This is a genomic window from Rhodococcoides corynebacterioides, assembly GCF_019834675.1.
Taxonomy (GTDB): Bacteria; Actinomycetota; Actinomycetes; order Mycobacteriales; family Mycobacteriaceae; genus Rhodococcoides; species Rhodococcoides corynebacterioides_A.
In genome coordinates, this window is the sequence record NZ_JABUBU010000008.1 from 57,672 (window position 1) to 113,753 (window position 56,082).

Here is a 56,082-nt window from a genome sequence, read left to right on the forward strand (position 1 = left end):
CATGGCCTGGATGTAGCTCTGGTCGATCTTGAACGCCTGAATCACCGGATAGCGGTTGAGGTAGGTGACCGAGCTGTGTCCGCTGCCCAGATCGTCCAGCAGGATCGACACCCCCATGCGGTGCAGCTCGGTGAGGGCGTCGCGCACCTGGGCGGTGTCGGCGAGCCACACGGTCTCGGTGATCTCGAGCCCGAGGCGCCCGACCGGCAGGCCGGTGTCCGCGAGCACCCGGGCGACGGCCGAGACGAAGCCGGGCTGCCGCAACTGCAGCGCCGAGACGTTCACCCGCACACCGATGTCGGCGATGGCCTGCCACTCGGCGGCCTGCCGGCACGCGGAGTGCAGCGCCCACAGGCCCAGTCGGTCGATCTGGCCGGTGCGCTCGGCGATGGCCACGAACGTCTCCGGACTCACCGACCCGAGCGTCGGGTGGTCCCACCGCGCGAGCGCCTCCACCGCCGCGATCCGCCCGGTGTCGATGTCGAAGATGGGCTGGTACGCCAGCGTCAGGTACCGGCTCTCCAGCGCGGCCCGCAGGTCCGCCGACAACGCCAACTGCAGGCGTCGGTGCTCGCGATCGTCCCGATCGAACAGGGCGAGATGGCCCCGGCCGGTGTCCTTCGCGCGGTACATCGCGACGTCGGCGCGGCGGACCAGCTCGTTGACCGGGACGTCCGTCGTGGTGACCGCGACCCCGATGCTGGCCGTGATGACCAGATCGTTCCCGTCCACCGAGACCGGGGCGCGGACGGCGTCGGCATAGTTCGCGGCCGCGGCCACCGCGTCGTCCTCGTCCCGCAGGTTCTCGCACACCACGACGAACTCGTCGCCGCCGAGCCGGGCCACGGTGTCACCCGGCCGCGACGCTCGGGCCAGCCGCGCGGACACCTGGATCAACGCGGTGTCGCCGGCCTCGTGGCCCAACCCGTCGTTGATCGACTTGAAGTCGTCGAGGTCGATGAGCATGACGGCGGTGCAGGTACCCGCGGTCACGCCGCGCTGCACCGCGGATCCGATGCGGTCGTGGGCGAGCGCGCGGTTGGGAAGGCCGGTGAGCGGATCACGCAGGCTGCGGTACCGCAGCTCGCGCTCCACTCCGACACGGTGCACCGCCGCCGCCAGCACGTCGGCCACCTCGTCGAGGATGGACGGCTCCGGCACGACGTCCGACGAGCGCGCCGGGGCCACGAGCGGACCGGGCGCGGCCCCGACACCGGTGACGTTCAGGCCGAACACCGCGAGCACGCCCCACGGACGACCCGCACCGTCGATGGGGACCGCGACGGCGTTCCCGAGTCCCGCGCCCAGCATGGCGTCGGCGTCGACCCGGTCGTCCCCCGGGTCACCGCGCCACAGGATCGGCGCGCCGGTTTCCCCGACGAGGGCCGGAACGGAGTCACCGCTGCGCGCCGCGGCGGCATCGGCGTCGCCGGTGACGGCGACCGTCTCGACGGTGGCGGGGTCCGCGTGCACCCGCGACACCGTCGCGAGGCGGGCGCCGAGCAGGTAGGCGACCGTGTCCGCGGCGGCGGCCAGCAGATCGTCCATCCGACCGCGCAGCGCGAGGCGGGACAGCTCGGCCAGCAGGTCGTGGCGCTCGACGGCGTCGCGCGACGCCCGCAGGACGGCCTGCAGCGGGTCGTCCGCACCTTCCGGCCCGTCGAGCGTGGGGGCCGGGGTGCGCAGGGTGGCGACGATCAACGGGTCGTCGTCCCGATCGTGAACAGCGAACGCCGAGGTCGACACAGGCACCCTCTCTCCGGACGACAACGCCACCTCGGCGCGGCCGAACCACGTATCACCCGCCCGAACCGTGCCCGGTGAACCCGGAATCCCGGCCGCGGGCACCTCGAGCGTCCAGGACTCGGCGGACGCCGCATGGTCCGCGAGGCGCAGACGTGCCGCGCGGTTGGCGCGCACGACGCGTCCGTCCGCGCGCACGAGCAGAACAGGGGCGGGGGAGCGATCCACCGCCGCGCCGACGGCGCGGACCAGCGCGGTGGGCCCGTCCTCCGGTTCCTGCTCGATCGCCGCCACTGACCGTCCTGCGCCCTCCGGTACTGCGGTGCCCGCGTCTCGCCGCCCGCCGTAACGAGGCCACGAGACGGCGAACAGCCGACGAAACAAACTGGAAGTTCAAAATGTAGCAGAAACCGAGACGATCCGACCGATCGACGAGGTCGCGCGAGGTTGCCCGAGCAGGGGGGTGGCCGCACCACGGCGACGCCGGGCGTGAGGGGGAACGAGGGTGGGGCGGGCGGGGCTCGAACCCGCGACCAATGGATTATGAGTCCACGGCTCTGACCGACTGAGCTACCGCCCCGTCGCGCCCGGCGGTGACCCGCGGCGGCGCGGGCCATACGTTACCCGGTCGGTCGGCCGCGGTTGCCGCGGTGATGTCGGGGTACGCGACGGCCATGAGCGAGTCCGAGAACGAACGCCAGAGCGAGTCCCCCGTGTCGGAGGATCCGTCGCACACCTCCGAGCGGCCCTACGACTCGACCCGCGATCCGGACGCGGATCCGGACGAGCTCGAGGATGCCGCCGGGACGCAGCCGGACCAGGCGGAGGGCGAGTGAGCCGGGTCAGGACGGGGTGAGGACGCCGACCCGCAGCATGTCGTAGACGGTGTCGGCGGGCTCCGGGCGGGCGTAGAGGTATCCCTGCGCGCGGGTGCAGCCGAGTTCGAGCAGCGCCTCCCGCGCCGCCACCGTCTCGAGCCCCTCGGCGATCAGGTCCAACCGGTACGCCGTCGCGAGGGTGACGACGGCGCCGACGATGGCGTGGTCGTCGGCGTCGGTGTCGAGGTGGGCGACGAACTCGCGGTCGATCTTCACGGCGTCCACCGGCAGCGTCTTCAGGTGCGAGAGCGAGCTGTATCCGGTACCGAAGTCGTCGATGGCGACGCGGACGCCCAGGTCCCGAACCGCCGCGAGGGCGCGGGCGGCCAGTGTGACGTCGTGGACGACGGCGACCTCGGTGATCTCGATGCACAGGTCGCCGGGCGCGAGTCCGTGGCGCTCCAGCGTGGCCGCCACGACGCCGACGAAGTCCCGCGAGACCAGTTGCGCCGGAGAGACGTTGACCCGCAGCGTGATCGAGAGAGCGCCGAGCCGACGACGCCAGGAGGCGAAGGTCCGGCAGGCGTCGTTCAGCACCCAGCGGCCGAGTTCGGTGGCCAGGTTGACCGACTCCGCGATGCCGACGAACTCGACCGGCGGAATCATCCCGCGCGTCGGGTGCATCCATCGGACCAGAGCCTCGACGGCCGTGATGCGGCCGGTGGGCAGGTCGATCTCCGGCTGGAAGTGCAACAGCAGCGCGTCGTTCTCGATGGCCGCACGCAGATGCAGCTCGATGTCGTTGCGCAGCGCCGTGCGTCGGCGGATCTCGTCGGTGAAGAGCGAGACGGCGTTGCCGCCGGCGGTCTTGGCGGCCAGCGCGGCCTGGTCGGCGCCGGCGATGACGGAGTCGACGGTGTCGAGGCCCGGCCGGGCCACGGCCACCCCGATGCTCGCGGTCCGGGAGACCACGTCCCCCGCCAGTTCGACACGCGCGGTGACCGACATCAGCAGACGGCACGCCTCGACGTAGGCCTCGTCCTCGGTGTCGGCGTCGGGGAGGACCAGGACGAACTCGTCTCCGCCCCACCGGCACAGCAGCAGATCGTCGTCCGAGAACCGGCGCAGTCGGTCCGCGACGGTGCGCAGGAACTCGTCGCCCGCGGTGTGCCCGAGCACGTCGTTCAGGGCCTCGAGGCGGTCCAGATCGAAGTAGAGCACCGCGAACCGGGGCCGACCCGCCGCCAGCCGCGCGGTCAGCTCGTCGGTCATGCCCCGGCGGTTGAGCAACCCGGTGAGGGCGTCGTGCCGGGCGGCCCAGCGCAGTCGGTCCTCGGCGAGAACCCGTGCCTGGACCTGGGAAAACAGCGAGGCGGTGGCCTTGAGTGCACTCAGTTCGTCGTCGGTCCACTGGCGGTCGCCCTGCGCCACCAATCCCAACACCCCGGTGGTGGCCGGACCCGACCGCAGCGGCACCGCCACCATGGACACCGCACTCATGCCCGACGCCGATTCCACCCGTTCGGCGTACTCGCGGGCGGGGGAGCCGGGCCGGAACACCAGGGGTTCCCGGAGATGTTCGGTGGCGGCGAAGACCGGGTCGGCGTCGGCGAACTCGACGACGCCGAGCGGGTCCGGATCCGGAACGTGCTCGCGCGGCGGCCATTCGGCGATCAGCGTGGTCGACCGATGGTGGGAGTCGTGGTGACGGAGGAACACCGTGTCGACGCCGAACCAGGCCTGCAGGTCGCGGAGACCGGCGCGGTACGCGGTGGTGGCGGTGAGGGCGTCGGCGCCGATCAGGTGTGTCGCGACGCGGGTGACCAGTACGTCGAGGCTCGGTGAGCACTCCACCGTCGGTGCCTCCTCGCCCGCGCCGGCGAACGCATCCGCTTCGGCGCGTTCGGGAATCGCACTGTTCGGATCCCGGCGCGACAATACCGCGCACGGGCGCGTCGCACCCGTCCGTGACCGGTCGCGCGTCACCCCCGCCTGCGACGGCTCGGCGGGGCCGGCGCCGCCCCGTGGGACAGGCGCATCACCAACCCGATCGACGCCGTCGGATCGACGCCGAACAGACCCAGGAGACGCGACCGCAGTGCGGCCAGGACGTCGGCGTGACGCGGCGCGAGTTCCCGGAACTCCGAGTCGGTTCGCGCGTACAGGAACACCGGGGACACCGGGTGCACCGCGAGGCCCCAGCGCTCGGCGGTGATCCAGACGCGTTGCACGGCCCGCCCGCCGCGGACGAAATCGGTGGGCCCGTCGCCGTCGACGACCACCACCCCGACGGCCGACGTCGCGGCGAGACGATCCCGCGCGTCGTCACCCAGGGCGGATCCGGTGTCCCAGTTCGCGAGATGGGCCATGACCTCGGGTCGCCGCGCCACGTCGAGCTTGACCAGGTCGGTGCGGTCCATGGCGAGGGTGTCGACGTCGATTCCGGTGTCGGGGTCCGCATCTCCCGGCCACCGCAGCTCCGACATCATCTCCGCGTGCAGGTGCGGGGTCAGGTAGCGAACCCGGTCCGATTCCGCGAGGATCTCGCCGATCTCGGTCAATGCGACCCGGTCGCCGGTGAGCACGAACCGGCATCCCTCCGCGGCCGCGGCGTCGGCGAGAGCGCCCGCCGTCGCGGCGTCGACCGGGTGCGGCGTGCCGTGGTGCCGGTTGGTCGCCCGCGTGGTCATCGCGGGGAACAGCTCCGCGTCCGCCCGGCACATCGCGCCCGACCCCACCGTCACCTCCGCCCGGACCACGTCGTCCCCGAGATCGGTCACCGTCTCGGTCGTCGAGAACCCTTCCGCGGCGGCGGTGATGCGCGCGTTCAGCACCGCCGCGCCCACGGCGACCGCGCTGCCGCGCCGACGCACGTCCAGTCCCGACGTTCGCCGCGGATCGAGGGTGACGGTCACGGACCGGTCGGTGGTCTCGACGATCCAGGGCTGGACGTTGCCACCGGACGGAGCGCGCCGCGTGTAGTACGCGAGGCGGTCGGCGAGGGTGGTTCCGGCGTCGTCCGGCGCGCGGCGGGCCGGGACCGGGGCCGCCGGCTCCGCAGTGCGAATCACGCTGTCGCCGAGCCGGTCCAGGACCGCGTCGACGTCGATGCGGACGCGGCCCGAGGGCAGTGCGTCGCCCCGGGCCCAGCGCCGCACCGCCGCGGCGACGGTCGCTCCGCCCAGGGCGACGTCGCCGCCGAGCTGGGGCCACGTCGACACCGTGCGATCGACTTCCACCATGGAGGCGGCGAAGCGCGCGGACACCTGATCGGCTCCGAGGATGGCCATGACGTACGGCACCTTGTCGTGCGTGCTCAGCCCGGCCACTCGGTCGGAGGTGACCACGCCCGCCGAGCCGTGGAAGAGCGGGCGGTCGGGTTCGAGGTCGAACCGTTCGACGTCCAGCAGGCCCCGGTCGGAGGTCTCCATGATCACTGGAACACGCTGTCGCCGTGCGGCTTCCCGGACCAACACCTTGACGTCGAGGGAGTCGCACTCCTCGATCACCAGGTCGACGCCGGCGACGAAGTCGTCGACGGACTCCGGAGCGATGCCCTCGGGTCGGCAGCGGACGTCGAGGTAGGGATCGAGTTCGGCGATACGCCGGGCCGCGACGTCGGTCTTGGGCACGCCGAGGTCGAGGACGCCGGCGGGAATGCGGTTGAGGTTCGACAGGTCGAGGGTGTCGAAGTCCGCGAGATGCAGTTCGCCGCACAGGCCTTCGAGAGCGAGGGTGTGCGCCACCGCATGGCCCACGCTGAGCCCGACGACGCCGATCCGCACGCTCCGCAGTCGCTCCTGTTCCGCCGTCGTGATCTTGTTCCGGTTGCGGTCGAGCCGGAGCAGCCGGAAGCCGCGCGGCCCGAGCAGGTGCACGAGCGAGTGGCGCCACGGGTAGTGGACCCACCGAGGCGCCTCGGCGAGGATCTCGGGGTCCGGCGTCGGCACCACCTCGGCGAGAGCGGAGCGTTGCCGGGCCAGCGTGTCGAGCACGCGGATGCCGGGTGTCCGCGAGAGTCGGTGCAGCGCCCGGAGATCGAGGGGGTCGCGGGGATCGAGGACGGTCGCGGCGCCGTCGTCGGGCGTCGGGGGAGTGCTCACTCAGGTTCTCCGTTCGGATCGGGCGCCGGTGGAGACGGCCCGGGCGCGCGCGGGGGATCGAGTCGCCGTACGACGCAGGTGATCCGCGGCCTGCTCGATGCGGCGCCGGTGACCGGGCAGGGCGCGGTCGGCGAACGTCTCGAGGTCCCAGAAGAGGGGGCGGGTGCGGTACCGAGCCGTCGGATAGGGGGTGGGGGGCACCTCGTCGGCGACGACGGCGCCCGCGTGCTCCCACAGTGCGAGGGCGTGGTCGCCCGCGGTGACCAGGGTGTGGCGCACGCCGAGCACGGTGGCGGCGAGCGGCCCGGCGAACCCGATCATGTCCGCCAGGCGGCGCTCGCGCGGGACGGTCGGGTCGACCCACCCCGTCTTCAACTCGGCCACCCCGTCCGGGAGACGCGCGGCCACCAGACGCCGCAGGACGGCGCGTCCGGCCGGGAGCGTCCGCCATTCCTCGTCGGCGTGGGTCTCGTCCGGGCGGTCGTACGGGCCCTGGACGCGGGCTCCGGCCAGGACGCGCCCCGCCTCGTCGACGGCGCAGAAGAACAGCGTCGTGGACCGTCCGTCGGCGATGCGGTCGAACTCGAGCGCCGCGGCGACGCCGTGTCGGGTGTAGCTCGCGCGCGCCCCCTCGAGGAAGCGCTGCCAGAGCAGGGGGTCGACCCGGGGCGTGCCGACGGTCACCGCGCAGCCGAAGACGTCGTCGACGTAGTAGCCGAACGGGCGATCGGACCGCGCCGGGGGGAGCGCGGACCGGTTCCGGCACGCGTCGAGCGTGGACATCGGTGCGGGTCGGCCTGCGGCCGTCAGGCCGGGACGGATTCGACGACGAGGTAGCGACGCCCCGAGACCTCGACTCGGGAGAGGCCGAGAGTCACCCGCACGGCCGACCCGTCCTTGCGGACGAGCCGGAGTTCGGTGTCGGCCGCGCCCACGGGCGAGTCGGTGGCGCGCTCGGTGGCCTCGGCCAGCAGACCCGCATCGTCGGGATGCACGATGCCGTGTCCGGTCAGCGAGGCCAGCTCGTCCGCGTCGTACCCCAGCAGCCGCGAGCAGGCCGCGTTGAAGAAGGTGAGGGCCCCGGACTCGTCGTGGACCGTCGTGGCGTCGGCGGAGCGGGCGATGCCGTAGTAGAGGGACGGGAGATCCCCCCGGTCCGACGCCGCGCGACTCCCGGCGTCGGCGCTGCCCTCGGGGTCGGTGGGTGGGATCGCAGCCATGGCTCGATCGTGGCACAGGCGGATACGATGCGCGGGGACGGCGACATCACCCGGATCGGACCGACAGCACGCTATTGTCGGCTGTCACAGACGGATCGACAGGTTTCACAGGGTGCCACGCGTCGACGCAGGTCAGGGTCCAGCGGGTGTGGTGGGCCGGGGAGGATTCGGTGACATTTCATGGGCGACGAGCAGGTACCGCGTCGGCGTCCGCTGGACGCGCTCGTCGTCGAGCTCGCCACCGGCCTCATCGACGCCGACGCGCACAACGTCACCGAGGTCTACCGCTCGCTGTTGCGTGACCTGGCCGCCGACTTCGGCGCGGACACCTGCTTCCTGCGACACAACGACGCCCGGCTCGACGCGTCCGTCCTCGTCGCGGAGTGGCCGCCGCGGACCGGAGTTCCCGATCCGGATCCGATCGGCGTCGTCCCGTTCGCCGACGCCGATCCCGTATTCGCGTCGACGCGCGATCAGACGACCGTGATGATCTACCGACCCAGCGACCAGCCGCGCCCGTACCGCGAGCGCGTGGCCACCGCGTCCGGCGAGCCGTCGACGACGATGGTCTCGGTGCCGCTGGTGGGCGAGGACCGCACGCTCGGCGTGCTCGGGTTCGTCACCTTCCGGGATCAGGTGTGGACCACCGAGGAGATCGAGGCCGTCACCGCGGTCGGCGCGATGCTGGCCCAGGTGCATCGCCGGGTCGCGGCGGAGAACGAGCTGCGGCGCCGCGCGCTGCACGACGAGCTGACGGGGCTCCTGGGCCGACGGGGCCTGACGGAGGAACTCCGCACGAGGCTGCGGGAGGACGAGCCGGTCGCGGTGCTCTTCGCCGACGTCGACCGGCTGTCCGCGCTCAACGACTTCCTCGGGCAGGGCATGGGGGACCGATTCCTGCGCACCGTCGCCGACCGACTGTCGGCAGGCTTACCGGACGCCGCGATCGCGCGACTCGGCGGCGACGAGTTCGTCGTGGTCGCCGGCGTCGAGTCCGCGGCCGACGGCGCGGCGCTGGGCGAGCGTGTTCGGCGCACCGTCGCCGAACCCCTGTCCATCGGCGACGATCGGGTGACGCGCACGGCCAGCGTCGGGGTGACCGTGGGGACGGGCACGCCGTACGAGATGCTGCGGCGGGCCGACCGGGCGGCGCTGCAGGCCAAGGCGTCCGGCGGCAACACGGTGGTCGAGTACACCGGCGGGTCCGCGGACGACTCGCTCTCGCGCAGCGGCCTCGAACTGACCCTCGGCGACGCCGTGGCCTCCGACGCTCTGATCCTGCACCACCGACCCGAGGTCGATCTGCGCACCGGACGGGTCACGGCCGTCGAGTCGTCGGTCCGCTGGCCGCATCCCACCCGCGGTCTGCTGGGTCCCGCCGATCTGGTGCCGGTGGCCGACATGTCCACGCTGGCACCGGATCTGGGCCGGTGGATCGTCGACCGGGCGTGCCGCGCACACGCCGCCCGCCTCGCGCGGACCGGGCGCACGGATCTGCACGTCCACGTGACCCTGTCGCCGGTCTTCGTCTGCGCCGCTTCCTTCGCCGACGACGTCGCCGCGGCGGTGGACCGGCACGGCATCGACCCCGGGCTGCTGCGCATCGGCGTGTCCGAGACGGGCGTGGTCGACTCGGTGGCGCGCACCGCGACCGCCCTCGGATCGATCCGCGACCTCGGCGTCCGCGTCGGTCTCGACCACGTCGGCAGCGGGTTCGGATCCCTGCTGCACGTCAAGCGACTCCCGCTCGACGTGCTCACCGTCGACGCCCGGTTCGCGCGGGGCGCCGTGGACGACGCGGGCGACCGCGCGGTGCTGGCCGCGGTGGCGGTCATCGCTCGGGAGATGTCGCTGGACGTCGTCGCCGCGGGCGTCGACTCCGCGGACGCCGCCCGCGCCCTGCGGAGCCTCGGCTACGTGTCGGCCCGCGGCGCCGCGGTCGGGCCGTGGGGCGACGAGGAGGACACGGCCGAGTTGCTCGGCTCGGACGGCTCGGGTCCCACGCCCTGATCCGGCGCGGGGACCACGGTGACGGGCACGCCGTTGAGGACGGCGTTGCCGGCCACGGACTCGACCCGGTCGGGGTCGGTCAGATCGTTCACGCTGGGCCCGACCACGGTGCGCGCCACGGAGAGTCGAACACCGTCTCGCTCGTGACCGAACCCGTGGGGCATGCTCACCACCCCGCGCATGACGTCGGTCGAGGCGGCCACCACGGTACGGACGGCGCCGGCGTTGGATCGGACCTCGACGGCGTCGCCGTCCGCGAGCCGGTGCGTCGCGAGGTCGTCGGGGTGCATCAGCACCGCGTGACGCGGCTTGCCCTTCACCAGCCGCGGCGCGTTGTGCATCCAGGAGTTGTTGCTGCGCAGGTGTCGTCGCCCGACGAGGGTGAGTCCGCCGTCGGCGGCGGGTGCGCCCGTGAGCGCGGCGCGGATCCGCGCGACGTCGTCCAGCACGAGGGGCTGGGCGAGGTCGATGCGGCGGTCGGGAGTCGACAGGGCGTCGGGCAGGCGCGGCCGGAGCGGGCCGAGATCGACTCCGTGGGGAGTGCGCCGCAGCGACCGGATCGACAGTCCGCGACGCCCCCGGCGCAGGAGGAGGTCGAGGGTGCGGGTGGGTGACAGGCGGAATCGCACCTCCCGCACCAGCGACGCCCGGGTGAACCGCTCCCGCGGGGAGCGGCGACGCAGGGCGGCGTAGCGCAGCGCCAGGTCGCGGAAGATCTCCCACTCGTGCCGCATCCCGTCGGGCTTCGGGAGGACGGCGGGGGAGAACTTGGCGACGTTCCGCACCGCGAACGAGGAGAAGATCAGGTCGTAGTGATCGCGTTCGAGGGCGGTGGTCGACGGCAGGATCACGTCGGCATGGCGAGAGGTCTCGTTGACGTAGATGTCGAAGGACACCATGAAGTCGAGATCGGCGAAGGCGTCGTCCAGGCGACGTCCCCCGGGTGCGGACAGCACCGGATTGCCCGAGGCGACCACCATCGCGCGGATACGGTCCTCACCCGGGGTGGTCATCTCGTCCACCAGGGTGGACGTCGGCAACTCGCCGGAGAATTCGGGCAGGTCCCGGACGCGGCTGCGCCAGAGCCCGAAATGCCCTCGGCCCGTGATCTTCTGGCGGATCAGGTCGACCGCGGGCTCGGTGAAGAGCTTGCCGCCCACCCGGTCGAGGTTGCCGGTGAGGATGTCCAGGACGTGAACGGCCCACTGACACACCGTGCCGAACCGTTGCGTCGACACGCCCATGCGCCCGTAGACCGCCGCCGCGTCCGCGGCCACCAGCTCGCGGGCGAGCCGCCGCACGGTGTCCGCGTCGATGCCGGTGACGTCCGCGACCGCCTCGGGAGTGAACGCGGCCACCGCGGCACGCACCTCGGCCACGCCGTCGACGTACAGGGCGGGCCGCTCGGCGCCGTCGGCGAGAATCACGTGGATCAGGGCGAGCAGCAGGTACGCGTCGGAGCCGGGGCGGACGAAGAGGTGCTCGTCCGCCACGGCCGCGGTCTCCGTGCGCCGCGGATCGATCACCACCATCCGCCCGCCCCGCGCCCGCAGGTCCTTCACCCGGCGTCCGAAATCGGGCACCGTCATCATCGAGCCGTTGGACGCCATCGGATTGGCGCCGAGAACCAGGAAGAACTGCGTGTGATCGATGTCGGTGATCGGTTGCCGCAGCTGATGACCGAACAGCAGCATGTTGGTCAGCTGGTGGGGCAGCTGGTCGAGCGACGTCGCCGAGTAGCGGTTGCGGGTACGCAGCATCGACAGGAACGGGATGCCGTGCGTCATGGCGCCGAGGCTGTGCACGTTGGGGTTGCCGGCGTAGACGCCCACCGCGTTGCGGCCGTGGGTGTCCCTGATCTCCGACAGCCGTCGTGCCACGAGGTCGATCGCCTCGTCCCACTCCATCTCCGTCCAGCCGTCGTCGGTCCGGCGGACGGGTCGGCGCAGGCGGTCCGGATCGTTCGCGATGTCGACCAGGGCGGTCGCCTTCGGGCAGAGGTGACCGCGCGAGAGCGGATCCTTCTTGTCGCCTCGCACGGACTCGACGCCCGCCGGTCCCACCGTGTACTCCAGTCCGCACATGGCTTCGCACAGGGCGCAGGTGCCGTACGCGGTACGCGTGGCGGCGGCGTCGGTCGTCATGAGCCACGACGCTAGTCCGCGGACGCGATCCGCACGCCCCGACGGGCGGACCGGCCCGTCGTCTAGGGTCGCCTCGTGACTCCTCACGACGGTGACGACGACCTGCTGGCCCCCCTGGGCGACTGGCCCGTTCCGGCCGTCTCCGCGGCCGTGCTGCGGCGCTCCGACGACGGTGCCGCGGTGGTCGCCCGCCACGGCGACGCGGATCGGGTGCAGGAGCTCGCCTCGGTCACCAAGCTGCTCGTCGCCTACGCGGCCCTCGTCGCGGTCGAGGAGGAAGCCATCGCCCTCGACGAGCCCGCCGGACCACCCGGGTCGACCGTGCGGCACCTGTTGGCCCACGCGTCGGGCGTCGGTTTCGACGACCGGACGCCGAGTGCGGAGCCGGGGACGAAGCGGATCTACTCCAGCGCCGGCTTCGAACTGCTGGCCGAGCACGTCACCGAGCGCACGGGCATCGACTTCCCGGAGTACCTGACGGACGCGGTGCTCGCGCCGCTGGGGATGACGGCGACCGAGCTGGTCGGGTCCGCGGGACACGGCGCCCGCTCGAGTGCGGCAGACATGACCGCGTTCGCGGCCGAGCTGCTCGTGCCGACCCTGCTCGCGCCGGAGACGGTGCGCGAGGCGACCGGTGTGCAGTTCCCCGGCCTGGCCGGGATCCTGCCGGGATACGGATCGCAGCGGCCCAACGACTGGGGCCTCGGGTTCGAGATCCGTGACGGCAAGTCGCCGCACTGGACCGGCACCGGCAACTCCCCGCGCACCGTGGGGCACTTCGGTCAGGCGGGCACGTTCTGCTGGGTCGATCCCGGCGCGGACCTGGCCGTCGTCGTGCTCGCGGACCGCGCGTTCGGGGACTGGGCCAAGCCGGTGTGGACCGAGCTCTCCGACCGGGTTCTGCGCCGACTCGCCGCCTGATCGGCCGCGACACTCCGGACGACTGGTGTAACAGCGGTAACTCGAGGCACACTGGTATGCAGCCATTGCGCAGTCGACTCGTCGGGCCGTTGGGGAAGACGTCCCTCGTCGAGGCTGGAGGCAACGGTGAACGCACGAAATCAGTTCGCGGACGCGACGACGGGTGTGGTCTGGATCCACTCGTCTCCGGCTGCGCTGTGCCCGCATGTGGAATGGGCACTGTCGGACGCGCTGGACGCGCGCGCCAACCTGAAGTGGACCGCGCAGCCCGCGCAGTCCGGTCAGCTGCGGGCCACCACCGAGTGGGTGGGGCCCGTCGGCACCGGCTCGCGCCTGGCCGCGGTCCTGCGCTCGTGGCGCATGCTGCGCTTCGAAGTCACCGAGGACCCCAGTGAGGGCGTCGACGGCGAACGCTTCGCCCACGTCCCGGGACTCGGCCTGTGGCACGGCATCACCGCCGCGAACGGCGACGTCGTCGTGGGGGAGCAGCGCCTCAAAGCGATCCTCGCCGGCGGTGGCGCGGACCTCGCCGCCGACCTCGATCACGCCCTCGGCACGGCCTGGGACGACGAGCTCGAGCAGTTCCGGCTGGGCGGTACCGGCGCCGAGGTGACCTGGCTCGCGAGCTGACCCGGCTCGGCTCGCCGGGCCGAGTCGGCTCCCGGCGGGCCGCTACAGCGGGATGTTGTTGTGCCGGCCGCGCCGCGCGGTGGCGTCGGCCAGGGCGCGGGTGAGCGTGCTGCGGGTGGTGCCCGGATCGATCACCGCGTCGACCACACCGATGCTCACCGCACGGTCCACTCCGCCGGCGATGGCCTCGTGCTCGGCCGTCAGACGGTCGTGCAGCGCCTCGCGCTCGTGCTCGGGTGCCGCGGCGAGAGCCTTCTTGTGCAGGATGCCCACGGCGGCTTTCGCGCCCATGACGGCCACCTCGGACTCGGGCCAGGCGAACACCGCGGTGGCGCCCAGCGCGCGGGAGTTCATCGCGATGTACGCGCCGCCGTAGATCTTGCGGGTGACCAGCGTGACGCGCGGGACCGTGGCCTCGGCGAACGCGTGGAGCAGCTTCGCTCCGCGGCGGACCACGCCCTCCCACTCCATGCTGACGCCGGGGAGGTACCCCGGCACGTCGACGACCACGACGAGCGGGATGCCGAACGCGTCGCAGAGCCGGACGAACCGTGCGGCCTTCTCCGCGGACTCGGAGTTCAGACAGCCGCCGAGTCGAATCGGGTTGTTGGCGATCACGCCGACGGTGCGGCCGCCGAGGCGACCGAGGCCGGTCACGATGCTGCGCGCCCAGCCGCCCTGGAACTCCTCGAAGGACGACTCGCCCTCGACGTTGTCGAGCAGTTCGTGGATCACCGGATGCACGTCGTACGCGCGGCGGTTGGAATCCGGCAGCAGGGCGCGGAGGTCGGTGTCGCCGTGCTGGGCCGCACCGAGATCGAACGTGCCCTGATCGCAGAACATCGAGACCAGGCGACGGCCGCGGGCCAGCGCGTCCAGCTCGTCGCGGGCCACGATGTGGCACACGCCGGACTTCTTGTAGTGGGTGTCGGGGCCGCCCAACGACGCCATGTCGACCTGTTCGCCGGTGACGCTGCGGACCACGTCGGGGCCGGTGACGAACACGCGGCCCTCGGGGGCCATGACCACCACGTCGGTCAGGGCCGGGCCGTACGCCGCCCCGCCGGCGGCGAAGCCGAGGACGACGGAGATCTGCGGAATGCGGCCGGACGCGCGCACCATGGCCTCGAACACGAGACCGACGGCGTGGAGGGCCTCGACGCCCTCGGCGAGGCGGGCTCCGCCGGAGTGCCAGATCCCGACGATCGGCGCGTTCTCGTCGAGTGCGGTGTCGATGGCCGAGACGATGTGCTTGCAGCCGTCCACACCCATGGCGCCGCCCATGACGGTGGCGTCGGAGCAATAGGCGATGGTGGGGACTCCGTCGATCTTCCCGCGTGCGGCCACGACCCCGGATCTGTCACGGGGGTGGAGGAGGGCGATGGAGGCGGAGTCGAAGAGTCGTTCGAGACGGGCCAGCGGATCGCGGGGATCGACGTCGGCCGCGCCGCGCGCGTGGGGAGCGAGAACGGTCACGGAACTTCTCCTTCTGCCGTCGGTCCGCGAGGCGATCCGGGCCGGGAGTGGTGGGTCGGGGCGGAGCGCGACGGTGATCGCTCACCGTGCGCCCCGCCCCACCCGGGGGTCGAGCTGTTCTCGCCGTCGGTCAGGCGCGACCGATGGCGAGGGCGACGTTGTGCCCTCCGAAGCCGAACGAGTTGTTCAGCGCGTAGCCGATCTCGCCGCGTCGGGCTTCGCCCTTGACGACGTCGAGATCGATCTCCGGATCCTGGTTGTCCAGGTTCAGCGTCGGCGGGACGATGCCGTCCCGGACGCTGAGGACGGTCAGGACCGCCTCGAGGGCACCTACGGCGCCGATCGAGTGGCCCAGTGCCGACTTCGGCGCGTACACCGACGCGTGCTTGCCGACGGCGGCACCGATCGCCGCCGCCTCGGCCGTGTCCCCGATGGGGGTGGCCGTGGCGTGAGCGTTGACGTGCGTGATGTCCGCCGCGGTGAGGCCCGCGGTCTCGATGGCGCGACGCATCGCACGCGCCGCTCCGGTACCGGCCGGATCGGGGGCCACCAGGTGGTAGCCGTCCGACGTGATTCCGGCACCGAGCAGTCGCGCGTGGATGGTCGCGCCACGAGCCTTGGCGTGCTCCTCGGACTCGATGACCATGAGCGCGCCGGCCTCACCGAACACGAAGCCGTCCCGATCGACGTCGAAGGGACGCGAGGCGGCCTTCGGGTCGTCGTTGCGCGTGCTCATCGCACGCATCATCGAGAAGCTCGCGATCGGCACCGCGTCGATGTGTCCCTCGACTCCACCCGTGACCACGACGTCCGCATCGCCCATGACGATCATGCGCCACGCGTGCGCGATGGCCTCGGAGCCCGACGAACACGCCGACACGGGCGTGATCACCCCGGCGCGCGCGCCGAGTTCGAGTCCGACGACGGCCGACGGGCCGTTGGGCATGATCATCTGGACCGAGAGCGGGGACACCTTGCGGTACCCGCCCTCGCGCATCTTCTTGTCCGCATCGAGCAGGGCGTCGCCGCCACCGAGGCCGGTACCGATCGAGACGCCGAGGCGCTCCGGATCGACCTCGGGACTGCCGGCGTTCTTCCAGACTTCCTTGCCCAGAACGAACGCCATCTGCTCGACGTAGCTCATCCGTCGCTGTTCCACACGGGACAGCAGCGACGACGGGTTCACCGCGAGGTGACCGCCGATGCGAACCGGAAGATCGTACTCGGTGACGAAATCGTCCTCGAGAACGTCGATACCGCTCTCGCCGTTCAGCAGACCCTTCCACGTGGCGTCGACGTCACCGGCGATCGAGGTGGTGGCCGCGAGCGAGGTCACGACGACGTTGCGGAAGCCCCCGTTGGCTGTGTTGGGCGTGGTCACGGCCTGGCTCACTCGCCTGCGGTGCCGCTCTGGCCCTCGAACTTCGCCTTGATGGCCTCGGCCGCCTCGGGGTTCTCGGACTCGAGCTTCTGGATGTAGGACACGGCGTCACCGACGGTGCGCAGACTCGCGAGGTCCTCGTCCGGGATCTTGACGCCGTACTTGTCCTCGGTCTGCACGGCGATCTCGACCATCGACAGCGAGTCGATGTCCAGGTCGTCGACGAAGGACTTCTCGACGGTCACCTCGGACGGCTCGATGCCGGTGACCTCTTCGATGATCTCGGCGAGTCCGGCGATGAGTTCTTCCTGCGTGGCCACTTAGGTGGCTCCCTTCTGGTTGTGACTGCGTCGTTCCCCGGCCGGCCGCGAACGGCCGATCGGAAGCAGATGTCGTCCCGGCGGCACGTGCCGACCGGGTTCCGGCCGACGGACGTCGACCGGGTGGGCCCCGGCGAACCGGGACGCGCGGCAGGGTTCACCGCGCGCAGTAACCTAGCCGACCGAGACCGGCAGGGTGAGGCCGGAGATGTCCTCCGGAGTCTGGAGAGCCGTGGTGGGCGTGCCGCGCATCTCGCGCTTGGCGATGCCGACCAGGGTGCCCGCGGGCGGGAGTTCGACCAGGTGCGACACCTCGGCCGACTTCAGCGCCGCCGTGCACAGATCCCACCGGACGGGTCGGGTGACCTGCGCGGCGAGCTTGGTCAGCGCGTCCGCGCCGGACGTCACCTCGCGGCCGTCGTAGTTCGACAGCAGACGGCGCGTGGGGTCGTTCGGGCGGATCGAGGCGGCCGCGGTGTCGACGGCGTCGCGAGCGGGTGCCATGAACCGGGTGTGGAACGCGCCGGCGACCGGCAGCGGACGGATCCGCGCCTTCTCCGGCGGGTTCTCGGCGAGCTCGGCGAGGCCGGTCAGCAGGCCTGCGGCGACGATCTGGCCCGCGGCGTTCCGGTTGGCGGCCTCGAGGCCCAGCTCGGTGAGGCGCTCGAGGACGGCGTCCTCGTCGCCGCCCAGGACGGCGGACATGCCGGTCGGGTTCTGCGCGCAAGCCTCGGCCATGGCCGCGCCGCGGACGGCCGCCAGGCGCACGGCCTCGTCGGCGGTGATGACACCGGCGACGGCAGCGGCGGCGAGTTCACCGACCGAGTGGCCGGCGACGACCAGGTTCTCGGGGAGGCCGTGGGTGCGATCGAACTCCTCGAACGCGAGCAGGGCTGCCGCGACGACCAGCGGCTGCGTCACCGCGGTGTCGGTGATCTCGTCCGCATCGGCCGTGGTGCCGAGGCGAACGAGGTCGAGTCCGGAAGCCTGCGACCACACGGCGAGACGGTCGGCGGCTCCGGGGAGATCGAGCCACGGCGTCAGCATGCCGGGTTTCTGAGAGCCCTGTCCGGGCGAGAGCAACGCAATCACGGTGATAAGAGAACACTGTGAACCCGTCTCGAGGAGATGTCGTCTGCGATGAACCTCACGACCTCGATTTGTCGGAACCCTACAAACGGCCTGACGAGAGCGCCACATCGTCCGAAGCGCAAGATTCGTTACCGTATGAGGTTTCCAAATGTTCCGGCTGTGACGCTTGTTATCGGTGATGGGCTTTCGTTATGCGATTGCGCCAGTCTTCCCACTGTTGCAGCGATACGAAGCACGTACGCGTCGCGCGCATTGGTGGGATCGCGGCCGGTGACGTCGGCGATGCGCTTCAGTCGGTAGCGGACAGTATTTGGATGAACAAACAGTGATCTTGCACAAGTCTCGACAGCCCCACCGCAGTCGAGGTACGCGTCGAGCGTGTCCGACAGGCCCCCGCCCGCCGCCGCGAGCGGGGTCACGATGGCGTCGTTCAGCGTGCCGACCGCCGCCGGATCACCCAGCAGCGCGCGCTCGGGCAGCAGCTCGCTCGCGTGGACCGGCCTGGGCGCACCGCGCCAGCCGACCACCGCCTGCATGCCGGCGAACGCCTCCACGGCACTCGAGTGCGCGGCGCCGAGCGTGCGGGTGGTGGGACCGACGACCACCGGGTCGTCCGAGAAGTTCGCCATCAGGTCGTCCAGGAACGCCGCCGAGGCGGGAGTGCCGGACATCGCCCCGCTGACCACCATCACCAACCGGGTGCCCTGCACGACGGCCAGGGCGGCGCGGCCGTGGCGGCTGGCCACCGCGTGCACCGTGCCGACCACCGACACGCCCTGATCGGGCGGCGGCGATCCCACCAGGACCGTGGCCGGCGCCGTGGCGTCCCAGTTGAGCGTCGCCGCACGCGAGAGCATGTCGGACCCGGTGTCTCCTCGCACCACCGCGTCGACCACGAGCGCCTCGAGCCGGGTGTCCCAGGCGCCGCGCGACTCCGCGGCACTCGCGTACACCGACGCCGCCGCGAAGCCCAGCTCACGCCCGTACCGCAGCACCGCCTCGGTGAGCGCCACCAACTGTTCGTCGTTGCGCGCCAGCGCCGGTAGCCACTGCTCGAAGAACTCCATGGCCACCCGGACCATGTCGACCGTCTGCCGGAGCGTCAGCCGCCGCGCGAGATCCTGCGGGATCACCTGGAACGCGTCGAGGCTGAACCGGATGTCGCTCTCCGGGTTCTGCAGCCACTCGAGGAAGTTCACGACGGCCGTCTGCACCAACAGCTGCACGCTGGCTCGCTGCGACGCATCCAGGTCGCGGACGAAGGGCAACTGACCCTCCATCTGCGTCAACGCCTCCGTGGACAGACGCGACGAGAACTGCTTGACCCGACGCAGCAGCGCGTCGGGCAGCGGGACGCGCTCCTGCCGCGAACGCCGCAGGGCCGCGCCGGGTGTTCCCACCTCGGCCGCGGCCCTGCGGATCTCACGACGTTCGCGAATGCGCTCGGTGTCCCGCGTGTGATCCGACCCGTCCGTGGACGGGACCGACCCATCGGGTGCGGGGGAGGCGTCGGTCATGGGACGAACCTACGCCCCGCCCCGCGGAGCACCGGTCAGGCGACGCCGGGGTCGGACGTCGAGATCGGTGCGGCGAGGACGTCGTCGATCTGGTACCGCTCGGCAGCTTCGACGGCCTTGTCCGAGTCGACCTGTCCGGCCTTGGCGAGGGCGGAGAGGACGGCGACGACGATGGACTCGGCGTCGACGTTGAAGTGCCGACGCGCGGCGGTGCGGGTGTCGGAGAACCCGAACCCGTCGGTGCCGAGCGTGACGTAGTCACCCGGAACCCACTGACGGATCTGATCGGGCACCGCCCGCATCCAGTCGGAGGCGGCGACGAACGGTCCCTGCGCGTCCTGCAGCTTCTGCGTCACGTACGGCACCCGCGGGGTGTCGCCCGGGTTGCGCAGCGCCTCGGTCTCGGCGTCGACACCGTCGCGGCGCAGCTCGCCCCAGCTGGTGACCGACCAGACGTCGGCGGACACGCCGTAGTCCTCGGCGAGCAACTCCTGCGCCCGCAGGCCCGACGGCATCCCGACGCCGGAGACCAGGATCTGCGCCTTCGGGCCGTCCGCCTGTCCCTTCTGGAACAGATAGATGCCCTTGAGCAGGCCCTCGACGTCGAGGTTCTCCGGCTCGGCCGGCTGACGGTAGGGCTCGTTGTAGAGGGTGATGTAGTAGAAGATGTTCTCCCCACCGAACCCCTCGACACCCTCGGTGCCGCCGTACATCCGCCGCAACCCGTCCTTGACGATGTGCGCGATCTCGAACGAGAACGCCGGGTCGTACGCGACGGCGGCCGGGTTGGTGGCCGCGAGGAGCAGCGAGTGCCCGTCGGCGTGCTGGAGACCCTCACCGGTGAGGGTGGTGCGGCCGGCGGTGGCGCCGAGGACGAAGCCGCGGGCCATCTGGTCCGCCGCCGCCCACAGGCCGTCGCCGGTGCGCTGGAAGCCGAACATCGAGTAGAAGATGTACAGCGGGATCATCGGCTCGCCGTGGGTGGCGTAGGAGGTGCCGACGGCGGTGAACGACGACGTCGACCCGGCCTCGTTGATGCCCTCGTGCAGGATCTGCCCGGTGGAGTTCTCCTTGTAGGCGAGCATCAGCTCCGCGTCGACCGAGGTGTAGAGCTGGCCGTTGCGGTTGTAGATCTTCAGCGACGGGAACCACGAGTCCATCCCGAAGGTGCGGGCCTCGTCGGGGATGATCGGCACCACGCGGTGCCCGATCTCCTTGTCGCGCAGCAGTTCCTTCATCACGCGCACCAACGCCATGGTGGTCGCGACTTCCTGCTTGCCCGATCCCTTCATGATCGACTTGTACGTCGAGTCCGGCGGCATCGGCAGGGGCTTGGCCGACGTGCGCCGCTCGGGGACGAACCCGCCGAGCGCCTTGCGGCGATCGAGCATGTACTGGATCTCCGGCGCGTCCGGCCCCGGGTGGTAGTACGGGGGCAGGTACGGATCCTTCTCGAGCTCCTCGTCGGAGATCGGGATGTGCTGGATGTCGCGGAACGCCTTGAGGTCGTCGAGGGTCAGCTTCTTCATCTGGTGCGTGGCGTTGCGGCCCTCGAAGTGCTTGCCCAGGGTGTAGCCCTTGATGGTGTGGGCCAGGATCACCGTCGGCTGACCCTTGTGCGCCATCGCCGCGGCGTAGGCGGCGTGCACCTTGCGGTAGTCGTGCCCACCGCGCTTGAGGTTCCAGATGTCGCTGTCGGAGAGGTCCTTGACCAACTCCTTCGTCCGCGGATCGCGGCCGAAGAAGTGATCGCGGACGTAGCCGCCGTCGTTGGCCTTGTACGTCTGGAAATCACCGTCGGGGGTGGTGTTCATCAGGTTCACCAGCGCACCGTCGCGGTCCGCGTGCAGCAGCGCGTCCCACTCGCGGCCCCAGATCACCTTGATGACGTTCCAGCCGGCGCCGCGGAAGAACGACTCCAGCTCCTGGATGATCTTGCCGTTGCCGCGCACCGGGCCGTCGAGGCGCTGGAGGTTGCAGTTGATGACGAAGGTCAGGTTGTCCAGACCCTCGGTGGCCGCCACGTGCGCCAGACCGCGCGACTCCGGCTCGTCCATCTCGCCGTCGCCGAGGAACGCCCACACGTGCTGATCGGAGGTGTCCTTGATGCCGCGGTCGTCGAGGTAGTGATTGAACCGCGCCTGGTAGATCGCGTTCATCGGGCCCAGGCCCATCGACACCGTCGGGAACTCCCAGAAGTCCTGCATCAACCGCGGATGCGGGTACGACGGCAGACCGCCGCCCGAATCGGCGTGGCTGTACTCCTGCCGGAAACCGTCCATCCGCTCCGCCGGGATACGACCCTCGAGGAACGCGCGGGCGTAGATGCCGGGGGAGGCGTGACCCTGGATGAAGATGTGATCGCCGCCACCGGGGTGATCCTTGCCGCGGAAGAAGTGGTTGAAGCCCACCTCGTACAACGCCGCCGACGACGCGTAGGTCGAGATGTGGCCGCCGACGCCGACGCCGGGGCGCTGCGCCCGGTGCACCATGATCGCCGCGTTCCACCGGATCCACGCGCGGTACCGACGCTCCATCGACTCGTCGCCGGGGAACCACGGCTCGTTCTCGGTGGGGATGGTGTTGACGTAGTCGGTGGAGGTCAGCGACGGAATCGCCACCCGCTTCTCCCCGGCCCGCTCGAGCATCCGCAACATCAGATACCGGGCACGCTGCGGACCGGAACGCTCGAGGAGCTGGTCGAACGACTCCATCCACTCACCGGTTTCCTCGGAGTCGATGTCCGGGAGGTAGGAGGCCACCCCCTCGCGAATCACTCGCACTCGGCCGTCCGAGTTCGCACTCCGAGCCACTGCGCCGACGTCGGCCGCAGCCCCGTCGCGCCCTTCCTTGGTCGCTTCCGACAACGTCTCTCCTCGATCTGGCGGGTGCGTGGTGGTGCCCCGTTCCATCGCGGGCCGGTCCTGTGACGCCGACTCGCCTTTCGGTCTCATGGTGATCAAGGTCAATCCTGCCCCATCGGGTGCCGTTCGGTGCAGGTGGTCGGGTATTGGGTACCCGTGAAATCAATGCAACGACTCGCGGGTGCGTCGGCTTGCGCCGGGGCGCCCGAGCATGTTCGCTTTGTCTACTGCACACTTTCACCACGGACCGAGGCGAACTCGGACCTGCTCGGACCCGCTTCACACCCCACCCATGAGGAGGACACGACCGTGGTCGCCGCGGCGGACGATCGGAACTACGCCCACAAGCTCGGAATCACCCACGACATGGTCGTGCAGGAATTGGGTTGGGACGAGGACACCGACGAAGACCTGCGGGCCTCCGTCGAAGAGACCATCGGCGGCGAGACCGTCGACGAGGATTCCGACGAGGTGGTCGACGTCGTGCTGCTGTGGTGGCGTGACGGCGACGGCGATCTGGTCGACGCACTCATGGACGCCATCACGCCGCTGTCCGACGACGGGTTCGTCTGGGTGCTCACGCCCAAGACCGGCCAGTCCGGCCACGTCGAGCCCAGCGAGATCGCCGAGTCCGCGCCCACGGCCGGTCTGACGCAGACGTCGTCGACCAACCTCGGGTCCTGGATCGGCAGCCGGCTGGTGCAGCCCAAGGCCCGCCCCGCCAAGCGCTGATGCCGCTCGAGGTGGGTGCGCAGGCACCCGAGTTCACGCTCAAGGATCAGAACAACCAGCCGGTCTCGCTGTCGGACTACCGCGGGCGCAAGAACGTGCTGCTGATCTTCTTCCCGCTCGCGTTCACCGGCACCTGCCAGGGTGAGCTGTGCCGCGTGCGCGACGAGCTCCCCAAGTTCGAGAACGACGACACCGCTGTCGTCGCCATCTCCGTCGGTCCGCCGCCCACCCACAAGATCTGGGCCGCCGAGCAGGGCTATCTCTTTCCCTTGCTGTCCGACTTCTGGCCGCACGGCGAGGTCGCGCAGCGCTACGGGGTGTTCAACGACAAGCTCGGCTTCGCCAACCGCGGAACCTTCCTCGTCGACACCGAGGGCGTCATCCGGTTCGCGGAGATGATGGGACCGGGTGAAGCCCGTGACCAGGGCGCTTGGGAGAACGCGCTCGCCGCGTTAGGGTCTTGACCGCGTTCGCCGGGGGTTCCTGCGCCGGCACGTGAGGGGCGTATAGCTCAGCGGTAGAGCTCTGGTTTTACACACCAGCGGTCGGGGGTTCGAACCCCTCTGCGCCCACTCCTTCCTCTGTCCCGGCCCCGCTCACCTCGTCTCGCCGGTCCCGATCCGCCGACGGTGTCCGTGGGCGCCGTGCTCGTCGCCCGTGTGGCGCTGATAAACGGGCATTTCGTCCGATCGAATGACAACCTCGTGATTACCGCGCTGACATCATGACGATCGGCGGATGGACCGCCCGGTACGGTGAGGAAATCTGATGAATCGCAATGCTTTCGGACGTGGCCATCGACGAGTGGCCGTGGTGGCCGTGATGGTCGCGGCAGTGGGGATCGGTGCGCCCGTCGCAGCATCGGCGGAGCCGACGTTCGGCAGTAGCACCGGGAGCGGACTGATCGACGATCCGATCGGCACCATCACCGGCGGTGTGCGCATTCTCAGCGAGGTGATCGGTGGTGCCGGCAGCAGTGGCGCCGGAAGCAGCGGGAACGGCGCGCCGACGCAGAACTGCAACGAGGAAACGGTGTCCGGCGGCGCCGGTGTCACGGACACCAACCACCAGCTGGGCCGTCCGGGCCCGACGTCGTTCGAGCTCGTCTACGAGACCGAGAACGTCCCGGACAACATCGAGGTGTTCTACCAGGGCGGGAAGGTGTACGAGTCCGGGTACATCGGTGACGACCTGAACGAGGGAACCGGATCCGCCGTCGTGAGTCTGCCGCCGGGTGCGGCGACGACGGTGCTCGTGCGGGTCAGCGGACCGAACGGCACTCAGTGGACGTACACGGTGCGCTGCTGACCGTGACCGCAGGCGGGGGAGACGGGGAGCGCCCCGATTGCGAAGCGGCGCCCCCGATCGGGGGCGCCCCGGCGTAACCGGGGAGCCGTTCGACCTCAGAACACCTCGCGGTACAGATCTTCGATCTGCTCGGCGGTGGGGACGACGGGGTTGTTGTTCGGCGATCCCGACGCCAGGGCCTGCTCCGCCATGGTGGGGGTCAGACGGTCCCACTCGGCGCGATCGATCCCGTAGCTCGACGGCGTGGGCACCTCGACGTCGGCGCAGAGCTGCTCGAGGTAGGTGACCAGCTGGGCGGCGGCCGCGGCGTCGGCGTCACCCGCGGCGGCGGCTCCGAGCTGACGGGCGCACTCGGCGTACCGGGCCTCGGCGCCGGACACGGAGAAGCGGGTGACGGCCGGCAGCAGCATCGCGTTCGAGAGCCCGTGTGCCACATGGAAGTTGCCTCCGATGGGGCGGCTCATGCCGTGCACCAGACAGACGCTGGAGTTGGAGAAGGCCATGCCGGCCTGGGTGGCGGCGGCCATCATCGCGCCGCGTGCCTCGCGGTCCTCGCCGTCCCGGTAGACCCGGAGCAGGTGGGTGCCGATGGTGCGCATGGCGTTCAGCGCCAACGCATCCGCGATGGGGTTGTTCTTCGCGGACACGTACGCCTCGATGGCGTGGGTGAGGGCGTCGACGCCGGTGTCCGCGGACAGCCGCGCCGGCATCGACACGGTGAGGTCGGGGTCGACGATGGCGGCGATCGGCAGGAACGACAGGCCGGGACAGAGCATCTTCTCGTCCGTCGCGCTGTCGGTGATGACCGTGAACTGCGTTGCCTCCGAACCGGATCCGGCCGTGGTGGGCACCGCGACGATGGGCAGCGCGGGGCCGGTGTAGGGGCCGGGGGCCCGGTAGTCGTTCATCCGGCCCCCGCCCCGGTACAGCACCGAGATGGCCTTGGCGGTGTCCATCGGGCTGCCACCGCCGAAGCCGATCACCACGTCGGCGTCGTGCGCGGCGGCCGCCTCGACCCCGGCCGTCAGCGAGTCGGTGGTGGGGTCCGGCACCGTGTCCGAGAACAGGGCGCCGTCCTTGCCCGCGGCGGCGATGATGGACATCATCCGTTCCGCCGCACCCGTCTTCACCATGAACGCGTCGGTGACGACGAGCGGCCGCCGCACCCCGAGGTCGCCCAGAACCTGGCCGAGATCGTCCAGCGCTCCCGAGCCGAGACGGAGAAATCGGGGAAACGAGATCGAGGTCGCCATACGGCTCAGTGTGCCCGTTTCGGGAGGGCGAACACCAGCAGAAACGCCGCCACGGCGAACGCGGCGCTGACGCCCATCGCGTGGGCTGCGGCGTCGGTGAAGCCGGTCGCCAGGGCGTCCTGCCCCGGCCCGGCGACGGTCAGCGAGCCGAACAGCACGCTGCCGATGATCGCGATGCCGACGGCACTGCCGATGCGCTGCATCGTCGAGATGACCCCGCTGGCCGCACCGGCGTCCGGGCGATCGACGGTGGCGACGATGAACTGGGCGTTGGGCGCGATGAAGGCACCGTTGCCGAGCCCGGCGACGAAGAGCGGGACCAGCAGCTTCCAGTTGGTGAGGTTGGCCGCCTCGGTGGTCAGCAGGATCAGCCAGGCCGCGATGAGACCGACGCTCACGAGTCCGGCCCCGAGCAGCAGCACCCGGCGGCCCAGTCGCTCCGCGAGACGGTTGGACTGCGACGAGGAGATGATGCTGCCGATCGCGAACGGAATGGACACCACACCCGACGCCAGGGCGGTGTTGCCCAGACCGGTCTGCCAGAGAATCGAGATGGTGAAGAAGATCGACGTGAACGCGGCGAAGTAGACCAGGGCGAGGATGACGCCGCCGGTGAACGCCGGGCGGGTGAACAGGCGCGGCGGAACCAGGGGAGTGCGGCCGCGGCGGGTGTAGCGCACCTCCCAGGCACCGAAGGCCGCGAGCAACAGTCCGCCGAGGACGAGGGTGACGACGGTCCACGCCGGCCAGCCGGTGTCCTGGCCTTCGATCAACGGGACGAGGAGAGCGACGAGGCCGGCGGTCACGAGGATCAATCCCACCCAGTCGATGCCCCGGTCGGGAGTGTCGGTACCGATCTCCTCGTGCGTCGGGAGGATCTTCGCGGCGAGCAGGACGCCGACGACGCCGAACGGCAGGTTGACCAGGAAGACCAGCCGCCACCCGCTGTCGGGTCCGACGGCCTCGATGATCAGTCCGCCGACGATGGGGCCGAGGGCGCTGGAGACGCCGATGACCGCGCCCATGATGGCGAACGCCTTGCCGCGCAGTTGCGGCGGGAAGAGCAGTTGGATGAAGGCCGTGACGGCGGGGACGAAGATGCCGCCGGCCAGTCCCTGGACGATGCGCGCCGCGACGAGTTGGACGTCGTTCTGCGCGAGGCCGCACGCGAGGCTGGCGACCGTGAAGATCGCGAGGCCGGTCACGAAGATCCACTTGTGGCCGATCCGGTCGCCCACTCGACCGGCCGGGATCAGGGCGAGGCCGAACGCGAGCGCGTAGCCGGAGATGATCCACGACAGCGTCGCCTCGCCGGCGTCGAGCGAGGTGCGGATGGTGGGCAGCGCGACGTTGACGATCGTCGTGTCCAGCAGGGCGATGAACATGCCCATGAGCAGCACCATCAGGGACTGCCACGCGCGCCGCGAGACGGCGGGGGCGGACGCGTCCGCGGTGGACGGGGACGCGGAGGAACTGGTGGACACGCTCGAAACCTTTCGCACAGGGAACAACTTGCCTAGCCTATTCGGCGCACCGCCCGACACAGGACCGCAGCCGCGTCACCGATGCGCATCGCATCGCGTGACGGAGCCGAGTACCCACGTCGTACGCTGCGGGAACACCGGACAGAACGGACGCGGGCAGCATGGACGTGGCAACGGGCAGGGGAGCGATGCGGTCGGAGCGAGCGGAACACCCGGAGAACGACGGCGCCCGGCAGGTGTCGGTGTTCACCGACGACGCCCTGGGTCGCCACGATGCGGTCGGCCTCGCGGAGGCGATCCGGCGCGGTGACGTCTCGCGCGACGAGGTGCTCACCGCGACGCGGGATCGGCTGGCCGCGGCGGCCGAACTGAACGCCGTCGTGGGTGCGGTGTTCGACTCGCCCGTCGTCGGCAGCGCGTCCGGTCCGCTGGCAGGGGTGCCGACGTTGCTCAAGGACAACAGCGACCTCGCCGGCGTTCCGACGGGTCAGGGGTCCGAGATCGTTCGGATGTCTCCGGCGTCGTCGCACGGCCCGGTGGCTCGCGAGTTGCTGCGCATGGGACTGACGATCACGGCCAAGTCCGCGCTCCCGGAATTCGGGCTCAGCGCGTCCACCGAGTTCCCGACGCGAGCACCCACCCGCAATCCGTGGGACACCGAGTTCTCCGCCGGGGCGTCGTCGGGCGGGTCGGCCGCGTTGGTGGCGGCGGGGGCGGTGCCCCTGGCCCACGCGAACGACGGTGGCGGGTCCATCCGCATCCCGGCCGCCTGCTGCGGTCTGGTGGGTCTGAAGCCGTCGCGGGGACGGTTCGTGCTGCCGGCCGTGGAGAAGTTGCTGCCGGTGCCCATCGTGTCGGAGGGCGTGGTGACCCGCAGCGTCCGGGACACCGCGCGGTTCTGGGCCGAGGCGGACCGCCGGTCCTCGCGCGCGCTCCGGCCGATCGGGTCGGTGACCGGGCCGTCGGCGCGTCGGCTGCGCGTCGGGCTGATCACGTCGTCCCTCGCCGGCAGCGGGATCGACGACGCCACGCGGCGCGCGACCGAGGACGCGGCGACGCTGCTGGAGTCGCTGGGTCACCGGGTGGAGCCGATCGAGCGACTCCCGATCGACCCCGGATTCCCGGACGACTTCGTGCGCTACTGGGCGTTCCTGGCCTTCGTGCTGCAGACGACGACGCCCCGCCGGCCGGGTGCGGGCCTGCGCGACTTCGACCCCTTGACCGTGGGCCTGGCCGACCGCTTCCGCCGCGACGGGTGGCGCCTGCCCGCGGTGATCCGCCGACTGCGAAAGGCCGCGTCCGACTACGAGGCCCTGTTCGCGTCCGTGGACGTGGTGCTCTCCCCGGTGGTGGGACGCGCGACGCCGCCGCTGGGTTACCTGTCGCCGCGGGTGCCGTTCGATCTGTTCCTGGAACGGCTGACCGACTTCGCGGTGTTCACTCCGCTCCACAACGTGGTGGGTGCCCCGGCGATCAGTCTGCCGCTGGGCCCGCCGTCCCCCGCGCCGCTCGGGGTGATGGTCTCGGCGCGCCGCGGCGACGATCGGACGCTGCTCGAATTGGCCTTCGAGGTCGAGCAGGCCGCGCCGTGGCCGAGCCTCGTCGAGCGGTAGCGCACCCATCGCGGCCCCCGAGGGCCTAGTGTGCGGTCACAGTTCGAACCGGTGACCGAAGGGGACGTCCGATGTCGGTGGGGCACACGATCGTCGATCTGTTGATCCGTCTGTCGTACCTGTTCCGCGGCTGGGAGTTCTAGCCGCGCGGTGGCGTCAGGCGCTGCGCGTGACGTGCGAGCCGAAGACGATCGACGCGTCCGTGAGCGCCAGGGAGAGTGCGGGACGCCGCCCGGCGAGGTATCCGAGCGGCCCGTCGGGCGCGAAGGTCCAGGCCGCGTCGAGGGTGCGGACACGCGGGAAGATCCGATTGCGCGACACCACCCGGCGACCGTCCAGGCCTTGCGCCGTGGTGAGGGGGATGCCGATCGAGCCGGGGAGGCTCGCCCGGCCGGTCGTCGCGTCGAGCGACGCGACGGGCGCGCCGTCCTCGGTCATCGCGGCGGTGACGCGGCGACCGGACGTCTCGCGCCGGAACTGTCCGAGGTGCTTGGGGATGGACCACAGTTCTCGTCCGCCGGTGCGGGACTGGGCGCTGTCGACCCAGATGTCGGGGATGGTGACCATCGGTGATCCTCCCCGTCGGACGAGCACCGAGCCGATCAGTTCGTCGTAGGACAGCACCCCGCCCGAGGTGTAGCGGACGAACGCCGCGGCGACGACGGCACGTCCCCCGACGGTGACGGGCCGGACGGCGGCCTCGCGCACGGTGTCGACGACGTGCGACGGCAGGTCCCGCCGGGGGACCAGGAACGTCGAGACGAGGAGGGTGCCGCCGAGGTACCAGGGTTCGGGAGGATAGGTCTCGCCGTCGGCGCCGAAGTGCCAGTCCGCGGTGCGCAGCTCCGTCATGCGGCCAGGGTAACCGATACGTGGACGTCCAACCTTGCGATCGGTCCGTAGGCTCGCGCGGTGCGCACTCGGTCCTCCGCCCTGCTCCTCTCGTGGCTCGCCGACGTCGCCCTCGGTGACCCGCGCCGCGGGCATCCCGTGGCGGCGCTGGGGTCCGCTGCCGCGCGACTCGAGACCCTGACCTACCGGGACAGCCGCGCCGCGGGCGCCGGCCACACCGTGATCGTCGTGTCCGCCGCGGTGGGCGCGGCCGCCCTCGCCGACCGTGCTCTGCGCCGACGCCCCGTTCTGCACACCGCGGTCACCGCCGCGGGCATCTGGGCGTGCCTGGGCGGCACGACTCTCGGCCGCACCGGGGCGGCGATGGCCGACGCGGTCGCCGCCGGCGACCTCTACGCCGCGCGGGCCATCGTGCCGTCGCTCTGCGGACGCGACCCCGCGCTGCTCGACGAGGCCGGAGTGGTGCGCGCGGCGGTGGAATCGGTCGCGGAGAACACCTCGGACGCCACCGTGGGGGTGCTGGTCTGGGCCGCCGTCGCCGGCCTGCCCGGGGCGGTGGGCTACCGCACCGTGAACACGCTCGACGCGATGATCGGCTACCGGAACGACCGCTACCGGCGGTTCGGGTGGTTCGCCGCCCGTCTCGACGACGTGGTCAACGTGATCCCGGCCCGCCTGACCGGGCTGCTCACGGTGGCCCTCGCCCCGACTGTCGGCGGTTCACCGGCCGTGGCGCTGCGGGCCTGGCGGAACGACGCCGCGGCGCACCCGAGTCCCAACGCCGGTGTCGCCGAGGCCACGGCCGCGGGCGCGCTCGGGGTGGGTCTGGGCGGCGAGACGGCCTACCGACACGGGGTGGAGCAGCGGCCTCGGCTCGGTCGCGGTCCGGCTCCGACGACCGACGACCTACGCCGCGCGGTACGACTCTCCGCGGCGGTTCAGGCGGTGGCTGCGCTGGTCACGGCCGGCGCGGCGGCGCAGATAACCGCGGGCGCGGCGGGCAGGGTCGGTCAGCGGCGACGGCCGTAGCGGTCGGCCAGACGGTCGTCGGTCACCGCCGACGCCCCGGACCCCGCGGAACCGGCCTTGCGGCGCTTTCGGCGCGGGGTGAGCAGGGCGTCCAGGCCGTCGTCGTACTCGGGTGTCGGCTCCCGATCGGCGGGGCCGACGGGCTCGTCGGATGCGGAATCCGTCGTCTCGTCCGTCTCGCCACGCACGCGTCGTCGTTCCTTGATCTCGGCGCGCACGAAGTACGCCAGCCCGAGCGGCGCCATGAGGCCGAACGCCAGCCACTGCAAGCCGTAGGACAGGTAGGGCCCGGCGTCGAGCTGGGGGAGCGCGATCACGCCGAGACCGCCGGGCTGATCCTCGGCCAACTGGAGGTAGCCGTCGATCGGCCGGGTGCCGGTGAGCTCACCGACCTGGCCGGGGGTGATGGTGTAGACCTGCGGCAACCCGGGGCCGGTCACGGGGGGCTTGCCGTCGACGGGCGGTTCGGCGACGCGCAGACGCCCGTCGAGCGAGACGGGACCGGACGGTGCCGGTGTGATGTCCGGGACCTCGACGCCCTGCGTCGGCAACACGTAGCCGCGGTTCACCATGAGCGTGGCGCCCTCGTCGGTGCGGAACGGGGTGAGCACCTCGAAGGCGGGCGTGTCACCGACGCTGCGCAGCCGGACGACGACGTCGCTGTCCGCCACGTAGGAGCCCGAGGTGCCCACGCGGCGCCACTCGTCGTCGGCGGTCACGACGCCGTCGCCGATCAGGGCCGACGCGTCCACCGGGTCGGCGTCGAAGGACCGGGAGATCTGGTCGTTGCGCGCCGAGGTGGTCGAGTTCTTGCCCAGCTGCCAGGGCGCGAGGACCGAGAAGCACAGGTAGGCGAACAGCAGCACGACGGCCATGAGCGCCAGCCACCCGGGGCGCAGGAGGAACGACAGGCGACGCACAACTACACAGCGTAGTCGTCGGACTCGGACAGCAGGGTCCGGACGCGGTCGACCAGACCGGGAACGGCGGCTTCGATCTGCGAGCGGACCTCGGTGAACCCGGAGTCCGGACCGTAGTACGGGTCGGCGACCTCGGCGTCGGGTTCGGCCGCGGGGTCGAAGGACCGCAGCAGCACGAGCCGGTCGGCCGGTACGCCCAGCCGGACGAGCGCGCGCCGGTGCGAGTCGTCGAGGGCCACGACCAGATCGGCGCCGAGGATGTCCTCGTCGACGGTGCGGGCGCGGTGCTGCTCGGAGTACCCGTGCGCGCCGAGCTCGGCGGCCGCCCGCGGGTCCATCGGGTCGCCGACGTGCCAACTGCCGGTGCCCGCGCTGGTCAGTCGGACCCGGTCCGACAGTCCGTCGCGCTCGAGCGCCCGGGCGGCGATCTTCTCCGCCATCGGCGAGCGGCAGATGTTGCCCGTGCAGACGAAGGTGACGTGGACGCTCACGCGGCCACCGTGCGCGCGGCCAACAGGTCGGTCAGTGCCTGCGGCGTCGCCACGGACCACGACGCCGCGGCGTGCTCCGTCGGGAGTCCGTACCCCCACTCGACCAACGCGACGGGAATGCCCCAGTGCCCGGCGCCGAACACGTCGTGGTCGCGATCGCCGACCATCACCACCGCGGGTGTGCCGCCGTCCGCGGTGGGGCGCGCCTCGCGGCCCATCAGACCCAGCGCGCGGGCCACGACGTCGGACTTGGCACGCCGGGAGCCGTCGTCGCTCGCGCCGGCGATCGCGCCGAAGAACCGGGCGAGGTCGAAGTGCTCGAGAATGCGGGTGGCGACCCGCTCGTTCTTGCTGGTGGCGACGGCCATCGGCACACCCGCCGCGGCCACGGCCTCGAGGACGTCGACGACGCCGTCGTACACCCGGTTCTCGGCCCACCCCGAGTCCTCGTAGTACTCCGAGTACGCCGCCCGCGCCCGGTCGACCTGGTCCGGCGTCATGCCGAGGGACCGGAAGGTGTCGATCATCGGCGGACCCACCACGTGCGAGCGGACGTCGTCACCCGGCAGCGGCACCCCTACCGCGGTGAGCGCGCGGTCGAACCCGGCCAGGATGCCGGGCGCGGAATCGGTGAGCGTGCCGTCGAGGTCGAACAGGATCAGATCGGCGGGCTCGCGGTCGGCGGGGTCGGGTGCGGTAGCAGGCATGATGCGCCCAGTTTACGGGCGGGGTCCGACAGTGAAGTCGGGCCCGTGACAGTCTCGTTCCCGTGACCGACCCGCACGACCACGACCTCCGTCATCACGGCGACGTCGACGCCGGTGCGGGGATGGAGGACTTCGCCGTCAACGTCCGCGGCACGCGGCCGCCGGAGTGGCTGCGCGCGATCCTGGTCGACTCCCTGGAGCGCGTGGGGTCCTATCCGTCGGCCGAGCACGACCGCGCGGTGCGGGAGATCGTCGCCGCCCGGCACGGACGACACCCCGACGAGGTGCTGCTGCTCGCCGGCGCCGCGGAGGGGTTCGCGATGCTGCCGCGGCTGGTCGGTCGGCGGGCCGCCGTGATCCACCCGTCCTTCACCGAGCCCGAGTTCGCGTTCCGCGAGGCCGGTGTGCCGACGGCGCGGGTGATCCTGTCGACGCCGTACGCCCTGGCCACGGGGACCGTTCCGGAGGACGCCGACGTGGTGGTCGTGGGCAACCCCACCAATCCGACGTCGGTGCTGCACCCGCGTCGCGACGTCCTGGCGATGCGTCGCCCCGGGCGCCTGCTGGTGGTCGACGAGGCGTTCGCGGACACGACGCCGGGGGAGCCGGAGTCGCTCGCCGGTGAGTCGCTGCCCGACGTGCTGGTCCTGCGGAGTCTCACCAAGTCCTTCGCCCTCGCCGGTCTGCGGTGTGGCTACGCCCTGGGACATCCCGACGTGCTCGCCCGTCTGACGCGCGGCCGGGCTCATTGGCCGCTGGGCACGCTGCAACTCGACGCGATCGCCGCGTGCAGCAGCCCGGAGGCGGTGCGCTGGGTCGAGCGCGACGCCGCGGTGATCGCGGACGAGCGCGCGTACCTGATCGACCGGCTCGCGACCGTCGGGGTGCGGCCGGCCGCGTCGCCGTCGTCGTCGTTCGTCCTCGTCGACGTACCCGACGCCGAGCGCGTCCGGCAGGGGCTGCGCGCTCGGGGTGTTGCGGTCCGGCGGTGTGACACGTTCCCCGGACTCGGCGATCAGCTGCGGTTGGCCGTGCGGGACGGCGCGGCCGTGGACCGGCTGGTGACGGCGTGGCACGCGCTCCTGTGACGGCGTGGCACGCGCTCCTGTGACCGCGTGGCACGCCGTTACCCTGGGGCCATGACCTCCCCTCGGCCCGCGCTCCTGTCCGACGTGATCGCCGAGCTCGATCGCGTGTATCCGCCTGCGCTGGCCGAGGATTGGGACTCGGTGGGGCTGGTGGCCGGGGATCCGACGGACGAGGTGCGCACCGTGCGATTCGCCGTGGACGCCACCGAGGCGGTGGTCGATCGGGCGATCGCGGACGGCGCCGAGTTGCTGGTGGTCCATCACCCGCTGCTGCTGCGTGGGGTGGACACGGTGGGGGCGCACACCCCCAAGGGCGCTCTGATCCATCGGCTCGTGCGCGCCGGGTGCGCGTTGTTCACCGCCCACACCAACGCCGACTCCGCGCGTCCCGGCGTGTCCGACGCGCTGGCCGACGCCCTGGGTCTGGTCGACACCGCACCGCTGGATCCGAAAGATGCTGCGGCGCTGGACAAGTGGGTGGTGTTCGTGCCCGATGCCGACGCCGCTGCGGTACGGGAGGCGTTGTTCGCCGCCGGCGCCGGGGCGTTGGGCGACTATCGAGAGTGCAGCTGGGCGACGACGGGCGTGGGGCAGTTCCGACCCGTCGACGGCGCGAATCCCACGCTCGGGTCGGTCGGGTCGCTGGAGCACGTCGACGAGCACCGGGTGGAGACCGTCGCGCCGCGCTCGGCGCGGTCCGCCGTCCTGGCGGCCCTGCGGGCCGCGCATCCCTACGAGGAGCCGGCGTTCGACGTGTTCGCCCAGGTGGGTCTGCCCGGGCCGCTGGGCCTCGGACGGGTGGGTCGGCTCGAGGCGCCGGTCACGTTGCGGGAGTTCACCGCTCGGGTCGCCGAGCGCCTGCCCGCGACGGCGTGGGGCGTGCGCGCCGCGGGCGATCCTGACCTGCGCGTCGAGCGGGTCGCCGTGTGCGGGGGATCGGGCGACTCGTACCTCGGCGCGGCCCGCGCGGCCGGCGCCGACGTCTACGTCACGTCCGACCTGCGCCACCACGTGGCCGACGAGCACCTGCGCGGCGGCGGTCCCGCTCTGATCGACGTGGCGCACTGGGCCGGGGAGTTCCCGTGGTGCGCTCAGGCCCGGGGCGTGCTCGACCGTGCCTTCGGCGAGCGGCCCGGGTGGTCGAGTGCGGTCCTGGGGGAGCGGACCGATCCCTGGACGATCGGTGCCGTCGACACCGGCCGCTGACGGTAGCGTGACACCGGTGAACGTCGACCCGAAGATCCAGGAGCGGTTGCTCGACCTGGCTGCCATGGACACCGAACTCGCCCAGCTCGCTCACCGTCGACGGACGTTGCCGGAGCAGGCGGAACTCGACGCGCTCGAGACCGAGCGGGTGGCGCGCAAGGACGCCGCCGTCGGCGTGGAGATCCAGCTCGACGACATCGACCGCGACATCCGCAAGCTCGAAGGCGAGATCGACGCCGTCCGCAAGCGCGAGGACAAGGACCGCGCCGCGCTCGAGTCCGGCGCCGCGCCCGCGAAGCAGCTCACCGAACTGCAGCACGAGCTGGGCAGCCTCGAACGGCGCCGCAGCATCCTCGAGGACGAGCTGCTCGAGGTGATGGAGCAGCGCGAGGCCCTCGCCGCGGACCACGATCACGCGGGGGCACGGCTCTCCAAGGCGGAGGACGACCTGGTCGACGTGACCCGACGACGTGACGACGCCCTCGCCGACGTCGACCGCCTCGTGCAGACGCGGACCGGACAACGCGCCGAGCTGGCGTCGTCGTTGCCGGACGAGGTGATCTCGGTCTACGAGAAGCAACGCGAACGGTCCGGTGTCGGCGCGGCTCTGCTGCGCGGCCGCCGCTGCGGTGCCTGTCGCATCGAGCTCGATCGCGGTGAGATCGCGCGTATCGCCGCGACGCCGGCCGACGCCGTCGTCCGCTGTTCGGAATGCAACGCGATCCTGGTGCGGACCAAGGAATCCGGTCTGTGACGACCGGTCGCGGCGGTCGGGTGACGGTCGAGGCCGACGGCGGATCGCGCGGCAATCCCGGCCCGGCCGGGTACGGCGCGGTGGTGCTCGACGACGCCGGGTCGGTCCTCGCGGAGCGCCGTGAGTCGATCGGTACCGCGACCAACAACGTCGCGGAGTACCGCGGACTCATCGCGGGCCTCGAAGCCGCGCGCGAGCTCGGCGCGGCCGAGGTGGCGGTCCGGATGGACTCGAAACTGGTGGTCGAGCAGATGTCCGGCCGCTGGAAGGTCAAGCACCCGGACATGATTCCGCTGCAGCGGCGGGCGGCGGAGGTGGCGCGCAGCTTCGACTCGGTGAGCTGGACCTGGATTCCCCGTGCCGAGAACGCTCGGGCCGACCGGTTGGCCAACGAGGCGATGGACGGGGAACCGGCGCTGCTGACCGGTGCGGCCCTGTCCGAGTCGACGAGTGGGTCGACGAGTGGGTCGACGAGTGGGTCGACGAGTGGGTCGACGAGTGGGCCGGCGAGCGAGCCGGCGACGACCGACCGTCCCGCGTGGCAGTCCGTGTCCGGGGCGGCGACCCGGCTGATCCTGTTGCGGCACGGGCAGACTCCGCTGTCGGTGGAGAAGCGGTACTCCGGCCGCGGCAACCCCGATCTGACCGACGTCGGGCGAGCGCAGGCCGCGGCCGCCGCCGAGCGCGTGGCACGGCTCGGACCGATCGACGCGATCGTCTCCTCACCGCTCGCCCGCGCCCGCGACACCGCCGAGGCGGTCGCCGCGCGGGTCGGGGTGTCGGTGCAGGTGCTCGACGATCTGACCGAGACCGACTTCGGGACGTGGGAAGGGCTTACCTTCGCCGAGGTGTCCGCCCGCGACGGCGACGCGCACCGCCGGTGGATGGGCGACACGTCGATCGCGCCCCCCGAGGGCGAGAGCTTCGACGCCGTGCGCGCCCGCGTCGAGCGGGCGCTGGCCACGGTGCGCCGCGAGCACGCCGGGCGGACGGTAGTGGTGGTCTCGCACGTGACCCCGATCAAGACTCTCCTGCAGCTCGGGCTCGACGTGGGCCCGTCGATCCTCTACCGCCTGCATCTCGATCTCGCGTCCGTCAGCGTCGTGGATTTCTACGACGACGACGCGGCGTCGGTGCGGCTGGTGAACGACACGTCGTTCCTCGGCGGGTAGAACGGCCGCCGAGGACACTCGGCGCGACCCGCTCGTCAGACCCTAAGGGCGGCCCAGAGGGCGAGTGTGGCGGCCACCAGCGTCACCGGGGTGGTGAGCACCCCGAGCACGGTGAAGGTCCGCAGGCTCACCGGTTCCCGCTCGGCTCGGGCGACTCGGCGCCACAGCATGATCGCCAGCGACCCCACGTAGGTGAGGTTCGGCCCGAGGTTGACCCCGATCAGCAGGGCCAGCAGCGCGGGGACCGAGGCGGCGCCGGAGCCGGTGAGAGCGGCGAGCAACAGCAGGGTCGCGGGCAGGTTGTTGAGCACGTTGGAGGCGACGGCCGCGATCGCGGCGATCAGCAGTAGGGACGGCAGCGACGTCGACGCGGGCAGCAGGTCGGCCACCCACGAGCCGACGGGCCCGTCGGCCAGGCCCGCGACGACGATGCCCAGGGCGAACACGAAGACGCAGAACCACAGGTCGAGCGCCCGCACGATGGCCGTCGGGCCGGTGTCGCCGGCGCGGACGGCCGGGACGGCGAGGACGACGGCCGCGGCGGCCGCCACCCAGACCGGTTCGATCCCGACGGCCCCGCTCACGGCGAAACCGACCAGGGCGCAGGCGATCACCCCGAGCGCGAACACGGGTGCAGGGGTGTCGTCGTCGGGGGTGTCTCCGGCGTGGAGGTCGGCCGGTTCCGGAGAGGACTCGCCGCCCCGGAGGTCGTTGCGGAAGAACCAGCGGAAGACGAGGAACTCGACCACGATCGCCACCACCCACGGCCCCGCCATGAGTGCGGAGAAGTGCAGGAAGGACAGGCCCGTCGCCGAGAACACCAGCAGATTGGTGAGGTTCGAGACCGGCAGCAGCGTCGACGCCGAGTTGGACAGGTGCGCCACCGCGTAGGACGTCGGCCGAGCGGAGAAGCCGGCCCGGCGGGCCGCGGCGATCACCACCGGGGTGAGCAGCACGACGGTCGCGTCGAGGCTCAGGACGGCGGTGGTCAGTGCCGCGGTGACGAACACGGCTGCCAGCAGGCGCACCGGGGACGATGCCGAGCGTCGGTGCAGAACACCGGCGATCCAGCGGAACACGCCACGACGGTCCGCGAGATGGGCGAGCGCGAGGATGGCCGCGAGGAACGCGACGGTCGGTGCCAGATCACGGACCTCCCGCAGGGCCCCGTCGAGGCCGACCACACCGAGGAGCAACGCCAGACCGGCGGCGGGCACCGCCAACACCGCCTCGGGCAGTCCGCGCGGACGCACGATGGCGAACGCCAGCACCGCTCCGACCAGCAGGACGGGAAGAACGACGTCTCTCACGCGAGCAGGCGACGCAGCGTGCGGAGATTGCGGGTGGTCGTCGTCGACTTGTACGCCGCCTTCGCGCTCGCCTTGCCCACGACGCTGCCGAGCGTGTCGCCGCGAACGACTTCCCAGTACAGGACGTGATGCGGGCCCGGCGCGGTCCGTTCGACCGTCGGGTCCAGACCGTCCAGAGCGCCCAACTCGGCGGTCGAGCGGCCGTCCGAGGAGAAGATCACGTACGGGTGGCGCACGTCCTCGTCGGTGTCCCACGGATAGGACTCGACCACCTCCGCGAGCCGGTCCGAGGTCAGCACCACCACCCACGCGTCGTAGCCGAACTCCCGGCGCAGCACGGCCTCGACGTCCGACCGCACCGACGCCTCGTCGCCGTCCGACGTGAGCAGGACGTTGCCGGACGCGAGCACGGTGGTGACGTCGGCGTATCCGGCGGCGGTGAGGGCGGACCGCAGGTCGCTCATGACCAGGCGCACCCCACCGACGTTGACGCCGCGGAGCAGGACGACGAATCGCATGCGACGACTCTAGGGCGACGGCCCGACACGGCGATCCGCCGAGTAGCATCTGCCGTGCGGACGAGTCGACCGGGCGGCCGCGGCGGGAGGAACCGGCGACCGGTGTCGTCAGGCCTCGCGCCGAGGAAAGTCCGGACTCCACAGAGCAGGGCGGTTGCCAACAGCAACCCGAGGTGACTCGCGGGACAGTGCCACAGAGAACAGACCGCCGATCGTCCTCGTGACGTGTCGGTGAGGGTGAAACGGTGCGGTAAGAGCGCACCAGCACCCCGGGTGACCGGGGTGGCTCGGTAAACCCCGCCCGGAGCAAGATCGAAGGTCTCACCGTCGTTCGCGGTGGTGCGGCTGCGCAGGTGCCCGAGGGCTGCTCGCCCGAGCCTGCGGGTGGATCGCTCGAGGTACCCGGTGACGGTGTGCCCAGATGGATGGTCGCCGCCCGGACGTTCGCGTCCGGGAACAGGATCCGGCTTACAGGTCGACTCGTCCGCCCGTCCACGACGACGAACGGCCCCCGTCCGAGGACGGGGGCCGTTCGTACGTCACGCGGTCGATCAGATGGGGTTGACCGCCAGGAGGGTCGCCCAGTAGGTCGCGGCGTCGGGTCCGACCAGCGGCAAGAGGTGGTCGAAGATGATGACTGACATGTCCTACTCCTTCGTCGTGATGCACCGTGGTGACGGTGGCGTGCGCAGGGGGTTCCCGGGAAGTGTATCCCTGTAACCCCACGATTGCGCGCGCGTCACTTGCCCCGGCGCGTGCACCCACCGAGTGCCGCGTACGGGTCGCTCGGACGGGGCACACTGTGCCCATGAGCGACGACGAGCAGTGGTACTTCCGCATCAGCGACAAGGCCGTGGTGCAGGGCAAGGACGCGGGCGCCATGGACCGCATGGGTCCCTATCCGGACCGCGAGACCGCCGAGCGTGCGCTCGAGATCGCGGCGGAGCGGAACAAGGCCGCGGACGACGCGGACCGCGAGTGGTCCTGACGCGCTGACCTAACGGTCGGTCCAGCCTGCGCGATCGGCGGTGCGCCGCAGCGTCTTCCACGCGGATGGGAAGGGCTCCAGTGCGTCCGCTCCGGCGCGCGTCTCCGCGGCGTACAGCACGCCGTGGGTGAAGGTGTCCGCGCCACGCGCATGGGCCGAGTCGGCCTCCACGAGCAGGGTGCGCCGCGCGACCGCGCTGTCCTGGTGGTCGCCGAGCACCGACTGCACCTTCTTCGCGGACTTCGCCGCCCGTGCCGCCGTGCGCGCGAAACGTTTCGGGGAGTCGACCACCCCGGCCGCCTCGGCGGCGTAGCGCAGCTTCTTCGCCAGCTTGCGCACGTCGTGCATCGCGTCCTCGTGCTCGTCCTCGGCACCGCGCTCGCGCAGCGCGAGAGTGCGACGGTGCGCCTCGTCCACGCGGGCGTACTGCGCGCGCAGCACGCGATCGAAGACTCGGGCGGCCGGCTTGCCCGCCTTCTTCCCGCTCGGTGACGACGCGAGCAGCGCCTCGAGGGCATCGAGGAGGGCGAAGTACCGCTCGCCGTCGAGTTCGCGCACCACCTCGGCGTGGGCGAGGGAGAAGAGCCGCTCCTGGGTGCCGACCAGCGAGTCGGCCACGTCGCCGCGCACGGCGTCGGCCGGAAGAGCGGCCAGGGCGTCGCGGTATCGCGCGGCCAGCACCTCCGCATCGCGCGCCGTCCCGAGAATGCCCGCGAGCCACGCCAATTCGCCCCGAACGGCGTCGACCTCCGCGCGGTCGAGGAGTGTGCGGTAGGACCGGAGGACGCTGCGCAGCCGCCGCGTGGCGACGCGCATCGCGTGCACGGAATCGTCCTCGTCGCGCCGCACGCGGGGATCCGCGGCGATCAGCGCGGACACGTCCGCCGCGAGGGCGACGCGGAGCGCGGCGCCCGCCGTGCCGTCGGGCTGCGGAGACGTACTGTCCCGGGCGGCCTCCAGCCGCGACCCGAGTGCGCGCGCCAGCTTGGACGGCGACGAGCCCGGCTTCGCGCCGTGGTCGAGGAGGAACGTCCCGAGGTGGCGGAGCGTCGACCGCGTGCCGTCGACCAGTTCCAGCTCCCACTCCCGCCAGCGAACAGTGATGTCGTCGAGCAGGTTTCGCGCCGTCACCGTGTCGTCGCAGAGCTCGGTCGCACGATCGGCCTTCGCCGTCGACACCGTGGTGATCACCCGTCGGGTCTCGATGCTCGCCACCGGCACGAGAGGCCGGCCGCGCGTGTGGGCGCGCACCACCAGGGCGACCTCGTCGGGCACGCGCGTGGTGTTCCCGCCCGCGGAGAGCGGGCTGCGCACCTCGAGGCGCTCGTCCGACGACACGGGCAGCTTGACGTGCCACCCCGCATCGGCGCTGCCCGTCCGCCGCCGCAGCGTGATGCGGGCGCGGGCCAGAGCCAGGTCGGCGGTGTCGAAGTAGGTGGAGACCGGATGCGTCAGCTCCGGCGCCGACGCGGCCGTGACCGACGGCGCACCCGCGAGATCCGGGACGGGAGTGTCCATCCCGACGTCGAACTTCACTTCGATCTCGGTGTGCGCCTCGGGCTTCCTCGTCATGACCACATCTTTACCAGCCGAGGATGAACGCACCGGTCGTTCACCGACGCAGCGCGTCCGCCGTCACCGACGCAGCGCGTCCGCCACTACCGACGCAGTGCGTCCGCTGTCACCGACGCAGCGCGTCCGCAGCTACCGACGCAGCGCGTCCATGGCCTCGACGAGGTGATGCACGATGCCCGGCTCGGCCGCCGAGTGACCCGCGTCGTCCACCACGTGCAGGGTCGACGACGGCCACGCCCGGTGCAGATCGAGCGCGCTGCGGGCCGGGGTCACCACGTCGTACCGCCCCTGGACGATCACGCCGGGGATGTCGGCGATGCGGCCGATGTCCCGCAGCAACTGACCCGGCTCGAGGAAGCCGCGATGGACGAAGTAGTGGTTCTCGATGCGCGCGAAGGCGAGGGCGAATCGCGGGTCCGCGGTCTGGTCGAGACGGCTCGGCGACGGCAGCAGGGAACTGGTCGCACCCTCCCACGTGGACCACGCCACCGCGGCGCGCACGGCGACGTCCTGATCGGGGGAGTGCAGCAGGTCGTGGTAGACCGCCACCGTGTCCTCGTCCCGGCGCTCGGCCGGGATGGGAGCAAGGAACTCCTCCCACTTCTCGGGGAACAGGTGGCCCGCGCCGCCGCGGTAGTACCAGTCGATCTCGGCGTCGCGGAGCAGGAAGATCCCGCGCAGGACCAGGGCCCGGACGCGGTCCGGATGCGCCTGGGCGTAGGCCAGCGCGAGCGTCGATCCCCACGAGCCGCCGAACACGATCCACGACTCGATGCCGAGGTGCTCGCGCAGCCGCTCCATGTCGGCAATCAGCGCGGGTGTGGTGTTGACGGAGAGATCGGCGCCGTCGGCGACATGGGGCGTGGACGCGCCGCAGCCCCGTTGGTCGAACAGCACGATCCGGTAGTGCTCGGGGTCGAAGTAGCGGCGCTGGTCGGGATTGGTTCCGCCGCCGGGCCCGCCGTGCACGAACACCACCGGGGTTCCGGCGTCCGTGCCGCTGACCTCCCAGGCGAGGCGCTGACCGTCGCCGACGTCGAGGAGGCCCGTCGCGTGCGGGTCGATCGGCGGGTAGAAGGTGCGACGCGCGTCGTCGACGGTCACAGGCCCACCAGTCCCGTCGCCAGATCGGGGATCTCGAGCAGGTCGATCGCCTGCGAGCGGACGTCGCCGCACGTCTCCTCGGTCGCGTCGTCGACGATCGCCCGGTTCTGGACGACGGCGGCGTTGAGCCCGTACTGCGCGGCCCACGTCTGCACGAGGATGTTCAGGCCGCCACGTCCGAGCGTGGGGCCCTGCGTCCGCCAGTCCGAGAGCTGGGCCTCGAGATCGCGGCACAGTGTCTCGGCCTGATCGGAGGTCACGGTCGTCGTCGCGGTCGCCGCCGTCGACGTCGTGGACGACGGCGCCGTGGTCGACGAGTCGGCGGGCGCGGGGTCCGACCCGCCGGACCCGCACGCGGCCACGCACAGAGAGGTGGCCGCGAGGGCGAGACCGACGCGGGTGGGGACTGCGGAACGAGACACGGTTCGGCGAATCATGTCTGCGAGTGTGTCAGAAGCTGTGCTCGGCTCCGGGGAAGGAACCGGCGCGCACCTCGCGGGCGTACTCGGCCGCGGCCCGGCGCAACTCGTCGCCCACCGCCCCGAACCGCTTGACGAACTTCGCGGTGCGGCCGCTGGTGTAGCCGGCCATGTCCTGCCAGACGAGCACCTGGGCGTCGCAGTCGGGACCGGCCCCGATGCCGACCGTGGGGATGACCAGCTTGCGGGTCACCTGGCCCGCGAGCTCGGCCGGGACCATCTCCATGACCACCGAGAACGCGCCGGCCTCCTGCACGGCGACGGCGTCGGCCACGAGACGCTCGGACGCGTCGCCGCGGCCCTGCACGCGGAATCCGCCGAGCCCGTTGACGCTCTGCGGGGTGAACCCGATGTGGGCCATGACCGGGATGCCCGCGGCGGTGATCGCCGCGATCTGCTCGGCCACGCGCTCGCCGCCCTCGAGCTTGACCGCGTGCGCCTGGCCCTCCTTCATGAACCGGACGGCGGTCTCCACGGCCTGCTGCGGGGAGGTCTCGTAGGTGCCGAACGGCAGGTCGGCGACGACGAGAGCGTTCGGTGCGCCCCGCACCACGCCGCGCACGAGCGGCATCAACTCGTCGACCGTGACGGGCACCGTGGTGTCGTAGCCGTAGACGACGTTGGCAGCGGAATCGCCCACGAGCAGCACGGGGATGCCGGCGTCCTCGAAGATGCGGGCGCTGGAGTAGTCGTAGGCGGTGAGCATGGCCCACCGGTCACCGGACGCCTTCATGGCCTGGAGGTGATGGACGCGGGTCTTCCGACCGGTCGGTGCGCCGTAGAGCGGAGTCTCGGCAGCGCTGTCGTGGTCGGTGCGGTCGGTGGAGTCGGTGCCGGGCACGGGAGCGGACACGTGGGTCCCTTTCGTCCTCGAGGCCCGCCGTGCGGGTCCCCGGGTGAATGCTGACCAGGCAAGTCTGCCACCGACGCCGGTCGGCGCCGGTGTGGCATCGGTCACCCCCCGGCGCCCGGGACGAGATGTCGGCGGGTCGTGCCACCATCGACGCGTGGTCCTTCCGCGCGGCCGTCGCCGCTTCCTCCCGTCGGTCGCCGTCGTGCTGCTCACGGTGACGTCGATCGCCGGATGCGCCACGCCGAGCGATCCCGCATCGGGTGTCACCGGAACGGAGTCCGCCCCGACTGCCGCGCCGCCCGGTCCGGACGTGCTGCCGGGTCCGGACGACGCGCGTCCCCGCACTCTGGTGGAGTTCGAGGCGCAGCGCGTGCAATGGGGGTCGTGCGACGGGTTCGCCACGGACGGCAGCGCCCTCGACACCGCCCTGCAGTGCGGTCGTGTCCTGGTGCCGCTCGACTACGGCGATCCGGCGGGACCGCTCGCGTCGCTGGCGCTCTCGCGGTCGCCGGCGTCGGGTCCGGCGATCGGGTCGATGCTGGTCAACCCGGGTGGCCCGGGCGCGTCCGGGCTCTCCACGGCGACGGTCGCCCGCGGCACCGCGGTGGCCGACCGGCTCGACGTGATCGGTTTCGACCCGCGCGGGATCGGCGCCTCGGTGCCGGCGGTTCGCTGCGACACGGCCGCGGAGTTCGACGCCGAGCGTGCGGACGACGACGTCGACACCTCGCCCGCGGGGATCGCGGAGACCGAGTCGGAGAACAAGGCCTACGCCCAGCGCTGCGCCGATCGCAACGACCCCGTCCTTCTCGCGCACATGAGCAGCGAAGACGTCGCCCGCGACATGGACCTGATGCGCACTGCGCTCGGTGACCCCGCGCTGACCTATCTGGGGTTCTCGTACGGCACGCGGCTCGGGTACACCTACGCCGAGCTGTTCCCGGATCGGGTGCGGGCGATGGTGCTCGACGGCGCCCTCGACCCCGCCGCGGACGTCTCCGCGGAGACCGTCGCGCAGGGAGCCGGGTTCCAGACCGTGTTCGACGCGTTCGCGCGCGACTGCGCCGCGCGGTCGGACTGCCCGCTCGGGACCGTGCCGGACGACGCGGTGGCGCGCTTCCGCGCGCTGGTCGATCCGCTGATCGGGGCGCCCGTGCCGGCCGACGACGATCGCACGCTGAGTTACGACGATGCGATCACCGGGGTGCAACAGGCGCTCTACACGGAGCAGTTGTGGGAGCCGCTGCGGCGCGGCCTCACCGAACTCGCCTCCGGCCGGGGGACCGAGCTGCTCGCGCTGGCCGACTTCTACAACCAGCGGCAGCCCGACGGCACCTACACCAACAGCAACGACGCCTTCACCGCCGTGCGGTGCGTCGACGATCCGCGGATCCTCGACCGGGCGCGGACCGGCGCGGTGGACCGTGAGTTCCGGGCCGCCGCACCGTTCCTCGACGACGGGCGCGGCGCCGGCGACGCCCCGCTGGACTCGTGCGCCTTCTGGCCGGTCCCGACGCGCGCCGATCCGGGGCCGCTGCAGATCACGGGACTGCCGCCCACCGTCGTCGTCTCCACGACCGCCGACCCGGCGACGCCGTACGAGGCGGGCGTCGCCCTCGCCCGCCAACTCGGCGCGGCGCTGGTGACGTTCGAGGGGGACCAGCACACGGCGTCGTTCGCCGGGGTGGCGTGCGTCGACGACGCGGTGACGGACTACCTCGTCGACCTCACCGTGCCGCCGCCCGGTCTGCGCTGTCCGTGACCGCACCCGACCCGCCGCGCCCCGATGTAACACGGATTTAATGCGGCGTGCCTAGCCTGACGGTCATGGATCGCCAAAAGGAATTCGTGCTGCGCACGCTGGAGGAGCGCGACATTCGATTCGTGCGCCTCTGGTTCACGGACGTGCTCGGATACCTCAAGTCGGTGGCGATCGCGCCCGCGGAGCTCGAGGGCGCCTTCGAGGAGGGGATCGGCTTCGACGGGTCCGCCATCGAGGGCTTCTCGCGGGTCTCCGAGGCGGACACGGTGGCCAAGCCGGACCCCACGACGTTCCAGATCCTGCCGTGGACCACCAGCAAGGGCGAGCAGCACTCAGCCCGCATGTTCTGCGACATCGCGATGCCGGACGGGTCGCCCTCGTGGGCCGACTCGCGCCATGTGCTGCGGCGTCAGTTGAGCAAGGCGAGCGATCTCGGCTTCAGCTGCTACGTCCACCCCGAGATCGAGTTCTTCCTCTGCAGCGAGATGCCCGACGACGGCCGTCCCCCGACCCCGGCCGACAACGGCGGGTACTTCGACCAGGCCGTCCACGACGCCGCGCCGAACTTCCGTCGGCACGCGATCGACGCGCTCGAGTCGATGGGCATCTCCGTCGAGTTCAGCCATCACGAGGCCGCGCCCGGGCAGCAGGAGATCGACCTGCGCTACGCCGACGCGCTGTCGATGGCGGACAACGTGATGACCTTCCGCTACCTGGTCAAGGAGGTCGCGATCGAGGAGGGTGTGCGCGCGACGTTCATGCCCAAGCCGTTCAGTGACCAGGCCGGCTCGGCGATGCACACCCACATGAGCCTGTTCGAGGGCGAGACCAACGCCTTCCACAACCCCGACGATCCGATGCAGCTCTCGGACACCGGCAAGGCGTTCATCGCCGGCATTCTCGAGCACGCCAACGAGATCAGCGCCGTCACCAACCAGTGGGTCAACTCCTACAAGCGACTCATCCACGGCGGCGAGGCGCCGACCGCGGCGTCGTGGGGCCCGTCCAATCGCTCCGCGTTGATCCGCGTGCCGATGTACACGCCCAACAAGGCGTCGTCGCGCCGCGTCGAGATCCGCAGCCCCGACTCGGCCTGCAACCCGTACCTCACCTTCGCCGTGCTCCTGGCCGCCGGACTGCGCGGTATCGAGCAGGGCTACGAGCTGCCGCCGGAGGCGGAGGAGGACGTCTGGTCGCTCACCTCCGCCGAACGGCGCGCCATGGGGTACCGCGAGCTGCCGAGCAGCCTCAACGAGGCCCTCGCCGCCATGGAGAAGTCCGAGTTGGTGGCCGAGACGCTCGGCGAGCACGTGTTCGACTACTTCCTGCGCAACAAGCGTCGGGAGTGGGAGTCCTACCGGTCGCGCGTCACGCCGTTCGAGCTCGAGACCTACCTCGGACTGTGAGCCCTAGCGCCGCCGGCAGCGTGTCGCCCGAGTCGCGAGTCCGTTCGATCCGAGAGAGTGCGCGATGACCCCTCCACCCGGCCGATCGACTCTGCCCAGTCCGGGGCGCCTGGGGTTGGTCGCGAGCACCGCCGCGGCCGATCTGGGGCGCCTCGGATGGACCACCGACACCGACGTGGACCTGCTGTGGTCGCTGTCGAGGTCGCCGGACGCGGACCTCGCCCTGCGCACGGTCGTCCGTCTCGCGGATGCACTCGGTGACGACTGGACCGAGCTCGACGGTGTCCTGCGCCGCGATCCGCTGGTGCGGGGGCGGCTGTTCGCGCTGGTGGGATCGTCGAGCGAGCTCGGCGATCACCTGGTGGGGCAACCCGAGAAGTGGCGACTGCTCGCCGAGCACCGCACCGCGCTCCCGACGTCCGACGAGGTGCGTGCCGACCTGCTCGACGCCGTCGAGGCCGCCCCCGAAGCGGGGGAGTGCGCGTCCGACGGGCTGTTCCGTGCCTCGGTGACGGGCCCGAAGGCCGTCCTGGCGCTGCGCACCGTCTACCGCGACCACCTCATGATTCTGGCCGCCGCGGACCTCGCGGCGACGGTGGAGAACGAACCCGTCGTCCCCTACGAGACCGTCGCCCGTCATCTGTCCGATCTGGCCGACGCGGCGCTCACCGCCGCCCTCGCCGTGGCCGTCGCCACCACGTTCCCGGACGAGCCGTGCACCGTGCGGCTCGCGGTGATCGCCATGGGCAAATGCGGTGCGCGCGAACTGAACTACGTCTCCGACGTCGACGTGGTCTTCGTCGCCGAACCCGCCACGACGGCCGCCACCCGGCTCGCCGGGGAGCTCATGCGCGTGGGATCGTCGGCCTTCTTCGAGGTCGACGCGGCCCTGCGGCCCGAGGGCAAGCAGGGTGAGCTGGTCCGCACCCTCGACTCGCACCTGGCCTACTACCAGCGGTGGGCCAAGACGTGGGAGTTCCAGGCGCTGCTGAAGGCTCGTGCGATGACCGGCGACGCCGATCTGGGCCGTGCCTACGTCGAGGCGGTCACGCCGCTGGTGTGGAACGCCAGCGAACGCGAGGACTTCGTCCCCGAGGTGCAGGCCATGCGCCGACGGGTCGAGGAGATGGTGCCGCCGGAGCTGCGCGAGCGGGAGATCAAACTCGGCCGCGGCAGCCTGCGCGACGTCGAATTCGCCGTGCAGCTGCTGCAGATGGTGCACGGCCGCGGCGACGAGTCGCTGCACGTGCAGAGCACCGTGTCCGCGCTGTCCGCCCTGGCGGACGGGGGATACGTCGGGCGCGACGACGCCGCCAACCTGACGGCGTCCTACGAGTTCCTCCGGTTGATCGAACACCGGTTGCAACTGCAGAAACTGCAACGGACGCACACGCTTCCGCCGTTCGACGACGACGAGGCGCTGCGGTGGCTCGCGCGCGCCGCCCACATGCGTCCCGACGGCAACAACGACGCGCTGGGTGTCCTGCGTCAGGAGATCCGCCGCAATGCCCAACGCATCCGTCGACTGCACGCGCGGCTGTTCTACCGGCCGCTGCTCGAGTCGGTCGCCCGGCTCGACAGCGACGCGCTGCGGCTGAGCACCGACTCGGCCAAGCGGCAGCTCTCGGCCCTGGGGTACTCCGCGCCGCAGAACGCGCTCGGGCACCTCGGCGCCCTGGTCGGCATGGGTGCGCGCAAGGGGCGTATCCAGGCGATGCTCCTGCCGACGCTGCTCGAATGGCTCGGTGACACACCGGATCCCGACGCCGGACTGCTGGCCTACCGACGGCTGTGCGAGGAGGTCGCGGAACAGTCCTGGTTCCTCCGCCTGGTCCGCGACGAGGGCCCGGTGGCCCAGCGTCTGATGCGGGTACTCGGCTCGTCGGAATACCTGCGCAGCGTGTTGGTCAACGCCCCCGAGGTCATTCGCCTCTACGGCGACGGCGCGTCCGGGCCGAAACTCCTCGACGTCGACCCCACCGAAACGTACGGCGCCATCCTCAAATCGTCCGCGCGGTACGAGGATCCGGTGCGCGCCGTCGCGGCCGCCCGCTCCCTCCGACGCTACGAACTCGCCCGCGTCGCCTCCGCCGACATCCTCGGGCTCCTCGACGTGCCCGAGGTGTGCCGCGCCCTGTCGTCGGTGTGGGCTGCCGTCATCAACGCCGCGCTCGACGCCGCGGTGCGCGCGTCCGTCGCCGATCGCGGCGAGCCCGCCCCGGCCACCATCGCGATCATCGGCATGGGCCGCCTCGGCGGCGGCGAACTGGGTTACGGCTCGGACGCCGACGTCCTGTTCGTCTGCGAGCCGGTCGAGGGAGCCGACGACGCCGACGCCGTGAAGTGGGCCAACGCCATCGCCGACCGCGTCCGCACGCTGCTCGGCTCACCCAGCCAGGACCCGCCGCTGGAAGTGGACACCGGACTGCGGCCGGAAGGCCGCAACGGGCCCGTCGTGCGGACGTTGTCGGCGTACGAGGCGTACTACACGCAGTGGGCGCAGGCCTGGGAGATCCAGGCGCTCCTGCGGGCGCACCAGGTCGCCGGGGACCAGGACCTCGGCGTCCGGTTCCTGCTCATGGCGGACGCCGTCCGCTATCCCGAGGGCGGAGTCTCCGAGGAGGCCGTCCGCGAGATCCGCCGCATCAAGGCCCGTGTCGACGCGGAACGGCTGCCCAAGGGCGCCGACCCCACCACCCACACCAAACTCGGTCGCGGGGGACTGGCCGACGTCGAGTGGACCGTGCAGCTGCTGCAGCTGCGTCACGCCCACCGCGTGCCCGCGCTGCACAACACCTCGACGCTGCAGGCGCTCGACGCCATCGGCGCGGCCGAGCTGATGAGTCCGGGCGACGTCGATCTGCTGCGCCAGGCGTGGCTCACCGCCACCGAGGCACGCAACGCCCTGGTCCTGGTGCGCGGCAAGCCCACCGACCAGCTACCCGCTCCCGGCAAGGTGCTCTCCGCGGTCGCGCAGGTGGCCGGCTGGCCGGGCGGTGACGCCGGGTCCTTCCTGGACAACTACCTGCGCGTCACCCGCCGGGCGAAGAACGTCGTCGAGCGGGCGTTCGGATCCTGACGGATCAGTCGGTCCCCGCGGTCACGAACCCCTGCTCCACCATCCAGTCCCGCGCCACCTCGGCCGGTTCCCGACCGTCCACGTCGACCTGCTTGTTGAGCTCGGTGATGGCGTCGTTGGTCAACGCGGCCGAGACGGGAGCGGTGATCTCGGCGATCTCCGGGTACCGGTCCGCCACCTCCTGGCGCATGGTGACGGTGGCGTTGTAGCGGGGGAAGAACGCCTTGTCGTCCTCGACCACCACCAGGTTCAGGCCCTTGATGCGGCCGTCGGTGGTGAAGACCTCACCGAACTTGCACTGCGAGCCCTCGGCGGTCGCCTGGTAGATCACGCCGGTCTGCAGAATCTGCCGCGGCACGGCGTTGGCGTCGAACCCGTAGGTGGCCGCCAGGCCGGGGAAGCCGTCCTGGCGTGAGTTGAACTCGGTCTCCACGCACACCGACGCCGCGGCGGGGTCGGTGTTCGCGAGTGCGGCGTAGTCGGACAAGGTCTTCACACCCGTCGCCTCCGCCGTCTGCTGGTTCATCGCGAGCGCGTAGGTGTTGTCCATCGGCGCCGGATTGATCCAGACGATGCCGTTCTCCTTGTCGGCGTCCCGCACGGCGTCGTACTGCTCGGTGGCGTCGGCGATGGGAGTCTCGTTGCCCAGGTAGTTGATCCAGCCGGTCCCGGTGTACTCGTAGGCCAGGTCCACCTGCCCGCTGATCATGGCCTGCCGGGTGCTGTTCGACCCCGAGATGTTGGTCAGGTCGCGCACGTTCGCGCCCGCCGCCTCGAGCGCGAACTCGAGGATGTAGCCGAGCACGATCTGCTCGGTGAAGTCCTTCGACCCCACCGTCAGCTCGGCGCCCTCGAGTCCGGGCTGGGCGGTGATGCTGCCCGGGCCGACGTCGAGGGGGACCGCGCTACCGGACTGCAATCCGCAGCCGGCGAGGAGGAGTGAGGAGGCGCCGAGCGCCGCGAACAACCTGGTGGTGCGGCGCATCTAGCGAAGTCCCTTCGGTCCGAGATAGGCCTCGGCGAGCGCGCCGAGCCAGTCGACGAGCAGGGCGAGTGCGACGGCAAGCACGGCACCGACGACGAGGATGAGCGGCTGATTGAGCTTGTAGCCGGTGTCGATGAGCACACCCAGGCCACCGGCGCCGACCAGGAAGCTCAGCGTGGCGGTGCCGACGGCGAGCACGAGCGAGGTGCGCAGACCCGCGAGGATGTACGGCACGGCGAGCGGAAACTCGATGCGGCGCAACACTCCACCGCTGGACATACCCTGCCCGCGGGCGGCGTCGATGTAGCTGGGGTCGACCTGCTGGAACCCGAGCATGGTGTTCCGCAGCACCGGCAGCAGCGAGTAGAAGGCGATGGGCAGCACGCCGATCCAGAAGCCGGTGGTGCTGGTCAGCAGGAACAGCAGGACCAGCAGACCGACCGCCGGAGCGGCCTGTCCGATGTTGGCGATCCCGATGAAGAGCGGCGCGAGTCTGCGGTACCCGTTGCGGGTCAACAGGATTCCCAGCGGGACGGCCACCAGGACCACGAGGGCGGTCACCACGAAGGTGATGAGGACGTGCTGCAGCACCGTCTCGGAGATCGTGCCGATGTTGATGGTCTCGGCCTGGGTGGCCGTCAGCTCCCGGGTGAGGGCGTAGGTCAGCAGGACGGCGACCATGACGACGACGATCAGCGGCTGGATGAGCAGGCGGATTCGTTCCGCGCGCCGCACGGCGCGGGCCGCGGACTCCGCGTCGGCGGCCGGGTCGACGTCACCGCCGAGGGCAGGCGCCTCCGACGCGGTGGTCACGAGGACGCTCCCGCCGCGGCCGGCGACGCGGCCGGATCCTGATCGACGTGGTCGTCGGCGTGCGCCGAGCGGATGGTCTTGATGGTGTCGATCAACTGCTCGATGGTGATGGTGCCGACGTACTCGCCGCGGTTGCCGGTCACGGTGGCCGTCGCATTGCCCTCGGCGAGAAGGGCTTCGAGCGCGTCCTGGAGCGTCGACTGAGTCGAGACCAGTTCTCCGATCGGGACGCCGACGTCGCGAAGGCTGCCGACATCTCGCAGATGGCGTCGGTCGGTCCATCGCACCGGGCGACGCCGCTCGTCGAGAATCAGACCCCAGGCCTGTGGGTCGGAACCGAGGGCGGCGTTCATCGATTCGACGGGCTCGTTCTCGCCGAACGCGGGCACGTCGGACAGTTCGATGTCGCGCACGCGCATGAGGGTGAGCTGCTTGAGTGCGGCGCCGGCGCCGACGAAGCCGGCCACGGTGTCGTCGGCGGGGTTGGCGAGGACGGCCTCCGGTGTGTCGTATTGGAGGATCCGAGACTGGTTGCCCAGCACGGCAATACGATCACCGAGTTTGACCGCCTCGTCGAAGTCGTGGGTGACGAAGACGATGGTCTTGCCGAGTTCCGACTGCAGGCGCATGAGTTCGTCCTGCAGCAGACCACGAGTGATGGGGTCGACGGCTCCGAAGGGCTCGTCCATGAGCAGCACCGGAGGATCGGCGGCGAGGGCTCGTGCCACGCCGACGCGTTGCTGCTGACCACCGGAGAGCTGCCGCGGGTAGCGGCCGCGGTACTGGGCCGGGTCGAGACCGACGAGGTCGAGCATCTCGTCGGTGCGACTCTCGATCTTCTTCTTGTCCCACCCGATGAGCCCCGGCACGATGCCGACGTTCTGCGCGATGGTCATGTGCGGGAACAGCCCCGCCTGCTGGATGGAGTAGCCGATGGTGCGGCGCAGCTCGTTCGGGTCGATCGACAGCGCGTCCTTGCCGCCGATGGTGATGCGGCCGGACGTCGGCTCGATCAGCCGGTTGATCATGCGCATGGTGGTGGTCTTGCCGCAGCCGGACGGGCCGACCAGGACGACCACCTCACCGGCGGGAATGGTCATCGACACGTGGTCGACGGCGGCGTTCTTCTGACCCGGGTAGGACTTGGTGACGTCCTCGAGCACGATCTCCGCGCCGGTGGTGGTGCGATTGCTGTCAGTCACGGATACCCCTCGAGGTGGTGAGCTTGCCGACGAGCACGAAGATGCCGTCGAGAATCAACGCCAGAACGACGATGAGAACGGTGCCGGTGAGGGCCTGAGGAACAGCGGTGGGACTGCCGACGCGGGCGAGGCCGGAGAAGAGGAGGTTGCCCAGGCCGGGGCCCTTGGCGTACGCGGCGATGGCCAGGATGCCCATCGCCATCTGCGTGCTCACGCGCATGCCGGTGAGGATGGACGGCCACGCGAGCGGGATCTCGATGCGGCGCAGCACCGCGACGCGGCTCATGCCGATGCCGCGGGCCGCGTCGCTGACCGCGGGGTCGACCGCGGCGAGGCCCACCACCGTGTTCCGGATGATGGGGAGCAGGGAGTACAGCACCAGCGCCGTCACCGTGGGGCCGACGCCGAGGCCCAGGATGGGAATCAGCAGGCCCAGGAGGGCGAACGACGGAATGGTCAGAACGGTGCTGGCAAGCGCGGTGGCCACGGCGGAGCCCGCAGGACTGCGGTAGACGAGGATGCCGATGAGGACGCCGAGCAGGGTGGCGATGAGCACGCATTGGATCACAGCGGAAACGTGCAGATAGGAATCGATCGCGAGCTGCTTGCGCCGCCCGACCACGAAGTCCCACAGGGCATCCATCGAGCGCAGATCCTTTGTTCGACAACGGTGGGGCGCAGTGACACGTGAGCACTGCACCGTCCGGATCTGCGGGTGGATCGGCACCCACGGCCCATCGGGACGTGTCCACTCTTACCCCGATCGGCCTGCCGGGAAACCGGAAACGGCGATATCGACGGTCGATCGAGACCGGCCGGAGAAACGCCGAACGCCCGGCCGGAAGGATCCGGGCCGGGCGTTCGGGGTGCGATCGGGTGATCAGCAGTCGTAGTACAGCTGGAACTCGTACGGGTGCGGACGGAGGTTCACCGGGGCGATCTCCGACTCGCGCTTGAGCGAGATCCAGGTCTCGATCAGGTCGGTGGTGAACACGCCACCGGCCGTCAGGTACTCGTGATCCTGCTCGAGGCGGTCGATCACGGCCGGCAGCGAGGTCGGTGCCTGCGGGATGTTCTTGGCCTCCTCCGGCGGGAGCTCGTAGAGGTCCTTGTCCACCGGCGCGAGCGGCTCGATCTTGTTCTTGATGCCGTCGAGGCCGGCCATCATCTGCGCGGCGAACGACAGGTAAGGGTTACCGGACGCGTCGGGAGCGCGGAACTCGAGGCGCTTGGCCTTCGGGTTGTTGCCCGTCGTCGGGATACGCACCGCGGCAGAGCGGTTGCGGCCCGAGTACACCAGGTTGATGGGGGCCTCGTAGCCCGGCACCAGACGGTGGTACGAGTTGATCGTCGGGTTGGTGAACGCCAGCAGCGACGGGGCGTGGTGCAGGATGCCGCCGATGTAGTGACGAGCCAGGTCCGACAGGCCGGCGTAGCCCTTCTCGTCGTAGAAGAGCGGCTTGCCGTCCTTCCAGAGCGACTGGTGCACGTGCATACCGGAGCCGTTGTCGCCGAAGAGCGGCTTGGGCATGAAGGTGGCCGACTTGCCGTGCTGCCAGGCGGTGTTCTTGACGATGTACTTGAACAGCTGTAGATCGTCGGCCGCGCGCAGCATGGTGTTGAACTTGTAGTTGATCTCCTGCTGACCGCCGGTGCCCACCTCGTGGTGGCCGCGCTCGAGCTCGAAGCCCGCGTTCTGCAGGTTGGTGGAGATCGCGTCGCGCAGGTCGACGTAGTGGTCGTACGGAGCGACCGGGAAGTACCCGCCCTTGGGGCGAACCTTGTAGCCCAGGTTGGGGGAGCCGTCGATCTCGGCCTCGGCGCCGGTGTTCCAGGCGCCCGAGCTCGAGTCGAGCTCGTAGAACGCACCGTTCATCTGCGAGTCGTAGCGCACCGAGTCGAAGATGTAGAACTCCGCCTCGGGGCCGAAGTACGCGGTGTCGGCGATGCCCGTCGAGACCAGGTACTCCTCGGCCTTGCGCGCCACGTTGCGGGGGTCGCGGCTGTAGGACTCACGGGTGTACGGGTCGTGGACGAAGAAGTCCATGTTCAGCGTCTTCGCCCGGCGGAACGGGTCGATCTGCACCGTTCCGTAATCGGGGAGCAGCATCATGTCCGACTCGTGGATGGACTGGAAGCCGCGGACCGACGAACCGTCGAACGCGAGGCCGTCCTCCAGGGTGTCCTTGGTGAACGCCTTCGCTGCGATCGAGAAGTGCTGCTGAATGCCCGGGAGGTCCGTGAAGCGGATGTCGACGTATTCGATGTCTTCGTCCGCGATGAACTTGATGACCTCTTCGGCCGTGGTGAAAGCCACGCTTGTGCTCCTTCTGTGTCGAGTGCCGATCCGCGTCGATCCGTCACCGGTGCGCGGCAGCTCCGTCGAGGGACGACGCTAGGGAAGCGGTGTTGCCTGACCGTCAAGCCCGTGTTTCGTCGGTGTTACGGCCCGCGGGGACGAGCGCCGGACCACGACGCCGAGGCGACGACGGAGCACCGCCTATTCTGGAGTCATGGCTTACCACGTGTACACGGGCGGTGCTCGCTGATGGCGCGCGCGACAGGATCGTGGCTGTCCGGCCCGGCGGCCGCGCACCCCGGCGGTGACCACGACAAGCAGGCCTACCAGGGTGAATACCTCGGGCTGCCCAAGACCGGTCCGGGGTCGCTGGCCGCCACCCCGCGCCGGGTCGCGGCCCTGACGATCGACTGGCTCATGTCGATGGGGGTGTCCGCGCTGTTCCTCGGTGCCGCGCTCGACGGGGGTCACCTGTCCACGGCGACGCTCGGAGTGTGGTTCGTGCTCGGTGTGGTGGGCGTCAGCCTGTTCTCGTTCACGCCCGGCCAGCTGATCATGGGTATCCAGGTCGCACGGATCGACGGCCCCGGTCGCGTCGGCGTCGTGCGTGCCCTGGTGCGCCAGGTGTTCCTCACCACGGTGGTGCCGGCGGTCATCTCCGACATCGACAGCCGCGGCATGCACGACCGCGCCACGGGAACGGCGCTGCTGGTCGCCCGCTGACCCGGGCGCCGCGGCCCGGCGTTGTACGTCCCGCCTTCCCGCGCTGCGGCCGGTCACGCGCGCTGCACACGGTCAGCGCGCGTGCGCACCGGCAGCGCGGGAACGGGGGAGTGGCGGGAACGGGGGAGTGGCGGGAAC

The 56,082-nt window shown here is 71.2% G+C and carries 47 protein-coding genes, 2 tRNA genes and 1 other RNA gene (1 of these 50 cut by a window edge); 20 read left to right on the forward strand and 30 right to left on the reverse strand.

All coding sequences use genetic code 11. From position 1 onward, the window contains the following. Window positions 1-2,037, reverse strand: the 5' portion of a protein-coding gene (locus HQ603_RS10980) for a sensor domain-containing protein (protein WP_222684585.1). 210 nt of this gene lie to the left of the window's left edge; only the first 2,037 of its 2,247 coding nucleotides appear in the window; it begins with the start codon at window positions 2,035-2,037; the stop codon falls past the left edge of the window. A gap of 212 nt (window positions 2,038-2,249) precedes the next feature. Further along, window positions 2,250-2,323: transfer RNA gene (locus HQ603_RS10985), tRNA-Ile, on the reverse strand. 94 nt (window positions 2,324-2,417) lie between these two features. On the opposite strand from HQ603_RS10985, the gene HQ603_RS10990 reads away from it, so the two are divergent. Next, complete coding sequence (locus tag HQ603_RS10990; RefSeq protein WP_222684632.1) at window positions 2,418-2,579, forward strand: hypothetical protein; 162 nt, start codon at window positions 2,418-2,420, stop codon at window positions 2,577-2,579. Between the two features lie 6 nt (window positions 2,580-2,585). Here the strand turns inward: HQ603_RS10990 and HQ603_RS10995 are convergent, their stop codons facing one another. From HQ603_RS10995 to HQ603_RS11010, 4 genes are all read right to left on the reverse strand, one after another. Then, window positions 2,586-4,415: a putative bifunctional diguanylate cyclase/phosphodiesterase gene (locus tag HQ603_RS10995; RefSeq protein ID WP_308126461.1), complete on the reverse strand. Its 1,830-nt coding sequence runs from the start codon at window positions 4,413-4,415 to the stop codon at window positions 2,586-2,588. A gap of 128 nt (window positions 4,416-4,543) precedes the next feature. After that, window positions 4,544-6,664, reverse strand: coding sequence for an Rv1355c family protein (locus HQ603_RS11000; protein ID WP_222684586.1), 2,121 nt, complete (start codon window positions 6,662-6,664; stop codon window positions 4,544-4,546). Next, window positions 6,665-7,447 carry a hypothetical protein gene (locus HQ603_RS11005; protein WP_222684587.1) on the reverse strand — a complete coding sequence of 261 codons (783 nt, stop codon included), beginning with the start codon at window positions 7,445-7,447 and terminating at the stop codon, window positions 6,665-6,667. A 23-nt stretch (window positions 7,448-7,470) separates the two neighbouring features. After that, window positions 7,471-7,884 carry a PAS domain-containing protein gene (locus HQ603_RS11010; RefSeq protein ID WP_222684588.1) on the reverse strand — a complete coding sequence of 138 codons (414 nt, stop codon included), beginning with the start codon at window positions 7,882-7,884 and terminating at the stop codon, window positions 7,471-7,473. A gap of 180 nt (window positions 7,885-8,064) precedes the next feature. Here HQ603_RS11010 and HQ603_RS11015 point away from each other — a divergent pair, with 180 nt between their 5' ends. Next, entirely contained in the window at window positions 8,065-9,894 is a 1,830-nt protein-coding gene (locus tag HQ603_RS11015; RefSeq protein ID WP_222684589.1) for a putative bifunctional diguanylate cyclase/phosphodiesterase, read from the forward strand. On the opposite strand, the gene HQ603_RS11020 is transcribed toward HQ603_RS11015, so the two are convergent. Next, window positions 9,798-12,038 carry a molybdopterin-dependent oxidoreductase gene (locus tag HQ603_RS11020; protein WP_222684590.1) on the reverse strand — a complete coding sequence of 747 codons (2,241 nt, stop codon included), beginning with the start codon at window positions 12,036-12,038 and terminating at the stop codon, window positions 9,798-9,800. The genes HQ603_RS11015 and HQ603_RS11020 overlap by 97 nt on opposite strands. A 75-nt stretch (window positions 12,039-12,113) precedes the next feature. Between HQ603_RS11020 and HQ603_RS11025 the strand changes: the two genes are divergently transcribed. Together HQ603_RS11025 and HQ603_RS11030 are read left to right on the forward strand one after the other, a co-directional pair. Next, a complete protein-coding gene (locus HQ603_RS11025) occupies window positions 12,114-12,959 on the forward strand; it encodes a serine hydrolase domain-containing protein (RefSeq protein WP_308126462.1) in 846 nt (281 codons plus the stop codon). A gap of 126 nt (window positions 12,960-13,085) precedes the next feature. Next, on the forward strand, window positions 13,086-13,589 hold the full coding sequence (locus tag HQ603_RS11030; RefSeq protein WP_068146832.1) for a DUF3145 domain-containing protein: 504 nt from the start codon (window positions 13,086-13,088) through the stop codon (window positions 13,587-13,589). 42 nt (window positions 13,590-13,631) lie between these two features. Here the strand turns inward: HQ603_RS11030 and HQ603_RS11035 are convergent, their stop codons facing one another. From HQ603_RS11035 to aceE, 6 genes are all read right to left on the reverse strand, one after another. After that, complete coding sequence (locus HQ603_RS11035; RefSeq protein WP_222684591.1) at window positions 13,632-15,065, reverse strand: acyl-CoA carboxylase subunit beta; 1,434 nt, start codon at window positions 15,063-15,065, stop codon at window positions 13,632-13,634. 130 nt (window positions 15,066-15,195) lie between these two features. Continuing rightward, window positions 15,196-16,446, reverse strand: coding sequence for a KasA/KasB family beta-ketoacyl-ACP synthase (locus tag HQ603_RS11040; protein WP_068105331.1), 1,251 nt, complete (start codon window positions 16,444-16,446; stop codon window positions 15,196-15,198). Between the two features lie 8 nt (window positions 16,447-16,454). After that, window positions 16,455-16,766 (reverse strand): meromycolate extension acyl carrier protein AcpM, encoded by a 312-nt coding sequence (gene acpM, locus HQ603_RS11045; RefSeq protein WP_068100291.1) that lies wholly within the window; start codon window positions 16,764-16,766, stop codon window positions 16,455-16,457. 174 nt (window positions 16,767-16,940) lie between these two features. Then, window positions 16,941-17,858: an ACP S-malonyltransferase gene (locus HQ603_RS11050; RefSeq protein WP_222684592.1), complete on the reverse strand. Its 918-nt coding sequence runs from the start codon at window positions 17,856-17,858 to the stop codon at window positions 16,941-16,943. A gap of 128 nt (window positions 17,859-17,986) precedes the next feature. Next, window positions 17,987-19,375: a PucR family transcriptional regulator gene (locus HQ603_RS11055; RefSeq protein WP_222684593.1), complete on the reverse strand. Its 1,389-nt coding sequence runs from the start codon at window positions 19,373-19,375 to the stop codon at window positions 17,987-17,989. Window positions 19,376-19,410: 35 nt separating this feature from the next. Beyond that, on the reverse strand, window positions 19,411-22,287 hold the full coding sequence (gene aceE, locus HQ603_RS11060) for a pyruvate dehydrogenase (acetyl-transferring), homodimeric type (protein ID WP_261773705.1): 2,877 nt from the start codon (window positions 22,285-22,287) through the stop codon (window positions 19,411-19,413). A gap of 261 nt (window positions 22,288-22,548) precedes the next feature. Here aceE and HQ603_RS11065 point away from each other — a divergent pair, with 261 nt between their 5' ends. The 4 genes from HQ603_RS11065 to HQ603_RS11080 all read left to right on the forward strand — a co-directional run bounded on the left by HQ603_RS11065 (window position 22,549) and on the right by HQ603_RS11080 (window position 24,279). After that, on the forward strand, window positions 22,549-22,971 hold the full coding sequence (locus HQ603_RS11065; RefSeq protein ID WP_222684595.1) for a DUF3052 domain-containing protein: 423 nt from the start codon (window positions 22,549-22,551) through the stop codon (window positions 22,969-22,971). After that, the gene (locus HQ603_RS11070) at window positions 22,971-23,435 is read left to right on the forward strand and encodes a peroxiredoxin (RefSeq protein WP_222684596.1); all 465 of its coding nucleotides are present in this window, start codon (window positions 22,971-22,973) and stop codon (window positions 23,433-23,435) included. The genes HQ603_RS11065 and HQ603_RS11070 overlap by 1 nt, the downstream gene beginning before the upstream one ends. A gap of 36 nt (window positions 23,436-23,471) precedes the next feature. Beyond that, window positions 23,472-23,543 (forward strand) — tRNA-Val (locus HQ603_RS11075). 196 nt (window positions 23,544-23,739) lie between these two features. After that, on the forward strand, window positions 23,740-24,279 hold the full coding sequence (locus tag HQ603_RS11080; RefSeq protein WP_222684597.1) for a hypothetical protein: 540 nt from the start codon (window positions 23,740-23,742) through the stop codon (window positions 24,277-24,279). Between the two features lie 95 nt (window positions 24,280-24,374). On the opposite strand, the gene HQ603_RS11085 is transcribed toward HQ603_RS11080, so the two are convergent. Together HQ603_RS11085 and HQ603_RS11090 are read right to left on the reverse strand one after the other, a co-directional pair. Next, complete coding sequence (locus tag HQ603_RS11085) at window positions 24,375-25,532, reverse strand: iron-containing alcohol dehydrogenase (RefSeq protein WP_222684598.1); 1,158 nt, start codon at window positions 25,530-25,532, stop codon at window positions 24,375-24,377. 5 nt (window positions 25,533-25,537) lie between these two features. Further along, window positions 25,538-27,016: an MFS transporter gene (locus tag HQ603_RS11090; protein WP_308126463.1), complete on the reverse strand. Its 1,479-nt coding sequence runs from the start codon at window positions 27,014-27,016 to the stop codon at window positions 25,538-25,540. Between the two features lie 167 nt (window positions 27,017-27,183). Here HQ603_RS11090 and HQ603_RS11095 point away from each other — a divergent pair, with 167 nt between their 5' ends. Next, window positions 27,184-28,629, forward strand: coding sequence for an amidase (locus HQ603_RS11095; protein ID WP_308126464.1), 1,446 nt, complete (start codon window positions 27,184-27,186; stop codon window positions 28,627-28,629). Between the two features lie 156 nt (window positions 28,630-28,785). Here the strand turns inward: HQ603_RS11095 and HQ603_RS11100 are convergent, their stop codons facing one another. Further along, window positions 28,786-29,481: an acetoacetate decarboxylase family protein gene (locus tag HQ603_RS11100; RefSeq protein ID WP_222684599.1), complete on the reverse strand. Its 696-nt coding sequence runs from the start codon at window positions 29,479-29,481 to the stop codon at window positions 28,786-28,788. 60 nt (window positions 29,482-29,541) lie between these two features. On the opposite strand from HQ603_RS11100, the gene HQ603_RS11105 reads away from it, so the two are divergent. Beyond that, the gene (locus tag HQ603_RS11105) at window positions 29,542-30,510 is read left to right on the forward strand and encodes a cobalamin biosynthesis protein (RefSeq protein WP_222684600.1); all 969 of its coding nucleotides are present in this window, start codon (window positions 29,542-29,544) and stop codon (window positions 30,508-30,510) included. Here the strand turns inward: HQ603_RS11105 and HQ603_RS11110 are convergent. From HQ603_RS11110 to HQ603_RS11120, 3 genes are read right to left on the reverse strand one after another with little or no spacing between them, the layout of a single operon-like run. Further along, entirely contained in the window at window positions 30,492-31,430 is a 939-nt protein-coding gene (locus tag HQ603_RS11110) for an SURF1 family cytochrome oxidase biogenesis protein (RefSeq protein ID WP_222684601.1), read from the reverse strand. The genes HQ603_RS11105 and HQ603_RS11110 overlap by 19 nt on opposite strands. Window positions 31,431-31,432: 2 nt before the next feature. Next, window positions 31,433-31,921: a low molecular weight protein-tyrosine-phosphatase gene (locus HQ603_RS11115; protein WP_222684602.1), complete on the reverse strand. Its 489-nt coding sequence runs from the start codon at window positions 31,919-31,921 to the stop codon at window positions 31,433-31,435. After that, window positions 31,918-32,628, reverse strand: a complete 711-nt coding sequence (locus HQ603_RS11120; RefSeq protein ID WP_222684603.1) for an HAD hydrolase-like protein — start codon at window positions 32,626-32,628, stop codon at window positions 31,918-31,920. The genes HQ603_RS11115 and HQ603_RS11120 overlap by 4 nt, the downstream gene beginning before the upstream one ends. 62 nt (window positions 32,629-32,690) lie before the next feature. Between HQ603_RS11120 and cobC the strand changes: the two genes are divergently transcribed. The 4 genes from cobC to HQ603_RS11140 are packed head-to-tail and all read left to right on the forward strand — an operon-like array spanning window position 32,691 to window position 36,848. Next, on the forward strand, window positions 32,691-33,716 hold the full coding sequence (cobC, locus tag HQ603_RS11125) for an Rv2231c family pyridoxal phosphate-dependent protein CobC (RefSeq protein ID WP_222684604.1): 1,026 nt from the start codon (window positions 32,691-32,693) through the stop codon (window positions 33,714-33,716). Between the two features lie 51 nt (window positions 33,717-33,767). Continuing rightward, window positions 33,768-34,922: a Nif3-like dinuclear metal center hexameric protein gene (locus HQ603_RS11130; protein WP_222684605.1), complete on the forward strand. Its 1,155-nt coding sequence runs from the start codon at window positions 33,768-33,770 to the stop codon at window positions 34,920-34,922. Between the two features lie 16 nt (window positions 34,923-34,938). Further along, window positions 34,939-35,676 (forward strand): zinc ribbon domain-containing protein, encoded by a 738-nt coding sequence (locus HQ603_RS11135; protein ID WP_222684606.1) that lies wholly within the window; start codon window positions 34,939-34,941, stop codon window positions 35,674-35,676. Next, window positions 35,673-36,848, forward strand: coding sequence for a bifunctional RNase H/acid phosphatase (locus HQ603_RS11140; RefSeq protein ID WP_308126465.1), 1,176 nt, complete (start codon window positions 35,673-35,675; stop codon window positions 36,846-36,848). Before HQ603_RS11135 ends, HQ603_RS11140 begins: the two co-directional genes overlap by 4 nt. A gap of 35 nt (window positions 36,849-36,883) precedes the next feature. Here the strand turns inward: HQ603_RS11140 and HQ603_RS11145 are convergent, their stop codons facing one another. Beyond that, window positions 36,884-38,158 (reverse strand): SLC13 family permease, encoded by a 1,275-nt coding sequence (locus HQ603_RS11145; protein WP_222684608.1) that lies wholly within the window; start codon window positions 38,156-38,158, stop codon window positions 36,884-36,886. Beyond that, window positions 38,155-38,676, reverse strand: a complete 522-nt coding sequence (locus tag HQ603_RS11150) for a DUF1697 domain-containing protein (protein ID WP_222684609.1) — start codon at window positions 38,674-38,676, stop codon at window positions 38,155-38,157. Before HQ603_RS11150 ends, HQ603_RS11145 begins: the two co-directional genes overlap by 4 nt. A gap of 61 nt (window positions 38,677-38,737) precedes the next feature. Here HQ603_RS11150 and rnpB point away from each other — a divergent pair. Beyond that, window positions 38,738-39,163: RNase P RNA component class A (gene rnpB, locus HQ603_RS11155), an RNA gene on the forward strand. Between the two features lie 321 nt (window positions 39,164-39,484). Beyond that, the gene (locus tag HQ603_RS11160; RefSeq protein WP_222684610.1) at window positions 39,485-39,664 is read left to right on the forward strand and encodes a hypothetical protein; all 180 of its coding nucleotides are present in this window, start codon (window positions 39,485-39,487) and stop codon (window positions 39,662-39,664) included. A 9-nt stretch (window positions 39,665-39,673) separates the two neighbouring features. On the opposite strand, the gene HQ603_RS11165 is transcribed toward HQ603_RS11160, so the two are convergent. The 4 genes from HQ603_RS11165 to panB all read right to left on the reverse strand — a co-directional run bounded on the left by HQ603_RS11165 (window position 39,674) and on the right by panB (window position 43,663). Next, window positions 39,674-41,236 (reverse strand): CYTH and CHAD domain-containing protein, encoded by a 1,563-nt coding sequence (locus HQ603_RS11165; protein ID WP_222684611.1) that lies wholly within the window; start codon window positions 41,234-41,236, stop codon window positions 39,674-39,676. A gap of 132 nt (window positions 41,237-41,368) precedes the next feature. Then, on the reverse strand, window positions 41,369-42,343 hold the full coding sequence (gene pip / locus HQ603_RS11170; RefSeq protein WP_222684612.1) for a prolyl aminopeptidase: 975 nt from the start codon (window positions 42,341-42,343) through the stop codon (window positions 41,369-41,371). After that, window positions 42,340-42,780, reverse strand: coding sequence for a hypothetical protein (locus tag HQ603_RS11175; protein ID WP_222684613.1), 441 nt, complete (start codon window positions 42,778-42,780; stop codon window positions 42,340-42,342). Before HQ603_RS11175 ends, pip begins: the two co-directional genes overlap by 4 nt. Window positions 42,781-42,793: 13 nt before the next feature. Then, window positions 42,794-43,663 carry a 3-methyl-2-oxobutanoate hydroxymethyltransferase gene (gene panB / locus HQ603_RS11180; RefSeq protein WP_222684629.1) on the reverse strand — a complete coding sequence of 290 codons (870 nt, stop codon included), beginning with the start codon at window positions 43,661-43,663 and terminating at the stop codon, window positions 42,794-42,796. A 166-nt stretch (window positions 43,664-43,829) separates the two neighbouring features. On the opposite strand from panB, the gene HQ603_RS11185 reads away from it, so the two are divergent. The 3 genes from HQ603_RS11185 to HQ603_RS11195 all read left to right on the forward strand — a co-directional run bounded on the left by HQ603_RS11185 (window position 43,830) and on the right by HQ603_RS11195 (window position 49,922). Continuing rightward, window positions 43,830-45,437 carry an alpha/beta hydrolase gene (locus tag HQ603_RS11185; RefSeq protein WP_308126466.1) on the forward strand — a complete coding sequence of 536 codons (1,608 nt, stop codon included), beginning with the start codon at window positions 43,830-43,832 and terminating at the stop codon, window positions 45,435-45,437. Between the two features lie 65 nt (window positions 45,438-45,502). Beyond that, window positions 45,503-46,843: a type I glutamate--ammonia ligase gene (gene glnA, locus HQ603_RS11190; protein ID WP_222684614.1), complete on the forward strand. Its 1,341-nt coding sequence runs from the start codon at window positions 45,503-45,505 to the stop codon at window positions 46,841-46,843. A 64-nt stretch (window positions 46,844-46,907) separates the two neighbouring features. Beyond that, the gene (locus tag HQ603_RS11195; protein WP_222684615.1) at window positions 46,908-49,922 is read left to right on the forward strand and encodes a bifunctional [glutamine synthetase] adenylyltransferase/[glutamine synthetase]-adenylyl-L-tyrosine phosphorylase; all 3,015 of its coding nucleotides are present in this window, start codon (window positions 46,908-46,910) and stop codon (window positions 49,920-49,922) included. 4 nt (window positions 49,923-49,926) lie between these two features. Here HQ603_RS11195 and HQ603_RS11200 read toward each other — a convergent pair whose 3' ends face one another. The 5 genes from HQ603_RS11200 to glnA (HQ603_RS11220) form a co-directional block, all read right to left on the reverse strand. Next, window positions 49,927-50,907: a glycine betaine ABC transporter substrate-binding protein gene (locus HQ603_RS11200; protein ID WP_222684616.1), complete on the reverse strand. Its 981-nt coding sequence runs from the start codon at window positions 50,905-50,907 to the stop codon at window positions 49,927-49,929. Continuing rightward, window positions 50,908-51,642 (reverse strand): ABC transporter permease, encoded by a 735-nt coding sequence (locus HQ603_RS11205; protein WP_308126468.1) that lies wholly within the window; start codon window positions 51,640-51,642, stop codon window positions 50,908-50,910. A 74-nt stretch (window positions 51,643-51,716) separates the two neighbouring features. Next, complete coding sequence (locus HQ603_RS11210) at window positions 51,717-52,922, reverse strand: ABC transporter ATP-binding protein (protein ID WP_068100342.1); 1,206 nt, start codon at window positions 52,920-52,922, stop codon at window positions 51,717-51,719. Then, window positions 52,915-53,565, reverse strand: coding sequence for an ABC transporter permease (locus tag HQ603_RS11215; RefSeq protein ID WP_222684617.1), 651 nt, complete (start codon window positions 53,563-53,565; stop codon window positions 52,915-52,917). The genes HQ603_RS11210 and HQ603_RS11215 overlap by 8 nt, the downstream gene beginning before the upstream one ends. Before the next feature lie 237 nt (window positions 53,566-53,802). Continuing rightward, a complete protein-coding gene (glnA, locus tag HQ603_RS11220; RefSeq protein WP_222678166.1) occupies window positions 53,803-55,239 on the reverse strand; it encodes a type I glutamate--ammonia ligase in 1,437 nt (478 codons plus the stop codon). A gap of 231 nt (window positions 55,240-55,470) precedes the next feature. Between glnA (HQ603_RS11220) and HQ603_RS11225 the strand changes: the two genes are divergently transcribed. Beyond that, the gene (locus tag HQ603_RS11225) at window positions 55,471-55,944 is read left to right on the forward strand and encodes an RDD family protein (protein WP_222684618.1); all 474 of its coding nucleotides are present in this window, start codon (window positions 55,471-55,473) and stop codon (window positions 55,942-55,944) included. The last annotated feature ends 138 nt before the right edge of the window (window positions 55,945-56,082 follow it).

Excerpts from the sequence above, each read along its gene's own strand:
- HQ603_RS10990 (WP_222684632.1), top strand. The coding sequence starts at position 2,418 with ATGAGCGAGTCCGAGAACGAACGCCAGAGCGAGTCCCCCGTGTCGGAG.
- HQ603_RS11005 (WP_222684587.1), bottom strand. The coding sequence starts at position 7,447 with ATGTCCACGCTCGACGCGTGCCGGAACCGGTCCGCGCTCCCCCCGGCG.
- HQ603_RS11010 (WP_222684588.1), bottom strand. The coding sequence starts at position 7,884 with ATGGCTGCGATCCCACCCACCGACCCCGAGGGCAGCGCCGACGCCGGG.
- HQ603_RS11015 (WP_222684589.1), top strand. The coding sequence starts at position 8,065 with ATGGGCGACGAGCAGGTACCGCGTCGGCGTCCGCTGGACGCGCTCGTC.
- HQ603_RS11020 (WP_222684590.1), bottom strand. The coding sequence starts at position 12,038 with ATGACGACCGACGCCGCCGCCACGCGTACCGCGTACGGCACCTGCGCC.
- HQ603_RS11055 (WP_222684593.1), bottom strand. The coding sequence starts at position 19,375 with ATGACCGACGCCTCCCCCGCACCCGATGGGTCGGTCCCGTCCACGGAC.
- aceE (WP_261773705.1), bottom strand. The coding sequence starts at position 22,287 with ATGGAACGGGGCACCACCACGCACCCGCCAGATCGAGGAGAGACGTTG.
- HQ603_RS11070 (WP_222684596.1), top strand. The coding sequence starts at position 22,971 with ATGCCGCTCGAGGTGGGTGCGCAGGCACCCGAGTTCACGCTCAAGGAT.
- HQ603_RS11080 (WP_222684597.1), top strand. The coding sequence starts at position 23,740 with ATGAATCGCAATGCTTTCGGACGTGGCCATCGACGAGTGGCCGTGGTG.
- HQ603_RS11085 (WP_222684598.1), bottom strand. The coding sequence starts at position 25,532 with ATGGCGACCTCGATCTCGTTTCCCCGATTTCTCCGTCTCGGCTCGGGA.
- HQ603_RS11100 (WP_222684599.1), bottom strand. The coding sequence starts at position 29,481 with ATGACGGAGCTGCGCACCGCGGACTGGCACTTCGGCGCCGACGGCGAG.
- HQ603_RS11120 (WP_222684603.1), bottom strand. The coding sequence starts at position 32,628 with ATGCCTGCTACCGCACCCGACCCCGCCGACCGCGAGCCCGCCGATCTG.
- HQ603_RS11130 (WP_222684605.1), top strand. The coding sequence starts at position 33,768 with ATGACCTCCCCTCGGCCCGCGCTCCTGTCCGACGTGATCGCCGAGCTC.
- HQ603_RS11150 (WP_222684609.1), bottom strand. The coding sequence starts at position 38,676 with ATGCGATTCGTCGTCCTGCTCCGCGGCGTCAACGTCGGTGGGGTGCGC.
- HQ603_RS11160 (WP_222684610.1), top strand. The coding sequence starts at position 39,485 with ATGAGCGACGACGAGCAGTGGTACTTCCGCATCAGCGACAAGGCCGTG.
- HQ603_RS11165 (WP_222684611.1), bottom strand. The coding sequence starts at position 41,236 with ATGACGAGGAAGCCCGAGGCGCACACCGAGATCGAAGTGAAGTTCGAC.
- HQ603_RS11175 (WP_222684613.1), bottom strand. The coding sequence starts at position 42,780 with ATGATTCGCCGAACCGTGTCTCGTTCCGCAGTCCCCACCCGCGTCGGT.
- glnA (WP_222684614.1), top strand. The coding sequence starts at position 45,503 with ATGGATCGCCAAAAGGAATTCGTGCTGCGCACGCTGGAGGAGCGCGAC.
- HQ603_RS11195 (WP_222684615.1), top strand. The coding sequence starts at position 46,908 with ATGACCCCTCCACCCGGCCGATCGACTCTGCCCAGTCCGGGGCGCCTG.
- HQ603_RS11200 (WP_222684616.1), bottom strand. The coding sequence starts at position 50,907 with ATGCGCCGCACCACCAGGTTGTTCGCGGCGCTCGGCGCCTCCTCACTC.
- HQ603_RS11215 (WP_222684617.1), bottom strand. The coding sequence starts at position 53,565 with ATGGATGCCCTGTGGGACTTCGTGGTCGGGCGGCGCAAGCAGCTCGCG.
- HQ603_RS11225 (WP_222684618.1), top strand. The coding sequence starts at position 55,471 with ATGGCGCGCGCGACAGGATCGTGGCTGTCCGGCCCGGCGGCCGCGCAC.